The following is a 50586-nucleotide window of genomic DNA, read 5'->3' on the forward strand; positions in this document are numbered from 1 at the left end:
AGTTCAAGTCTCTCCGACCGCACCATTATTTCTTAGTTATTAATCATTAGTGACATAACTTAGAAATAAATATAGAAATACAAACAAAACCCAGCTTTGGCTGGGTTTTGTTTTATCTATCGTTTCCTATTCTCTCATTTGTTGTTATTACTTTTTCGATTCCCCCCTTTTTGAACAACAACGTTTTGAACACAAAGCTTTAAACAAAAAAAGATGCGACAAAAAAGTGTCTAAGCCTTTTCTTCCAAACACATATTCAGCTATCGTCATTGGTCCTCTAAGCGCTGTCCTCAATTGATTTAAGTAAGACTAGCCACTACCCTAGTACCCTAAACATTCGTCATACACGCTTACTCTCATTGATGTACTATCATTCAATCGTAGTAAATGAAGGGGCTCCCTAGCTTGTTAAAATACTCGATAAGCTGCGTTAGAATTTTTGATCAAAAAAAATCCAGCCGAGGCTGGATTTTCTATCTTAGGCGTTTCTTATCCCAATAAACCAAGTGCAGCGTTTGGCGCTTGTTTGGCTTGAGCAAGTACTGAGCTCGATGCTTGAGAAAGGATTTGAGACTTAGTCAATGCCGTTGTTTCTTTCGCAAAGTCAGTGTCTTTAATGCGGCTCTGAGAAGCATTAACATTTTCGTTAATGTTGTCTAAGTTGCTAATCGCATGGTCAAATCGGTTTTGGAAAGCACCCAATTGTGCACGATGGCTGTCGACAAACTTCAATGCTGAATCAACGATAGCAACAGACTCTTGAGCACCACCAACCGATGTCACATCGATAGTATCAACCGTTACAGCTTTACCAGCGCCAATCGATAACTCACCCGCTAGGCTACCACCAAAGGTAACTGCACCTTCGATTTTATTATTGTCAGCGTACATTTGAAGCTTACCGTCTTCGTCGACAGAGGCTTTAATCATATCTTGCTGACCATTAATGTAAGTGGCTAGCTGCTCGATATCGTCCCCCACTTTTGCATCAATAGCTAGGTTTTGTGCATTACCAAACTTGTCCGTAAGAGCGATCGTGAGATCATTCCCGCCAGCTTGTACTGACCAGTCTTTGTCTTGGCCGTTCGCCGCAACATAACTGTTACCACCCATCTGCACGTTATCACTACGCATATTGTTCAGCGTTAGCATTACCGCTTCACCATTATCAGAACCAATCTGGAATGATTTGGTATCAAACGTGCCGTTGAGCAGTTTATTACCACCAAATGATGTGGTTTCAGCGATACGATTTAGCTCGTTGTTAAGAGCACTCACTTCTTCTTGAATAGCAACACGCTCTGATTTTGAGTTTGAGCCATTGGCAGATTGAAGTGATAAATCACGCATACGTTGTAAGATATTGGTTGTTTCATTCATTGCACCTTCTGCTGTTTGTGCAATTGAAATACCATCGTTCGCATTGCGAACCGCGACATCAAGGCCACGACTTTGAACGTTCAAGCGGTTAGAGATCTGAAGACCTGCCGCATCGTCCTTAGCGCTGTTAATTTTAAAGCCTGATGATAGACGTTCCATTGATGTTTGCTGAGCGCTGCTTGCGCTGTTCAGATAACGCTGAGCTGTCATCGCTGATACGTTTGTATTTACATTAACCGCCATAGTGGTCTCTCCTATTGATTTTCCGGCGAAGCGGAAACTTATCTTATCCGAGCGGTTTCCGACGTCTCGAAAAACCAATTAGTTCTCTCAAAGTAAACTCTTAGCGACCTTAAAAAGAATTCCTTTAGAAAAAAGAGAAGATTAAATTATTTATTTCGAGAAAAACCTAAATAACAAGATGTTACCCACAGAAGGAAAAAATTGAATTAAAGAAAAGAGCAGATCTGCCGGGGGCGAAATAGATAAAATCGATTGATTTGTTGGACTTTTAAACGAGGGGAAATTAAGAAATATTAAATTTGAGGCAAGAAAAAGCCCCTTTTCCTTTGAGAGAACCGGGGCTAGTTGGTAAGCCGGAGCCAATGTGGAGATCAAGAGAAATGATCACATTACCGACTGACCGGGGGCGTATGTTTATCGTAAAAATAACTAAGCAGGGTAAATCTGAGAGAGCTTAACTATCCAATAATAATCATACTTTGCCTTGGATTTTCACCTATTACTCACGTCTGGGTAACTGTGGTAAAAAGTCCAAATACTACTGCAATAAAGTTATTGCAGAGTTTGGCAACTGTTTTGCTTGAGCAAGAATCGACGTTCCGGCTTGTTGCAATATTTGTGTTTTCGTCAACTGTGTTGTTTCTTTGGCGAAATCGGTATCTTTAATTCGACTGTTTGATGACTCTACGTTCTCTTGGATGTTCGCCAAGTTACTAATACTGTGACTTAGACGGTTTTGTTTCGCACCCAAGTCTGCTCGTTGTGAGTCTACGTACTTTAAGGCCGCATCAACAATACCAATGGCATTTTGTGAGCCCGTTACCGTAGTAACATCAATATCTTTGACTGTGGTATATACGCCTGGTCCGCCATTTAGGCCAAGTTCGGTAGCGAGCCCACCAGAGATCGCGAGATCACCTTCGATATCCGGCTGAGCAATAAAGACCTGTAATTTACCTTCATCACCCACAGAAGCTTGTACTGCATCGGTTTGACCATTGATATAAGTCGCCAGCTCTTCAACATCATCGCCAACCTTACCCAAAATATCGACCGTCACTAACTCACCGTTTTTATCGGTAAACTCGAATTTAAGATCATTAGCACCTTGTGCTACATCCCAGTTAGCGTCCTTGCCATTCTCAGCAAAGTAAGACTGACCACCCATTCTAAAGTCATCAGCACGGATGCTGGTGAGCCCCATGATGATTGCCTCACCAGAGCTGGCACCAATTTGGAAAGATGCTTCACCAAACGAGCCGTTTAATAGTCGTCGACCACCAAATGATGTGGTTTCCGCGATTCGGTTCAATTCATTTTGCAGCGCAACCACTTCTTCATTCAAAGCCTGACGCTCTGATGATGAGTTGGTGCCGTTTGCCGATTGAAGTGATAGGTCACGAATACGCTGTAAGATACTCGTTGACTCATTCATTGCACCTTCTGCGGTTTGAGCAATCGAAATGCCGTCATTTGCATTTCGCATTGCCACATCAAGGCCGCGAGACTGTGCCGTCAATCGGTTAGAAATTTGTAAGCCTGCCGCATCATCTTTTGCACTGTTGATGCGATTACCAGAAGACAAACGTTCCATTGACGTATTGAGTTCACCGGTGGCCTTATTTAAGTAACGCTGCGCGGTTAACGCTGCTACGTTCGTGTTTACTGTAATGGTCATATTTGCTCTCCTAGTGAGTTCGCAAGTGCTTGCGAAGCGGCCAGCTTAATCTCATTTGGAAGCACTGACCGTAATTGACTTGCCAAACCTATGTAGCACAGGTTTATTTATCTATTGTTTTCGCTCTAACCACATTAATACAAGTAATGTGCCAACTTTTTAATCAATTGCTACATTCAATAAAAAGCCATTATTATTAGTTAGTTACAAATTTATTTCGGTATTTTTCTACCGAGTCTAAAAATATAACGATGCTAGTTTGAGCGATTATTGCCGCTCATTTGCCGCTTGTTAATGGGTACTTTAAAGCAGCGCTCAATCCACCTAATTGCACATACGGCATAGCACGTAAGGCATTCAATAATTAGATGTAATTGAATAAAGTTAAGTCTTTCGTTTTCCCAAATGCTTGCTGAGAAGCTTGCAGTGCGCGAGAGTTCTCGTTGAACTCTATCACCGCTTCTGCATAATCAAGGTCTTCAAAGTTACTCTTGGATTTAGCCAGAGTCAGTTTAAAGTCTTCGTGTTGTTGCTCTTGGATATCAAGCGTACCCAATCGAGCGCCGACATCAGTACGTGCTTTAGTTAAATGAATAAATGCAGAGTGAAACTCTTGCGTAACTTGGTGCAATTTCGCGGTACTGTTGGTATCTGAAACCGAATTATCAGAGAGTTCCATCGCTTTTTGGAATGTCTCAAATATTGAATAGGTTTTTCTTGGCTCTAGTGTAATAACATCACTTTTGCTAATTTGCCCTTTTACCTGAACCGTCAGTCCTTCGTATTCGATCCCCGTTCGCGGATCAAACTCATCGGCTTTTACTACACTGCCATCTTTTTCTAGCTGATACCCAAATTTGCCATTGCTCATGTCAACAAAGGTTACTTTGTAGCTCGATGCATCGCTAGGGTCTGTATTGACCGCTCTTTCTAGCAACAACTCAGAGGCATCGTTCAGCTGATATTCAGGCTCGTAGTCACCAAACGGGTTGTCTATTTCCATAAACAATTTGCTGCCCGGATCATTAATCGGCATCTCTAACGTGTTAGACACTTTCATTTTTCGTTGATAGTCATCACCGGCATATGTCACGGATCCATCATTATCTCGATAGAAAGGCTGATTTTTCGGTTTGGTCCCTGCAAAAATGTAGTTACCCGATTCATCCTGAACATTGACTAGGTTCAAGAAGTTATTCGCGATTTCCTGAAGCTCTCGCTTTTTAGCAACGCGATCTTCTGCCGAAAGTGATCCATTGATCATTTCCATTACCGTTCGCTTAGCTTCATCTGCAAAACTTTCCGTATTGGAAATAATCACTTCGTGATGCTCTAGGCGATTACGAGACAGAACAATCGCATCGACATACTGTCTTAATTGCTCCGACTGTTGACTCACATTTTGAATATAGTGAGTGGCAAGCGGGTTATCACTCGCATTCAATAGCTTCTTTCCCGAGGCTAGTTGGGCTTGATTATGATGAATTTTTGTCTCTTGACGGCGCAGATCATTTTGTACCGACTGATAGTTATGGAAACTTGAAATTCGATTTAACATTTAGCCGCCTCCTATCTCAGTGCCAAAATGGTATTAAATGTGTCGTTCGCAGCTTGCATGATTCGTGAAGATGCCATATATGCTTGTTGAAACTTCATCATGTTGGCGGCTTCTTCATCGAGGTTCACACCTGAAATAGAAGCGATACGCTCTTGTGCTGCTTGCTTTTCCAACTGCGAAACATCAGCAAGTCTCGATGCTGTAGACATTTTCAAGCCAACATCGGTATTCAAATTGTGATAGATATCCAACACTGTTGACTCGCCATCATTAAGACTTTTGTTCGTTTGAATATTCTGCATTTTAAGCAGATTGCCGTTTGCCCCTTCAGAGGGGTTAAGGTTTGCCGTGAACTTATCGTTCGCAAACGCGCCTGGGCTTAAACTGAACATAGTGCCTAAAACATCGACAGGACCTAATGGCGGGTAATCCTGTGGATCTAACAAGATATTGCCTTTAGGGTCAGTCACCGCAAATTGATCGCCCGTCGGTGAAATGACGACTTCAAATTCTCTAACATCGCCAGCTTGCAAGATCTTAAACTGGGCATTGCCTTGAGCAAATGAGGTTGACGCTTTAAAACTCTGAGCGGCAATAACCGATGGGTCATTGGTTGCCATCTGAATCTCTGCTGCCGAATTTCGTGTAGGTCGAATAAGTATTCTCTCTCCTACCGCTAAACCTTGGCGAACTTCGATTCTCAACCCGTCAATTTGAATAGCATCGCCAACGAGATCGACTTTCTGCCTACCACCAGAAGTAGACGTCATGGTGTAATCGCTACCATTATATTGGAGAGAGTACTCTCCCCCTTTTAGCTTGCTGGTATCTTCAATGAAGACCGCTAAATCTGCATTTGAGTCAGAGGGTTGAACCACCCTAGATTTTGCGATTCGTTCTTCATTAACGTCAGAAAAGATCAACCCACCGACGTTTCCTCGTAGGTCTAAACCTTGAGATTGAAGTCTATTCACTTCAAAAGAAAACGATGCCGACATGCGGCCAAGTTCGTCCATCAAATAAGGAATATGTTTGTCTCTATTCTCTAGCAACGCACCAATTTTCCCATCAATGTCTTTGGTCGTGATTGCTTTAATGCCTTTACCTTCAACGATAGCCAGTCGACGCTGATGAACATCTGGATAGCCATCAATCATTTTTAATTGGCTTGCTTCCGTGCCAGAAACAAGGGTATGCCCATTGCCTATATGGACATTAAAGCCTTCCCCACCTTTGCGTTCTGTCACGGTCACTTTGGTATATTCAGATAGCTCTGAAACCAACCTTTCGTGTTGGTCCATCAAATCATTATGTGGAGCAGGCGTGCGCATCATCAAACGTTGGGTATCACGAATCTCTAACGCCAGCTGGTTAATGCGTTCTATACCGAGATCGAGTTTTTTATTAGCCACATCCGATTGCAAACGGATCGTCTCGTGAAAATCGTTTAGGTTATTACTGATGAGTCCCGCTTTTTCTAACACGACTTTGCGCGACCCCGTATCATTGGGGCTATCAGCCAGTGTTTTTACTGCATCAAACCATTCGTTCAAATTCTCGGGGATTTTTTTTGATGCTATAGAAGAAAGCATACTTGAAAGTACATCTAGGTTTTCTTCAGTATCGGCTTTAAAAGCCTGACTGGTTGTCGCAATATTCAGCTCATTAACGGCAAACTTATCCCAAGAGCGGCGAACATTTTCCACATGGACGCCCATGCCGTAAGTTTGACCGCCATATTGTCTAGGCGCGTTGGTTCCTTGGATAATAGACTGTCGGCTATAACCGTCTGTATTGGCATTTGAAATATTATGCCCAGTGGTATTGAGTTGTCTCTGAGCAGTAAGAACACTTTGTGTCCCCACATTCAGAAGATCCGACGACATACGACCCCCAAAAATCTTAAGAAAGACCGGCTATCACCGATCCGTTACTTAGATTATTGCAATATGTATGCCAGTAAATAAGAGAAGATATAAAGTAGAAAGGAAAAAGGCTTACTGAATGCAAGCCTTTGTTTTAATTGTAATCAACCGATGATTACATCTGATCAATGCGCTGTTTTACTCGCAAGATTTTATTCGCGTATTCAGGATCAGTGGCGTAACCCGCTTTATGAATACCGTGGATAAACTCTTCCGAACTGCCTGTTTGCTGTAGTGCCGTACTATAACGAGGATTTTGATTTAAAAAGCGTACATAATCGTTAAAACTGTCTTGATAACTATCATAAGAGCGGAAAGCGGCTTGCTCTTTCACTGGGACATTATCGTGGTATTCCAACGTTTGGGTCGCCACTTTATCGCCCTGCCAGCTTCTATCTGCTTTAATATTGAACAAGTTATTACTGCTGCCACGAGAGTTTTGTACGACTTTTTGCCCCCAACCGGTTTCTAATGCCGCTTGAGCAAGTAATAGAGAAGAATCAACACCCAACGCTTTAGCCGCTTGATTTGCATAGGGCTGCATAGACTTAATGAAACTTTCCGGAGAATCAAACGAGGTCGGTTGAGCTTTTTGAATTGCCGCTACGTCGGCTAGTGGCGCCGCTTCTCGCAGTTGACGATTTCGCTCTACTTTGTCCATTATTTCTTCAAAGTTATCACTTTGAGCAGCTGCGTTTTGATTTTCTATGGAGCCGGTACTCAACTGTGCGACAATCATATCTGCCAACCCTAGCGAACCAGATGAACTCAGCTCGCTCGACATCTGGTCATCCAGCATCTGGCGATAAAACTGTTGATTCTGGCTATCCATCATTCCAGATTCAAAGTTCGCGTTCGCATCTCTCATCGACTTAAACAGCATAGACGTAAAAATCGCTTCAAACTGTTTGGCCGCAGCGGCTAACGCAGCTTTATCATCGGCCTCATCACCACCTACCGCTTTTTGACGTAGTTTATCTAGGCCAGCAATATCATGAATGAATCCAATGTCGTTTCCATTATTTATCATGCTCAGTCCTTAAATAATGATCAATTGACCTTCAATCGCACCCGCTTGCTTAAGTGCTTGCAAAATAGCCATTAAATCGGAAGGAGCTGCACCAACTTCATTCACCGCTCGAACCAAATCATCCAATGTTAAGCCTGGTTCAAACTTAAACATTTTTCCCTGTTCTTCCGTCACCTCAATATCAGTATCCGGAACAACAACCGTCTCGCCACCGCCGAACGCATTCGGTTGGCTGACATTTAGGTTCTCTTTGATCGCGACCGTCATACCGCCATGGGTCACCGCCGCGGGTTTTAGCCTGACATGTTTACCGACAACGATAGTACCTGTGCGAGAGTTAACGATAATTTTCGCGGAGCCATCTGCTGGATTAAACTCGATGTTTTCGACAGCAGATAGGAATGCAACACGCTGGCTCACATCCCTTGGCGCTCTCACTCGTACGGAAGTAGCGTCGATTGCGGAAGCCATTTGCGGCCCAAGGAAATTATTGACTGCATCGGCCATACGCTGTGCCGTGGTAAAATCAGACTCTAGCAAATTGAAAGTAATGAAATCACCACGACTAAATGGCGTCGGAACTTCACGTTCAACGATCGCACCGCTTGAAATCATACCTGCGGTAGGGTTATTACCGACAATTTTCGAACCGTCAGCGCCACTTGCACTAAAACCACTCACCACTAAATTACCTTGAGCAACGGCATAAACTTGACCATCAAGACCTTTCAAAAAAGTCTGCATCAAAGTACCACCACGTAAACTCTTCGCAGAACCAATGGAAGATACCGTGACATCGACAGTTTGCCCTTGTTTTGTAAAAGCAGGCATCTCAGCTGTCACAATAACGGCGGCAACATTTTTAGTCTTTGGCTTCGTGCCAGGCGGCAATTGAATGCCAAAGTTTTGCAACATCGCATTAAAGCTTTGATCGGTAAAAGGCGTTGATTCACCCGTACCAGGAAGACCCGTTACCAAACCGTAGCCCACTAATTGGTTGCTACGTACTCCCGCAATTTGTGATACATCTTTGATTCGCGCTGCTTGCACGCTCGTCACAACGAACATCATGCCGATAAGTAATAGAAAAAAATTCTTCATTTGGTAACCCTTAAACTTCATAGATACTTAATCAACGATTAAATACTTCGTCAATAATTAGACTTTTTGGTTAAAGCTACAAAGAGACATTAAAGAATCGTGCCAAGAATCCTGGTTCTTGCATATCTTGATTCGTTCCAGTACCAGAATACTGAATTCGAGCATTTGAAATTCGGTTTGACGCAATGGTGTTATCAAAATCAATATCATCTGGACGTATGGTACCACTGAGTCGAATATACTCGTCGCCCGTGTTGAGCGTTAGCCACTTTTCACCGCGGATGATGAGATTACCATTGGCGAGCACTTCAATCACTTCGACGGTAATGGAGCCTGAGATGCTGTTACTTTGATTCGCAGCAGCGCTACCACTGAATTTATTGTCATTACTGAGGTTATATGAGAAATCGTAATCGCCAATGTTGAGAGGTTGCCCACCCACTTCAAGCGGGTCCATGCTGGCATCATTGTTTTTAGCTAAATCCGCATCAGCACTTTTCGCTGCTTTTGTGCTTTCGTCTAAGTTGACCGTAATAATGTCACCAATGCCCCGAGGTTTGGAATCGTCATACAAGCTGCTCACCGTGTTCAGATTAAACAGGGATCCCGTTTCTGCAGCGTAATGCTCTGGCGGTTGTTTAGGGTGAATAGGCGCCCAAGCTGGATCTCCCGCTAGAGGGTCATTTCTGCCACGTAACGTATCCACCAACCCCGAGCTTTCCTCAGCTGATTGATCACCTTCAACCGCATCAATAGTCGTTGTCCCTTGAACAACATCCGTTGTTTCAAGCGGTGACTCTAACATTGTACAGCCGCTCATCATTAAAATAGTAAGAACAAATAGAATGCGGTTCATACGAATAACCTCGTTATTAAACTAGTAATCATGAAACGAAAATCATGAACTTATAATCTCAACTTAGAGCTGTTGATTAACAAAGCTCATCATTTTGTCGACAGCAGAGATAACTTTTGAGTTCATCTCATAGACACGCTGGGCTTCGATCATATTCACAAGCTCCTCGGTGACGTTCACGTTTGATGTTTCAAGCATGGATTGTCTCACTGAACCAAAACCATCTAAACCAGGAACTCCCTCTTGAGGATCACCACTGGCACCGGTTGGAAGGTAAAGGTTCTGACCGATAGGCTCAAGGCCGCCTGGGTTAATAAAATCGACCGTGGTAATTTGTCCTAGAACTTGATTGTCCTGTTGCCCACGAATATTGACTGATACTTCACCGTCAGTACCGACCGTGATGCTGATAGCGTCATCTGGGATAATGATCTCTGGCTCAAGTGAATATCCTGCGCCTGAGGTCACAATCGCCCCTTCATCGTTCACGGTAAACTGGCCATTTCGGGTATAGCCGATATTGCCGTCTGGCATCAATATTTGAAAAAAGCCATCGCCTTCAACCATCATATCTAAGCTATTGGTGGTCGTTTGCGTATTACCCTGCGTATGAACTTTTTGCGTCGCGACGACTTTTGAACCTGCACCCAGCATTAAGCCGCTCGGTAGCTCGGTATTTTGTGAAGACTGACCGCCTGGCTGGTTGATGTTTTGATAGAACAGATCTTCAAAAACCGCGCGACTTTTCTTGTAACCAACGGTCGATGCGTTGGCAAGGTTGTTCGAAATCGTCGAAATGTTCGTCTGCTGGGCATCTAAACCCGTTTTACTTACCCATAATGCCGGATGCATAATCGTCTCCTTAAATTCTTATTAGCTCATACGAAGCAGTGAATCGGACGCTTTGTCCATTTCTTCCGCCGTGCTCATCATTTTAACTTGCATTTCAAACTGTCTTTGTAAGTCAATTAGGCTTGTCATTTCACCGACAGCATTGACGTTACTGCCTTCAACAGCGCCTGTGAGCAGTTTTACATTGGCATCCGCTTCGTATGCCGCATTAGGCTCTTTCGATCGAAAAAGACCATTAATATCTTTAAATAGAGAACGGTTATCGGTTTGAGTGAGTTTAATACGATCCACAATTTCCATCGCATCCGCCGGAGCCCCTTGAGGAACCACAGAGATGGTACCGTCGTTGCCGATCTCAACTTTACTGATAGGAATAGGTAGAGTTATCGGTGCACCTGTTTCCCCTAGTACAAGGTGACCCGAGGCATTAGTTAGCAGTCCATTTTGGTCAACTTTCAAATTACCGTTACGTGTTAGGCCTTCTTTCCCGGTGCTATCCATCACCGAGATCCAACCATTACCCTGAATGGTCACATCCAAATCACGGCCAGTGGTAATAACACTGCCTTGGGCAAAGTTTTGCCCCGGTCTCTCGGTCATACTGAATACACGAGTCGGTAGCCCTTCACCATACGCTTGCATAGAACGAGCTTGTGCTAGATCAGCACGAAAGCCTGTCGTACTAACGTTTGCTAAGTTGTTTGCTCTTAACTGCAACGCTTGCATATTTTGCTTAGCGCCGCTCATAGCGAGATAAAGAGTGCGGTCCATAATGTGCTCCGATAACCAATGTTCCATGAGTACCAAGCAATAGACGTGCCAATTTTTTAGTCTTTATTTATCAATCGGTTAGGGTGTATTGGGTTTTTGGGGGAAAGTTTTTGAGTGGGATGTAGGATCATTGCTGCCTAACACTGGCAACAAAACCAAACCAGCTTTGCCGCTGGTTTGGTCTAACAGATGATTAAAGAAACAAAATCATTAACGGATCTGTAGGATATTTTGTTGCAATTGACTATGTACTTCTAGTGCACGTGAGTTAGCTTGGAAGTTACGTTGCGCAGAAATCAAGTCAACCAGTTCTTGAGTCATATCAATATTCGATTGCTCAAGAGAGCCGTTATTGATAGAACCAAATGAACCTTTACCTGACTCACCCCAGATTTTGTCACCAGAGAACTGAGTTGAATCCCACTGAGTACCGCCTTTTTTATCGAGCCCCTGTTCATTTGGGACTCGAACCATACCAACACGACCCAAAGTCACGTTCTGACCATTTGAGTAGGTACCTAAAACGCTACCGTATTCATCAAAGTCAATTTTGGTTAAGAAACCAGTAGTAGCACCATCTTGATTACTTTTGGTTATCTCGAATGGGGCGGCAAACTGTGTCGCAGCATCCAAATCAAACGCTAACACCTGAGTACCGTCTGCACCGTTAAGGTCAAGGCCTGCGGTCTCAAAACTGTCTGTCAAGATGGGGTTCCCGCTGTTCATGCTTGCCAGTGTACCATCATTATTGAACTTCATTGTGTGTCCAACATGCCCCGTAGGCGACGCTGCATCACCGCCCGCAACATTGATCATCTTCTCGCCTGCTGAATCCGTCACACTGTAGTATTGATTCCACGTGTTGGCCTGAGTCATGTCTTTCAAGTAATAGGTCGATAACTTGTAAGATTGCCCCATCGAGTCATAAATCGTGGTTGACGTTGCTCGGTTGTAGGTATCTGGATCGGTGTGATCAAATAAGGCTGGATCTTTAAGGTCACCGTTTGCTGGTAAGTTAGCACCCACTTCAATGGCACTGGTTTGTTTCGGTTTACCAAATTCAGCTGGAATATTAAGAGGCTCAGGCTCATAAGAAAGCACATCACCGGTGTCTTTATTCACTTGATAGCCAAGTAAGTACTGATCATTGGCATTAACGATGTAGTTGTCTTTGTTTAAATGAAACGCACCATTACGCGTTAACTCGTTTTGTTGCGGAATCATTCGGTCTTTAGAAACCGCAAAGAAACCTGTTCCAGAAACACGCAAATCCAGTGGGTTATTGGTATAAATACTCGACCCTTCATGGAACTGCTGAGCAACCTTATTCGCTTGAACACCTTTACCAGGTGTGGTTTTAGCGTTCGTAAATATCGAGGTTGAATATACATCGCCGAACTCTGCACGAGATTCTTTAAAACCAAACGTATTGGCGTTGGCAATGTTGTTACTGGTTGTGTTCAAATCTAATTGAGAAGCGGATAACCCACTTAAAGATACATATGACATTCTAAAATCTCCTATCTAGCTAGCCTATTTACTCAATAAAGAGCTATGCTTTGCCAACTTCTAGTACTTCAGCAAGTCGAACTGGCGATTCAAAGCCAGCTAGATTGAGCAGTACGTTACCATCACCTTTACCGAGAAGTACGCTATTCACGTTCGCATAAGTTGATACTTCAAACTCTTTGCTTTCTCCATCCAACAATCCAGAGGCTTTCACCTTGTATTTGCCAGCCGGCAATGGATTACCGTTTTCGTCTTTACCGTCCCATACAACTTTGCTGTCTCCAGCAGGTTTCGCACCCACTTCGAACGTACGCAGCAACTGTCCGGCTTCATCTTCAATACGAACAAATAAATTGTCCAAAGACTGAGGAAGCTTAACCATTGCTGACATAGCAGCGCCGTCTTGTTTCACCCCAGCAGCTCCTGGTACGAGTACATCTCTACCGACCAACGTCGATGCCTGTAGGGCTTGGTTAGAGGTCATTGAAGTGTTTAAGTTCTCGAACTGAGAATTCATTTTCCCAATGCCATCAACGGTTGCAAATGACGCCATTTGCGCGATCATCTGGTCGTTACTGACCGGCTTAAAAGGGTCTTGCTGAGCAAGCTGCTTCGTGAGGAGTGATAAGAAGTCTTCTTGTTTAAGATCCTGCTTACCCGTTGTGTCCTCAGTCTTCTTCTGCTCTTGAAGAGATTTAAGCTGATCAACATAGGACAAGCCGCTTTGACCAACGTTATTTATTCCAGCCATTCGCTACCTCCTTATCCTTATTGACCCATCTGCAGCGTACGCAGCAGCATTTGTTTACTTGAATCTGCAACTTGAACATTCGTTTGGTACGCACGAGAAGCAGAAATCATGTTGGCCATTTCTTCCATAACATTGACGTTAGGTTTGTAGATATACCCTTCATCATTCGCTAATGGGTGGTCAGGGTTATATTCCGCACTAAGCGGTTTATCGCTTTCAACAATGCCTAATACTTTCACTGGTACGTTATGATCACGGTTATAACGTGCCTTACTCAACTCCGCCCCAAACACTGCGTGACGTGCTTTATACGTATCTTTTGCAGAGCTAGAGATACTGTCCGCATTCGCTAGGTTACTAGAGGTGGTATTTAGACGAACGGATTCAGCGCTCATAGCAGAACCAGTCACATTGAATACATTAAATAAGCTCATCTAGTTACTCCCCTTAATGGCTTTGGTTAAGTTCTTGAACTTACTTCCTAAGAAGTCGAGTGATGCTTGGTGTCTGATCTGATTTTGCATAAATAAATTACGCTCTAAATCCACGTCTACCGTGTTGCCATCACCGGTATCAGGTTGGGTTGGAATGCGGTATAAGCTTTCCCCTGTCACCTTCGTTGAGGCAGAGATGTGCCGACTATCTGTACGGCTAAGACCAATACTTGCCCCCGACGTTGCCGCCTGCAGTGCTTTATTGAAATCCATTCCTTTTGCTTTAAACCCAGGTGTGTTCGCCTGTGCAATGTTGGTCGAAATGACCTCAGCATTGCGCTCACGTACGCCAACGGTGTGTTGGTGAATACCTAAAGCATTGTCAAAAGAAATAGCCATAATTGCCTCAACTCAAAGAACTGACTGTTACTACATAGATAAAAGCAATTTGCATACCAACTTTAAAACTAATCACACAATTTACTTAGACCTGTACTTTTTCTGAAATTAATCGTTGCAATTAATAGACCGCTTAATGTGTATCAGCATTAAGTAGCCAAATGAAGATTTTGATTGTCACTTTTATATTATACCCTAATGACTTCAAGATGCAGGCTATAGAGCACGGTCATTGATTCCAATGTCAGAAAAACAATAAACCAATAAACCAATAAACCAAAATACTTGGACAGAAAGAGAAAAAGCCCAGTCAATGACTGAGCTTTCTATAGTATACCGACTAACTAAGGTAACCTTTTGGCTAGCTACTTCAACTTGTAAATAATGCCAGGGTTACAACGCACCATCTCAAACCGGTCGGTTAATCCCGTTAAAGACTCCGACGCTCCAAGTAACAAATATCCACCTGGGTTTAAGCTATTGGCCATTTGATTTAGCACTTGTGATTTCATTTCTGGTGAAAAGTAGATCAACACATTTCGACAAAAAATGATGTCAAACTTACCAATTAGCGCATAACTTTCCATTAAGTTTTGCGGGCGAAAGTTAACCAATCGTTTCACGTTATCTTTCACTTTCATACGACCATCGCCAGCGTCTTCAAAAAATGTACGACGTCGTTCTGGCGATAAGCCTCTACCGAGTGCTAAATTATCGTAAACACCAGCGCGGCACATATCGAGCATGGTTGCCGAAATATCCGTTGCTGTTATCGAAACATTCGGCAGCATACCTGGCTTACGCTGCTGAGTCTCTAAAATGGTCATCGCCATTGAATATGGCTCTTGGCCTGATGAACTGGCCGCAGACCAAATTTTAATGGGTCTTTTATTTGCAGCGACTTCTGGTAAAAGCTTTTCGGCTAACACCGCAAATGGGTAGGTGTCTCGAAACCATAATGTTTCATTGGTTGTCATAGCATCGACAGCGGCAACCCGTAAATCTCGATTTCGCCCAGTGACCACATCACGTAATAAATCGGATAATGAGCCAACATTAAATTTGGTGACTAAAGGGCTAAGACGGCTTCTTACTAGGTACTGCTTGCTATCACCTAATACGATGCCACACTGGGATTCTAAGAAGCGGCTGAAATCACGATACTCTTGATCGCTTATTGTTATCGCTGTCATTTATATCTCTTTTATTTTGTTAGTGCAGTTTTAACCGCATTACCCAGTTCATCAGGGTTAAATTTGGCGATAAATGCATTCGCACCCACTCGCTCAACCATCGCCTGATTAAAGACACCACTTAACGACGAGTGTAAAATCACATACAGATTTTTCAAATCAGAATTACGCCTAATTTCAGCCGTGAGAGTGTAGCCATCCATTTCGGGCATTTCTATATCGGAAATGACCAGAGAAATTTGGTCGTAAATACTTCCCTCTGCTGCCATTTCAACCAGTTTATCGTACGCTTCTTTACCGTCTTTCACGGCAATGGCTTCGAATCCAATAGAAACAATCGCTCTTTCTACCTGCTTACGCGCAACCGTTGAGTCATCAGCAATTAAGATCCGGCGAACAATTTCTTTCTCAGTTTCCGCTTGCGCTATTTCGGCCCCGATAGATTCATCCATTTTTTCATCAACTGGCGCAATTTCTGCAAGGATTTTTTCTACATCAAGGATCTCGACCAGTTCATTGTCAATGTTGGTTACAGCGGTCAAGTAGTTGGCTTTGCCAGCACCATCTGGTGGCGGTAAAATCGACTCCCAGTGCATGTTAATAATGCGCTCGACAGAGCTCACAAGGAATCCTTGAATCGTTCGGTTGAACTCCGAAATAACGACAAAACATTTATCAATATCGGTTGTTGGCCTACCGCCAATCGCTAGGCTCAAATCGATGACAGAAATGGTTTGACCACGGATATGAGCAACGCCCTTAACTAAGGGGTTTAGATTTGGCATTGAAGTAAGTTTAGGGCATTGAAGTACTTCTTTTACTTTAAATACGTTAATACCATAACGTTGACGCCCCATTAATCTGAACGTCAGTAGTTCTAATCGGTTTTGACCGACAAGTTGAGTACGCTGATTCACTGAATCAAGAACACCGGTCATAAGCTCATCTCCATATCAAACTTTTATCCCAAAAAGTGTTAGTCTACCGTAGGCTATGTAAAACCAGAGTAACAGAATGATATATTCTAAATCACATTGGTATTTCGTTACCATAACTAAGTGTAGAGCTTTCTATAAGTTTTATTGCAAGTCTATCGGCTTTTTATTAATTTTATTTAGTTTTTTTAGCTATTCAGCCACCAACGAGCAGATTGAAGCCATTCAGCAAAGCGCTGAGAACTATATATTAAATCACGTTGAGCACCCTGTTGGCGGTCAGCTTCAAGCTAGGGCCGCTAATATTGATTCACGGGTTTTTGCCACCGATTGCCCTAGCCCATTATTAGCGTCATCGTCTTCACTTAGCAATCAATCCAGTAATATCACTGTCTTAATTGAGTGTTCAGAAGACAACTGGAGACTCTATGTACCAGTGAGAATCACTACTTTGGGCCCTCAAGTGACACTCTCTTCCCCTCTTAACCGAGGAGAAATCATTTCGGCTAATGATGTTACTATTAGTATGGTAGACCTACACCGTTTTCGTCGGCAAGGTTTTTCCTCACTAAATATGGTTATTGGGGCAAAAGTAAAACGAAACCTGAATGTTGGCAGTGTTATTCAAGAGAAAGATATTTGTGTCGTTTGTAGAAATGAAACCGTGGTAATCCGCGCGGTCAAAGAAGGGATGGCGATCACAACCAAGGGTATCGCTTTATCCGATGGCGTCGCTGGTGAACAGATTAGGGTGAAAAATAGTAAATCCAACCGTATAATTGAAGGAAGGGTAACTGGGATTAATCAAGTCACGGTTCAATTTTGATTATCTGTTAAAGTTTTTCACTTTTTAGCGTGCAAAAGATTAAAGTAATACTGACAATAGTCGATAGTGACTGTACAGGTTCTCAATTTTAAAAAAGGCTAACATATGGCAGGTATAGATAATATACGAAGCGGGCAGACGATGACCTCATCAACACGCAGCGCTAATCGTACTGAATCTAACGCATCAAGCAGGACGCAATCGACTGAAAAGTCAGGTGGCTCTAAGCAAGATGCCGTTTCTTTAAGCCAGCAAGGCAAAGAAATCGGTGAAATGCACAATCAAATGGCAACCCAGACAAGTTTTGACGCAGCAAAAGTCTCTGCGATTAAAGAAGCCATCGCTAACGGTTCTTATACCGTTGATTCAGAAAAACTGGCCGATAATATGATCAAGTTTGAAAAAGAACTTGGAGGCTTTTAATCGTCACTCGCAATGAGTCACCAATAATCATTATTCAGTAAGAGACTTTAGAATATGGCAGCACTGGCAAGCTTGGTAGAATTCCAACTGAAAAATGCACATGATCTGTCAGCGTTACTTTCACAAGAGAAAGTGGCGATAACTCAGCGTGTCTCTAGTGATATCGAACGCCTCGCCAAAGAAAAAGTGACGCTGATTAGTCAACTTCAGAAAACCGATCAACGTATTGGCTCCCATCCTGATGTTTCTAGCCTTACAGAAGAAGATGGGCCACTAAAACAAATGGTTAGCCAAATCAATTCCATAATACACGACTGCCAACAAGCAAACCTCGTAAATGGGGAAGCGCTACAACGTGCCCAGCTTAGCTATAACAAACTGAATAATATGATGCAGCAAAGCCATGGAAAAATCGGCATGACTTACAATGCAGGAGGGCAAACTCATACTCTATCCACTCTAGGCACGAACATTAAAGCCTAATTTGTTTATTAATTCCCCCACCACAAACCTAACAATCAAATACAAAAAAACGACAATCGATATTGCCGTTCTTAATTACCTAGAGCACATTCCACGTTAACGTTCATTTCTGGAGAAAATGAAATCGATTCGATGTTACGCTTGTTCAATTCAGCGGGTCTAAAACTCAGTCTCTCTAGAACAATGTTTGCTGCCTTTTTTCTGGCACTTGCTGAACCTCACCATAGGTTCTTAAGCGATCCATCTTTTCGATATCAAGCCTCAGTTCCGTGACATAGCTGTCGCCTACTTTATAACTTCTTACGACTTCAGCACCACGAATAACGCCATCGACCGCTCCTGATGTTCGCTCGGTTCCTAAGCGTTGATCTTTAAGATCCGCTCGCCCGCTAACACGCATGCCATATACCTGCTCAGCAAGTTCTCGATAAGCGTCTATCTTTGATGCTCGCATAGCTCTAACTTGCTTCTCTTCATCATTGACGCCTTTTTGCTCACTAATGCTCGCGTAGCCTACAGCGGTTAACCACGGGTTATCACGCATTGTTGCCAAAGGCTGACACCCCACCATGATCAACGTCGTCAATAGTACTATCCATCTACTCATCATCAACTCCTATGGACGTAAAATCACAGTGTAAGGCTGTGTCATTGTTGGATCAGAGCGAATCAATACGCCATCTTCGGTACGCATCGAGTTTAGCGTGTCCAAATCGCGACCAATACGATCGGCAGGTAAAAACCCTTGGGCCGTCGCAACAACGACTCTCGATTGCATGCCGACTACTCGAGCATTAACTAAAACGCCACCTTCTTGACGTAACATGGTTCCCGTCAAAATGTACTGAATTTCTTGCTCTTGCGCCAAATCTTTCCAATCTCGGCTAAAAGCGAAGTCACCCTGCTGCGTCACCTGAATCGTTCCCGTCGTTTTAAAGTCGACAACCTTAAAACCTCTGCGCTGAAACTGATGGATAAACCCCTCAGACACTGAATTCCCGAGCCAGTTAGTCGCATCCATGTTTTGTAAGTCAACAAACGACGTCACCGCGATCGGCGTGCGTGCTGATACACTGGTGTTTGAGATAATCAAATCTTCAGTCAAGCTTTCAACGAAAAAATCCATCGTGTGGCGAGGGCTTTCCATCAGCATAAACTGAGACCCGGCATACGGTTCTTTACCGTTATAAATCGGGGCGAAGGCACAGGCGGTCAAAAACAGCACAGGCACTAACGTTAACCATTTTTTCATTTTCTTAATCTCCAGATATAATAAGGCTTTGGAATGCCACTGCTCTTTTTTATTCAATGAATTTCATCATTAACACAATGTGGAACATTCCTTGCTTTTCTAACTCTGCTACGAAAAAGAAAGGCAACACCTAAATCAGCTAATAAATGAAAAGCAATATTTGTACCCAAATGGCGAATCACAATGAAAAAAAATATTTTATTCTTATTTTCAATGCTTTACTCATTAGCTTATGCATCAACACTTCAAGCCGCCTGGTATGAAGTGACTGGTGTATCAACCGTTGTCTCCTCTGAAGAGGTGGCAAGAGTCCATGCATTAGAAGACGCCATTTTTAAGGCGGTCAGCTTTTCAGGTGCAGATATAGGCAGTATCAGCAACCTGCGTCCATTTCTTGAGAGTGATCAAAAAGAGTATCAATTTACCAACCATGAAGTGCGGTATGTCCTCGTAGAGCAGCAACGTGTACGCAAAGGCGTAATGTCTGTTCGAGCACGTATTGATATCTACCCATCGGCAACAGGTTGCCATGTTAGCCAGTATAAAAAGACATTTTTGGTCGGAAACATTGATCTTGCCGCCCCTCAACAAGCCGTTATGGGGAAGATCTACCGTGTTGGGGATGATTTTGCACACGTCATCAATCGCCAGCTCGATCAAGAATCGTCGAGTTTTGTCTCTGTAGGCACCACCGACTATGAAATCAGCAAGCGCTATCCAGAACGTTTAAAAATGATCGCTCAAGATACGGGGGCTCAATACATTCTTGGTGGGGTCATTACTGACCTGACTGCAACCATTGAACAAAATTTGATTCGAGACGATGTAATAAATCGACAATTCGCCTTAGAAATGCAAATATTTGATGGCAAGACAGGCCATGAAGTCTACAGTCGCAACTATCGAGAAGTCGCTAAGTGGCCATTTGCAAAGACCAGCCAAATCGACACGAAAAGCGCTCGTTTCTGGGCATCTACGTACGGTGAAATGATGCTTCGTGTCAGTCGGAATATCATGCTAGACCTTGAATCTGAAGTTTCATGTAAAATTAGCTTACCCGAAGTTGTTGCTCGCTTTGGTAATCAAGTCACCATCGATTTAGGTCGAATTCACGGCGTTCAAGAAGGCGATAAACTGCAGCTATGGCACACCGGATCCTTTATCGATCAAAATGGCTTACCGAGAAACAAAGTCTCTCAGAGCGACATAACACTGACCGTTTCACGCGTGTATGAAAACGAAGCTGAGTTAAAAATCGATCAACCCGATTTGGCTGGTAGTATTCAAATTGGCGACGTCATGCATAAGATGTTGTAGGTAATTAACACCATAGAACACGCTCTCTTGGCACAGCTGGATAGCGCAGCCCCCTCCTAAGGGGCAGGTCACAGGTTCGAATCCTGTAGAGAGCGCCATATAAAACAATGCCTTAGTAGCTTATGCTGCTAAGGCATTTTTATTCCTTATAAAATCTTCACACGACTCTGATTTTTGCAACTATGATTGAAGTAGACTTCAGCTTCATTCGGTAAAGTATTTACTGCACAACAACGCATAATAAGTTCATTGCAAAAACAATTATGAAAAAAAGCAATCTCATTACGAATACTGGCCACCGCTTTATCTCAAAAGCCAAAACGGCGTATAAGATCCATATACACACGCCCGACGATAGCGTGCTTCATCGCTCGGTTGGATACATACGTATTGGTGATAAAAAAGGCCTAAAAAAAGCCATTAAGCTTCGCAACGAACTCGGCAGCGCAATGTGGGGCAAATTTTGGCGTCGGTTACTCAAAGATCCTTATTTAATGACTCGGCTCCCCCACTCCCTTGAGCCCAAGATCATTTTTAAACCTCGCCCAACTCGGGATGAACCCAATAAAAAAGATGAATGCTACATTGCGGCTTGGAGAACGTATGATCAGACAGGAAAACTCGTTTATAAGAGCGTCGTGTGTTCGATCAGTAAACATGGTCGATTAGGTGCTTACACCAAGACCAAAAAAGCATTACTGGAAGCAAACAAAGAAAATTTAGAAATTTTAGAATTTATGGGGCGTTTAAACAGTATCGATTTAAAATAGAATTGCTCCCAATACAGGGAGATAGGTCAATATAGCGAGAAAGGTTAGAGTTCCACTTTTTCAAGACACCCTTGATATAAAAACAGACGCATTGCGGCTGCTTTTATTTTTTACATTAAACGTGCGTGACTTTTTAGCATGTATTCAACGACCAAATAGACCACCTAGCTTCGACATATCTCTGCCAATGTCGCCAATCGACGCTGCGACTCTTTCACGTAAGGATTAGTTTGATCCCAAGCGTAGCCCGCTAAAATCGAGCATACCATCTGTTTAATTTTGGGATTTGGATCTTGATAAAAAATCACATCCTGCAAAGTACCTGAGTACCAGCCCTCAACATACGTTCTAAACGTGTTTACGCCAACCATCAATGGATCGGCATAATCACGATCCCAATCAACCTTCTCACCATTGAGCTGCTTTTCCACGCACTCAACCGCAAACTGAGCCGACTTCATCGCAATCGTCACGCCTGATGAAAACACAGGATCAAGGAACTCACCGGCATTACCCAGCAGCGCATACTTATCTGTTGCAAGGTGCTTTACGTTGGCAGAATAACCACCAATTTCGCCCGCAGGGTTCGGATACTCTGCATTTGCTAATATTTCAGCCAAACCCGGCTCTTCCGTTGCCAGTTGCTTAATAGCGGCAATCTTATCTTGTGGGTATGATTCAAAGAACTTAGGCTCCCCGACTACACCAAACGAAGACACTCCGTTACTAAACGGGATCAACCAATACCAAACGTCAGGATTGGTCGGGTGCACCGAGATCAGGATTTTGTTTCGATCATATTCAAGGTCGGTATCAACCTCTGCAATATGATCGTTAATATGCGTGAAAATAGCTTTACGTGGAGGAAGCGATGATGGCTCTTCTAAATCAAGCATCTTAGGTAGCACGCGACCAAATCCACTGCCGTCCAGCACGTATTGAGCCTCTAGCTGATAGCGTTCTCCATCAAGCACTTGTACGTCTAAAATGGTGCTGTCTTCAGTGAAGTTAATACCCATCAACTCATGTTGATAATCAATAGTAACGCCTTGTGCTTCGGCTGTGTCTGCTAACACCTTATCAAAGGCCCCTCGCTGAACCTGAAACGTAGTTCCCGGCCCAGCAGAGAACTTATCTTCAAAATTAAATGCGGTGTACACGCCATTTTTACGAAAAGCGGCACCATCTTTGAATTGGAAGTTGGCGTCAGCCACCGCTTCGCTCATGCCAGCTTGTTCAATCACTTCCATGCAAGCCGGTAACAAGCTTTCACCAATAGAAAAGCGCGGGAAAAGGCTCTTTTCAATCACTCGAACATCGATGCCTTTTTTATGAAGCAAAGACGCAGCAATAGACCCTGACGGCCCAGCTCCGATGATCACTACTTGAGTTGACAGTTTTTTCATTAATTTAAGCCATGTTTGTTATTTTTATTGCGCGCCAGCTTTCAATTCAAGAAGCGTATGACCAAGGCCGATATCGTCGGTACGGGTCACCACTTCAAAGCCAGCTTCTTCAACGATCTCTAGGAAATCTTCACTGCGGTAAAAACGGCTGTTGCCGTTGGCCAAGCAAGTGAAGTAAAGCGACGTCGCGTTTAAGCTATAAGAAGCCGCATCGTATTTCTGTGCATCCCAAAACAGTTCAAGGATATAGACAGTCGCGTCTTCTGACATATGAGAGCGAACACGCTTTAATATGCTCAGAATCTCCATTGGCGAGAAGCAATCAAGGAACTGGCTCATCCACCACACATCCGCGCCCGTCGGCAGCGCTTGCTGTTTATCGAGCATATTGGCTGGGAATGGAGTCACTCGGTCTCGATGGCCATGTAGTGTCGCGTTTGCCATTGCCATTTCTAGTTGCTGTGGCAAATCAACAATCGTCACTTCAACGTCGGAGTCATGGTTGCAGCACTGCATTGCCCACTTACCGGTGTTACCACCGATATCCACCAGCGATTTAGGTTTCTTGCTGAAGACTTTCTCAAGCAAAACAGGGAACGAACGGTCCGAATAAAAGTGATCGAACTTAAACCAACTCTCTTTTGCTTTTTCTGGCAATTGAGACAAGCCTTGGTAAATGGTTTCCCAATCACCCAGTTCCTTCAGGCCGGCAGGTGTGCCTTCTTCAATCGCTTCGGTTAGATGCATCATCGCTGCGTAACAAACATCGGCTGTGAAATCCATGTTTGCGTTGGTCATACCATCGTGCAGAAGGTAAAAACCAAGGTTGGCCATTTTATAGTTAGGTTTGTCCCAAGTAACAATATGAGCACTTAACGCCATATCAAGCAGAACTTTTACGCCGTACTCAGATACGCCCGTTATTTCCGAAAGAGTCTCTGCAGGTAAACCATCATTACCCGCGTCATCTAACGCTTTCAAGATACCTAAATCACGAAGTGTACGGGCAGTATGAAAAACAATGGGAGCGAAAGACAATTTCTGCGCTTCTGTTTTTGCTTCTAATGCGTTGAATGGATCTAATTTATATTCCGACACGAAAAACCTAACTTAAAATAATAGAGGATTACTCAGCTGCCATTAGTGCAAGCTTACGTTTAATATCAACGTTTAAGTTATTAACCCAACGGTTGTAATTACGGTGTATTTCACCATCGTCGTACTTCAAATTCTCTGATTCAACGTAAAGAATAGAGTAAAACTTGTCACTATAAGGAATTTCAATCACAGCGTGGTGCGAACGAACATACAACTCAGCACGGATCAAACCTGGCTTTATTTCTGAAACCAACCAGCCTCGATTTTCAGCCGATTCATAAATAGCTGATTTCACCTGTTTACTTTGAAGATTAAGTGCAACTGGAGTATCCTCAACATTCATTACAGGTTGGACACGTCCACACCCTGCAAGAACGAATATGAATAACATTGAAACGGCTATTTTTAGTAATTTCATTTAAATTCCTTACCTGTGTTTATTTATAAGCACGCATAGTATTTAGTTAGACCCAAAGCAAATCAATACTCTATGTCAAATCAATCCCAATTAATGTCGTTTAATATTGAGAAATGGTCTGCAAATTCTGCCGGTCTCAATTCTGTTGCCCAATGGCAAGCGTGGAGCGCTAATTTAGATTGGCCACAAGATGGCTCAACTGAATTTAAAGCTATTCCTCCAATGATGCGCCGCCGAATGAGTGTGCAAAGTAAGCTTGCCGTCCAAACCGCATTAACGCTATTAAAAGACACCTCGGTTGATTTTCTGGTTTTTGCCAGCCGACATGGTGAGCTGCACCGAACTGCCACATTGATTCAATCAATCTTAGAAGGTGATGACGCCTCACCAATGGCGTTCTCGCAGTCGGTGCACAATACCGCTGCTGGTCTCACAACGATTGCCGCAAAAGCGCCGATTCCACTGACCTCTATCGCTGCTGGGCAAGATACTTTCCACAATGCTCTGATCGAAGCTTATCTTTACCTACATCAGTATCCGTCACATCGTGTGCTCGTCATTGATTTCGACCAGCCTTTGCCTGAGCTTTACCAAGAATACGAAACACAACACTATGCTGATTATGCTCTGGGCTTAGTGCTCACGACTGGCAGTGAATACTCTATTACTAGAACAGTAGAAGCCAACCAAGCATCTTCCGGGTTACCACAAGGGCTACAAACGCTCCAACATATCTTATTGGGTACAAATAAGTGGACTCTTGCTGGCAAGCACCAAACTTGGTCGTGGATAAATAACGCCAAGACAGGAAAACAGCAATGAGCAAGTTAGGGCAATATTGGCGAGTGTTTGCGACAGGATTCTGCTTTACCACCTTTGGGCTAGGAGGCTTAGTATTAAGCTTCTTAATCTTACCTTCTATTGCAATAACGACACCCAATACCATTGAAAGAGAGCTCAAAGTTCAGCGACTGATTCGTTTCTCCTTCAATGCTTTTTGCCAAATCATGAAGTTCACAGGCGCAATTGATTACAGAATTGATGGCGCCGAACTGCTACGCGAAGATCGCAACTGCATCATCGTTGCCAACCATCCGAGCTTAATCGACTATGTGCTGATCGCCTCTCAACTTCCTCAATGTGATTGCCTCGTTAAAGCGGCCATTTGGGGAAACCCTTTTATGAAAAGGATTGTCAAAGCGGCGGGGTACATACCTAACCAAGCACCTGATGATCTTTTAGAGCGCTGTGAAGAACGTTTCTCACGTGGCAACGTGTTGCTTGTTTTTCCTGAAGGAACTCGCACAACGCCAGGGATTGAACCATCACTACAACGTGGTGCGGCACAAATAGCCACTCGAACGCAAACCGATTTACGCGTCATTCACATTACGGTTTCTCCGACATTTTTAACGAAAGAGAAAAAATGGTATCAAGTTCCTGCTACGAAACCCTTTTTTCATGTCGCGGTGAAAGGTAAAATAGAAGTCGCACCATTTATTGAGAATTCGAACAACTTAACTTCGGCAGCAAGACGCCTTAACCATCATCTTGCACAAAGTATTTTCCCTTCCGAAGAAAGTATTTAGCTCCTTAATAAAACAACGGCGATATCGCATTTCGAAAATACAACGCATAATGTAGAATCGCCCCCTTGAAGCAGTATTTCAGATAAAGCACTAAGTAGGCCAAAGTGGAAACATTACACAACGAATTAAAACAACTGATCATCGACGCACTGAACCTTGAAGATATGAACATTGATGAAATTGAAACAGAGGCTCCACTATTTGGCGATGGACTTGGACTAGATTCTATCGACGCCCTTGAGCTTGGTCTTGCTATCAAGAAAAAATACAACATTGTTATCGATGCCGACGATTCAAACACTCGCCAGCACTTTGCATCCGTTGAAAATCTAGCGAACTACATCTCATCTCAAACGAATAACTAGACAGATCTTTATGACACAAGCTAACCACCAAGAAGTATACAACCAGGTTAAAGATGCGCTTATTGAGCTGTTCGAGCTTGATGCTGAAGATATCACTCCTGAAGCTCACCTTTATCTCGACCTAGACCTAGACAGCATTGATGCGGTTGATTTGGTCGTTCACCTACAGAACGTGACAGGTAAGAAGATCAAACCTGAAGAGTTCAAAGCAGTACGCACCGTTAATGACGTTGTCGAGTCTGTGGCTGAACTATTGAAGGACGCATAATGCGTCCTCTGCTGACTTTACTGTCGGCAATCATACTTTTCACTTATCCAATAGCGGTTTACTTTGGACTCAACAAGTTTGGCCTACAAACCGTTGGTATCGCCTTGGCCGCTATCTTTGCTGTCCGTATTTTCACCGGCGGTCAGGCTAAAATCAAAGAACTAAAACACCTAGCTTGGATCAGTGGAAGTGCCGGAATTGTTCTGCTGGCACTAGGATTAGCCTTCAAACAGCATGGCTGGTTAACGTATTATCCCGTCATCGTTAACGTTTGTATGCTGGTTGTGTTCGCTTCAAGCCTATGGCAACCGCAAACCATTATCGAACGTCTTGCTCGACTCCAAGAGCCTGAACTTCCGCAAAGTGGCGTTGATTACACACGAAAAGTCACCAAGGTTTGGTGTCTGTTCTTCATTATTAATGGCTCAATCGCGCTTTACACTTGCTTCCAACCGCTTGAAATCTGGACCCTATACAATGGCCTACTCAGCTATTTGTTTGCCGGGTTACTCTTTGTGGGTGAGTGGGTAGTTAGACAGCGCATTCGTCAGAGTTAAATTGTTATGACCCAAACCGTCTCTTACACTTCTTTATCTGAGCTTCTCAGCCAGAAAAGATCGCCAGATTCTATTGTCTGCTTTGACGACAATAGCGAGATTACGTGGCAAACATTTAACGCCGACTTATCTCAACTCGTGCACCTTTTATCTTCATCCCCTTTTCAACGAGTTGCGATTTGTACCCAAGACAGCTACCTATTTTCGGTGGCCTTTTTGGCATGTGCCGTCAGCCAAAAACACATCATCTTGCCCGGTAACTATCAACCTTGTGCGCTTGCCGAGTTAAATAAACATTTTGACTACCTGTTAGTTGATAACTCGATTGGTGAAGTTGAGGTTAGTGACGTTCGCAATATCCTAAACTTATTGGACTCAAGCACGGAGCCAAAACAACCTCTAATCGACAATCTTGCGACCATTGATTTGGCAGCCATCCAATTGACCCTGTTTACTTCAGGTTCAAGCGGCACACCCAAGGCAATCAATAAAACATTAGAACACCTAGACATTGAGACGGCGCAGTTAAATAAGAACTGGGGCGGAATGCTGAAGGGAAAACAAGTTCACAGCACGGTCTCGCACCAACATATCTATGGTCTGTTATTTCGAATCTTATGGCCTCTATGCTCTGGTGTTCCATTTGCTCAAAACAACCTTGAGTACCCAGAACAGATCTTGTCTCACGCCAATAAAAACTGTGTGCTGATCAGCAGCCCTGCTCTCCTCAAACGATTAAAGCACGAAATCAATAGCGCACGACTTGCTGCAATATTCTCTTCTGGTGGTCCGTTGCCTACTGAGTCCGCTCACCAATCGCGGAAGTTGCTCGGCTATTTACCTATCGAGGTTTTTGGCAGCACTGAAACCGGAGGCATCGCATTTCGTCAGCAAGAGAGCGCGAAAACACCTTGGCAGCTTTTTGACTGCATTGAGGCTAGTCTCAACAGTGAGAATTGCATTAAGTTATTGTCGCCGTACATCGATAAAAACAATTGGTATCAAACCGCTGATGAGTGCGAAATGGTCTCGGAGAGTCAATTCATATTAAAAGGCCGAACCGACCGAGTGATCAAGATAGAAGAGAAACGAGTATCACTGGTAGAAGTGGAAAAACGATTAGAGCAACTACCTTGGATAACCGAATGCGTGGTGATTCCATTCGAAGAGCCGGAACGCTTAATCTTAGCTTCAGTTTTAGTATTATCAGAGGAAGGCCAAGCAATTCTCGCCATCATGAGTAAAGGTAAATTCTGGTTGATGCTGCGTTCAGAACTTAGAAAGTGGTTAGAACCGATCGCTATCCCAAGAAAGTATCGTATTGTTGATGAGATCCCACTCAACAGCCAAGGTAAGCGATTAACGTCTCACATCGAACAGCTAATAAAATCATAGAAACCGCTGATCGTATTTTACACTGAGATTATCTTTTTATATTTTTGTCAGAACCCCATTTTCAGCCCAAGGATTCTAAGCAAGCGCTATGGATAAGAGAAAACCAAACGTCATTAATGTTGACACTGCAGAGAAAGAATCGACCCTGGCACTCCATATTACTGGAGACATCACCGATTTTAAGGGGCACTTCAAGAGCTTTCCTATTCTTCCTGGCGTTACACAGATTGATTGGGCACTTCACTACGCAGTTCAAGAGCTCGGTGTCCCTGGTTTCTTTAAAGGCATGGAAGTCATCAAGTTCCAAGAGCCGATCCTACCTGATTCGACCATTCAGCTGTCACTCAAGTGGGATACTGACAAAGATAAATTGAGCTTTAGTTACACGTCGAACAATGGCGAACAGACTCACTCTTCAGGCAAAATGAAGCTGGGAGAGAAAAGTGAATAGCGCTGAGGCTGTTTTTCAACACGCACTTGAAGAAAGCAACTACAAGGCTTGCTTCCTAATTCCATGCTTTAACCACGGCGCAACCATGCCCTCGGTGGTCTCATCACTTCTTAATTTCAAACTTCCGATCATTATTGTTGATGATGGCAGTGAACTCGCGACCAAACAGTTTTTGACTCCCCTTGCTGATAATCCAAACGTAACTCTCGTGACACTTGAGCAGAACCAAGGCAAAGGTGGCGCAGTAAAAGCGGGGATCAAGCGAGCGCAAGATCTCGGTTTTAGCCACGCTATTCAAATTGATGCTGATGGGCAACACGACCTAGACGCCCTACCCGCATTAATCCAAGCTTCACAAACTAAGCCCCAGCACCTTATCTCGGGTCAGCCGGTCTATGACGAGAGCGTGCCTAAGGCAAGGCTCTACGGACGCTACGCGACACATATCTGGGTATGGATAGAAACCCTATCTCTCTCGATTAAAGACAGCATGTGTGGCTTTAGAGCGTATCCAATCGATAAGACGCAAACCGTACTGAATAAATACGATGTCGGTTCGAGAATGGACTTTGATATCGAGATTCTGGTTCGCCTGTATTGGGAAGGCTGCGATATCGACTTCGTTGAAACGGGTGTTATCTACCCAGAGAATGGTACCTCTCATTTCGATGCACTGTGGGACAACGTAAAAATCAGTTGGATGCACACGCGACTGTTCTTCGGCATGCTGCCAAGAGCACCAAAACTGATCGCGCGTCATTTCAAGTCGGATTCAGCGAAGAAGTTATCGGCTGAAAATAGCCAAGATTCCTCGGCAGATTCAAGACAGGTAAATTCCGAACAGATAGGTTCAGAACAACCCCATTGGTCACGTACTCAAGAACGCGGCACTGTGCTGGGAATCAAACTGTTATTGGCCGTTTATACCTTGTTAGGCCGAGGCGTATTTAATCTGATTTTACGCGGTGTGATGCGTTACTACCATCTAACGGGCAAACGTGCACGAAACGCCTCAGAACAGTACCTATTTCAGCTTAAGGCATACGCTGAACAACAGAATATTGAGTTACCAGCGGAATTAACCAGTTATAACCATCTGCTCTCGTTTGGCCATACCATGCTAGACAAGTTGGCTGCATGGAAAGGGGATTTTTCGGTCGATAACCTGAGCATTCATGGTCAAGAACAATTTGAGAGCATGGTGGCAAACCAACAAGGTGTGCTGATTCTGGGTTCTCATCTTGGCAATATCGAATTGTGCCGCGCTTTAGGTCGCAGACACTCAAATATCAAAATCAATGCACTGGTTTTCACCGAGCACGCCGAGCGTTTCAATTCGGTGATGAAAGCGGTTAACCCGCAGTCTGATTTAAACCTGATTCAGGTAACGTCAATGGGACCTGATACCGCTATCTTGTTGCAACAGAAACTAGAGCAAGGCGAGTGGATTGTGATTGTTGGCGATAGAACTTCCACCAGCAAAGAGAGCCGTTCAGTATGGGCAGAGTTCTTGGGTAAGGAAGCGCCCTTCCCTCAAGGACCATTTATGTTAGCCTCTGTTCTCAAAGCGCCAGTATTTCTATTATTTGGGCTACGTGATGATTCACAATCTAAGCCGCATTTTAATGTCTATTTCGAGAATTTTAGCGACAAGATAGAACTACCCAGAAAAACTCGCGAACAATCTTTACAGCAAGTCGTGCAAAAATACGCAGGCCGACTTGAGCACTACACACTGAAAGCACCGCTTCAGTGGTACAACTTTTTTAATTTTTGGACATTGAGCAAGCACCATGACGAAAAAGAATCCAAATAGCATCACCTTTGGTGCCGAACGCCTCACGATTGAGGATGTTGTCGCTATATCACAAGGCGCAAAAGCCTCGATGAACTCAAGTGAAGCCTTCACATCTAAGATCGACCGTGGTGTCGCTTTCTTAGATCGCCTATTGAAAGAAGAAGGCGTGATCTATGGTGTGACAACGGGTTACGGAGATTCATGTACCGTAGCAATTCCACCAAACCTTGTTGATGAATTGCCACTGCATCTAACACGCTTTCATGGCTGTGGTTTAGGCGAAATACTGTCTCACGAACAATCTCGTGCAGTATTAGCAACGCGCCTTTGTTCATTGTCACAAGGTGTCTCTGGTGTGACTCATGATTTGCTCAACCAGATCGTTACTTTGATTAACCAAGACATCTCACCGCGTATTCCTCAAGAAGGATCGGTTGGTGCCAGTGGCGATTTAACGCCGCTGTCTTACTTAGCGGCAGCACTGATTGGTGAGCGCGATGTTATCTACAAAGGTGAAGTTCGCCCTACTAGTGACGTTTACAAAGAGCTAGGGGTTAACCCTATCAAGCTTAAGCCAAAAGAAGGCTTAGCATTGATGAATGGCACGTCAGTAATGACGGCTTTGGCTTGTATCGCCTACAAACGTGCGGAATATCTAGCGCAGCTATCAACTAAAATCACTGCTATGGTATCTGTGGGTATGCAAGGTAACGATTTCCACTTCGATGAAGCCTTGTTCGCAGTGAAACCTCATCCGGGTCAACAACAAGTTGCTGCATGGCTACGCGATGACCTGCAAGCCGATCGCCCGCCACGCAACAGTGATCGCCTACAAGATCGTTATTCACTGCGTTGTGCTCCACATGTTATTGGTGTGGTTCAAGACTCTCTACCTTGGCTACGCCAAATGATTGAGAACGAGCTGAACAGCGCTAACGATAACCCAATTATCGATGGCGACAATGAGCGCGTACTGCACGGTGGACACTTCTACGGTGGCCATATCGCAATGGCAATGGATACCCTAAAAACAGCGGTAGCCAACCTTGCAGACCTACTTGATCGCCAAATGGCACAGCTAATGGACTACAAGTTCAATAACGGTCTGCCATTTAACCTAACCGGTGCTGAAGGCGAACGTAAGCCAATCAACCACGGCTTCAAGGCGGTGCAGATTGGCGTTTCAGCTTGGACAGCAGAAGCATTGAAACACACCATGCCAGCAAGCGTGTTCTCTCGTTCAACAGAGTGCCACAACCAAGACAAAGTCAGCATGGGCACCATCGCAGCTCGTGATTGTCTACGTGTTCTTGAACTGACTGAACAAGTTGCGGCAGCATCTCTTCTGGCGGGTACACAAGCACTTGAACTTCGTAAGCGCCACAATGAGCTTGATGAGCACCACATGAGTGAAAACCTAAAGTACATTCGCGACGAAGTGCTTAAAGAGTTTGAATTTATCGTAGAAGATCGACCACTTGAAGGCGATCTACGCCACTTCATTGCTCGTATTCAAAGTCAGCACTGGTCACTTTACTCATAGAGTAGCTAACCTCATAAAGTAGCTAACCCTTTACGCAATATTGTTGAGAGCGATTTATGTCTGAAATCCTTCATCCATTACAATCTGAGGTGACACTTATCACCTCATTCCAAGATGCCGACCCGATGGGCGTGATCTATCACGGTAATTACTTCCGATTTTTTGAAGAAGTAAGGCGCATCATGATGGATAAGATTGAGTACAACTACCATGAGATGAAGGACTCAGGCTACATGTGGCCGATCATCGACACGCGTGTAAAGTACATTAAGGCGATACCGTTCAATCATCAGATCAAGGTATCGGCTAAGTTGACTGAATGGGAAAACCGCCTGCGTGTTGACTACGAAATTCACGATGCCAACACAGGTTCTCGCATGACACGCGCCCACACAATGCAGGTTGCGGTGACCATTGAAGAACAAGAGATGTGCTTCGCTTCACCGAAAGTGTTTACAGATAAAGTCGAGCACTGGCATCAATTTGGCTGCTTATCCCAATCAACTGAGCAGCAACCAAGCGACCAACAATCAGACCCATCTCAAGTATCTAACACACAGCAGCAGGTGAAACATGAGTCTGTTTAAGCGCGGACGTAAGCACATCTGCATCGCACTAGTAGGGCTTGCCTCAATGATGGTGAGTAGCTTTGCTATTGCTAATGAAAGTACAGCTACGGTTGGCTCTATTTCAGATCTGCAAACAGTATTAAGCTCAAACAACATAGTGCGTGGTAAATTCACCCAAACGCGCAACATGGAAATGTTCGCCCAGCCTTTGACGTCACAAGGTACTTTCCTGTTAGACAAGTCGAATGGTTTGCTTTGGACACAAGCTACCCCCTTTCCTGTGAGCTTGGTGCTAACCGATAACAAGCTGAGCCAAGGTTTTGCTGATCAACCCGCTAAAATCATCACCGACAAAGAAAACCCAATGGCGTTTTATTTCAGCCATATATTCTTATCGGTGTTCCACGGGGATACGCAAAAACTCCAAGAACAATTCTCACTCGACTTTGAGCCTGCAACCACTACAAACACTGATGAAACTGCAAACGCAAGTTCACAAGACACACGATGGACACTCACTCTAAAGCCGAAAAGTGCTCCGATGAACGCGGTGTTTGAAGCCATTACGCTGCAAGGTCACAATGATATTGAACGTATTGAGTTGAGAGAGATTCGTGGAGACAGCACGGTGATCGAATTTAGTCAGTTAAGCCATCTACCGGAAGTATTATCAGATGCTGAAGCGCAACAATTCCAACTCTAGTCTTGCCCTTGTTTGGCTTGTTGTCGTCATGCTATTTAGCGGATTGTTAATCAAACAATTCGCTTTTTCTTCGTCGGTACCCATTGAAAGCAACATTCTAAAGTTACTACCAGAAAACCAGCAAGACCCAATGGTAGAGCAAGCCTTTCAGCAGATATCCAGCTCGATGAGCGAGCAAGTAGTGTTTATCATCAGCGCCCCCGACATCGACCAAGCCATGATTGCGACCGACGCTTTTGAAAAAGCTCTCAACCAAAGAGCTTTTTCAAGTCAGCCAACTCTGTTTAAGCAAGTTCAAGGCAAAATCAACGCCAGCACCCAAAGCCAGTGGAGCGATTTCTACTTTCGTCACCGAGCTCAACTGCTGACCCAACAACAAAAAGAGACACTGACACACTCGCCGGATTCGCGAGCTCAATATGTCATCCAATCTCTGTACAATCCTTTCTCGGGCGTCACTGCAGCCGAACTGTCGATGGATCCATTTCTGCTATTTCGCGACTACATCAGTGCTGTTGGCGTTCAATCAAGTAACTTTGTTCTGAAAGAAGGGTACCTCACCGCTCAATCTAATGAGCAAACTCATATTTTGGTCACGGCAACTCTGGCTGGCTCGCCTTATAGCTTGGCGATTCAAGAACAACTTCCTGATCTTGATTCAATTGAGCTCGAGGTCGAAAAACAGTTTGGCGTCAAAGTGCAGCATACCGGTGTGGTGTTCTACGCAAATTACGGCACCGAAAGCGCGAAATCAGAAATCAGTACCATTGGTTTGGGCTCATTAGCCGGTGTTATTTTATTGGTGTGGCTGACGTTTCGTAGTGCCCTACCACTTGCCTTATCCTTGCTTTCCATCAGCACTGGGTTGTTGGTTGCGCTTGCAAGCACCGTCGCTATCTTCGGCAAGGTTCACCTATTTAGTTTGGTGTTCGGTGCCAGCTTGATTGGCGTATCCATCGATTACTCTTTTCACTTCCTTACCGATCGCTTAGCGGCAGGAAGTAAATGGCAAAGTAAAAAAGGGTTGCAACATATCCTTATTGCGATCAGCTTGGGGCTTATTACTAGCTTGATTGGCTACCTAGGCTTGCTTGTTGCACCTTTCCCAGGCTTACAACAGCTTGCTTTGTTCTCGTCAATTGGACTCATTGCAGCTTACGCCAGTGTAGTGTGTTGGTACCCCGTTTTAGCGGCGAAACCAAGTCAGGAACGTCCACTCCCCCTAGCGAAGCTTTGGCATAGTTGGTTGAGTGTATGGAGCAAGCCAAAATTCAGAATAGGCTTACCGTTAACGGTGACTGTCGTTAGCATAATGTCACTCAGTCAAATTCGTTACGACGACGATATACGCCAACTTCAGGCAATGCCAGAGCAGCTCAAACAGCAAGAGCAAGCCATCACTGAGATTTCAGGATTAGGCAGTGGTCAAAATATGCTGTTGGTGACTGCGAAAAGTAATCAAGCATTACTGAAAAAATTGGCATTGATCACCTCTGAATTAGATTCATTGATCGAGAAGCGAGGCATCTCAGGATATCGCAGCGTCAATCAACAATTGTTAAGCAAACAACAACAACGTGATAACTATCAATTGGTTGAACAACTTTATAGCCAGCAAAGCCATATCTTACAGAACACTCTTGGTTGGCCTAGCTTTCCAGAATTACCTAAGTTCGAAGCAATCACGGTATCTGGATTTTTAGAATCACCGGTGTCAGAACCTGTTCGACCACTTTGGTTAAAGCCTATCGATGGACAAGCGGCGTCAGTCATCATGATCAAAGACGTTACAAACTCAGCACTGTTCTCTCAATGGCTCGATTCAAGCTTTGCTCAGCAACAAGGTGTTAAATACCTTAATAAAGCCGATGAAATCTCCGCTCTCTTTGCGGAATACAGAGTCAAGATCACCGAGCTATTATTGATAGCTTTGGCCGCTATTGGGATGGTTTTAGGTTGGCGCTACGGTGTGAAGCAAAGCCTATTAATGCTGTTGCCTTCATTGATTGCCGGAGTCGCAGGTTTAGCGGTCACGGGCATTTTAGGCTCGACACTGAATCTGTTTAACCTGCTTGGACTGATTCTAATTTTAGGGATTGGTATCGACTATACCCTGTTCTTTGCTGAGCAGAAAAAATCACTAAGCACCTTATTAGCGATTACCCTATCGGGTCTCACGACGTTGCTTTCATTTGGCTTATTGTCACTAAGTCAGACTCATGCCATTCATAGCTTCGGTGTTACTGTTCTGACAGGGATATTTGTCGCGTGGCTACTTTCGCCACTCGCGATCAACAATAGCAAAAACGTAGAAAGACCAACTTCTCGAGAGGTTTTTAGATGATCAGGACATTAAAAATCACCTTCGTCACACTAGTGGGTGTAATGCTCAGTGCCTGCTCGATGGTTTCTCAGCAGCCAACTGGTGCAAGTGTGTCTATCAACAATGACACCGAGCTAGCACTACCATTGCCAGCTGAACTGGGGTACTCCCTCACGGCCAGTCAACTGATTAGCGCTATGTGGGAAACCGACACACAGCAGCTTCCTGTTCAAGTCGAAGTCACACCGGATAAAGTGGTTTTAGCTGGGTTCTCCTCTTGGGGTACTCGTATTCTATCGCTGCAATACCAGAATCAAGTGATCGACACACAAGTTCTATCTGGCCTTGGCGCGACTTTACCGCAACCAGAACAGGTGCTTTTTAATTTAATGCTGACCTTATGGCCAGCAGACGCATGGGCGCAACCTTTACAAAGCATAGGTTGGCACCTAGTCGATACCGACAAAACAAGAACCGTTTTTGACGACAATCAACAAGCCATCATTCGTATTGAATACCAAGCAAAAGTCGGCGAACCAAAGACATCTGGAGAGATTGTTTTCAAGCATCTAACCCAAGGTTACACCATCACCATACAAACGTTGAACTCAACGATTGTCGACAACCCAAGTAAGAGTTGAACACTATGCCTATTTACATCCAAGACTGTGGTTTCCACTCAGCGTTAGGCTCAGAGATTGCAGACATTCATGGCTGCCTCACTAATGAGCGTGAGTCAAATATGGTCGAAGTGAAGGATATGCTGAACGATGGTAAACATACTGTCGTTGGTCAAATCGCGGGTGAACTGCCACCGATTCCTTCAGATCTTACGCAATACGCCACTCGCAACAATCAACTGGCGCTGTCGGCTCTTAATCAAATTGAAGACTCTATCGAGCAAGCAAAGTCTCAGTTTGGCGCAGATAGAATTGCAGTGGTTATCGGCACCAGTACTTCGGGAATTTCGGACGGTGAAGCCGCTTTTAAACACAAACTCGACCAAGGTTCTTTTCCCGAGCATTATCACTACTCAAAACAAGAGCTAGGAAACACTTCCGAGTTCGTTAGCCAATACTGCTCATTAACCGGGCCAAGCTACGCGGTCTCAACGGCTTGCTCATCCAGTGGTCGTGTGTTCCTCACTGCGCAACGTTTGCTAGATTCAGGCATGGCTGATGCTGTGTTAGTCGGTGGTGTGGATACCTTATGTAAGCTGACACTCAACGGTTTTCATGGTCTGGAAGCACTCTCAACGACACATTGTAAGCCATTTAGTGCAACCCGAGATGGTATTAATATCGGCGAAGCGGCGGCATTTATGTTGCTCAGCAAAACAAAACTAGCCGATGTAAATACAGCGCAAGACACGTCAAACATTGCCTTATTAGGCTGTGGTGACAGCTCTGACGCACACCATATTTCAGCGCCCCACCCTGAAGGAAATGGCGCTGAGCAAGCGATGAGAAAAGCTTTAGATTCTGCACAGTTACAAGCAGAGGACATCGGTTATATCAATGCCCATGGCACAGCAACGCCACTCAACGATTCAATGGAAAGCAAAGCCATCCATCGTATTTTTGCAAACAAGGTTCCCGTTAGCTCAACCAAGCCGCTTACCGGGCATACTCTAGGAGCTGCAAGTGCGATTGAGGCGGCAATTGCATGGCATATTTTAAAATATGACTTACCGCTTCCCTTACAAAAATGTCAGGATAAAGCTGAAGATATTGAGATTGATTTGGTAAACTGTACCCAGAAACTTAAAGTAAAGAACATCTTAAGCAACTCGTTTGCTTTTGGTGGTAACAACATTAGCCTGATTTTTGGTGTAGTAAATGACTGATATCCCTTCTGTAGACCAACTCCTCCCTCACGATGATCCGATGATATTAATCGATCGTGCTATCAACGTAGAGGCGTTGTCGATTCACTGTCAGGTCGATATTGGAGCTCATAATCTGTTCTTTAATGCTGAATCTCAAACCGTACCCGCTTATGTGGGTATCGAGTTTATGGCGCAGTCTGTGGCGGCATGGTCTGGATACCATGCACTGAAAAACGGCACCACTCCCCCAATCGGTTTCTTACTCGGTTCTCGCCGTTACAAGTCACTGTGTGATGAATTTGCTCAAGGTCAGACCCTTGACATCTACGCCGAGCAACTGATGGAAGACAGTGGCATGGCCGTGTTTACTGCTAGAGTCGAAGACCAAGGCGAGTTAGTGGCTCAATGCCAACTCAATGTCTACGTGCCGACCAAACAAAAATTACAAGAAATGAAAACTAGGAGCCCATCATGAGCCGTCAGGTTTTAGTCACTGGTGCCAGTAAAGGCATTGGTAAAGCGATCGCTATTCAACTCGCGAAAGACGGATTTGAAATCGCCGTTCATTACATGGGTGACAAGCAAGGTGCAGAAGAGACGCTGCAGTCGATCATCGAACTGGGCGGCGCAGGTCGTCTTATCCAATTTGATATCAGCAACCGCGGCGAGTGTCGCGAAAAGCTTGAGTCTGATATCGCTGAACATGGCGCTTACTATGGTGTAGTGAACAATGCGGGCATTACTCGTGACACGGCATTTCCAGCCATGACAGAAGAAGAGTGGGATGGCGTTATTCATACCAACCTCGACAGCTTCTACAACGTACTCCACCCATGTGTGATGCCAATGGTTCAGAAACGCAAAGGCGGTCGAATCGTTACTTTGGCTTCTGTATCCGGCATCATGGGTAACCGCGGTCAAACCAACTATGCGGCGGCAAAAGCCGGCGTGATTGGCGCAACTAAGTCTCTGGCTTTAGAGCTAGCGAAACGTAAAATCACAGTAAACTGTGTCGCTCCGGGTTTGATCGATACAGGTATGGTGGATGAGCATGTGAAAGATCATGCGCTTCCTCAAGTACCACTGCGCCGAATGGGTGAGCCGGAAGAAGTGGCAGGCCTAGTCAGCTACCTAATGTCTGATATTGCAGGCTACGTAACTCGCCAAGTGATTTCAGTCAATGGAGGCTTAGTATGACCCGCCGCGTTGTTGTAACTGGCATGTCTGGTGTTACCGCGTTTGGTAATGATTGGCAGCACATCGAACCAAAACTGAAAGCGTGTGAAAATGCCACTCAATATATGCCAAGTTTTGAGCAATACGATGGCCTCAACACTAAACTAGCTGCGCCTATTGATGACTTCCAATTACCAAAACACTACAAACGTAAACAGGTTCGAGGCATGGGTCGGGTTTCTCGCTTAGCCACTGTCGCGACTGAAGATGCACTAGAGCAAGCAGGGCTGATTGGCCACGACATTTTGACCAATGGCGAAACAGGCATTGCTTACGGCTCTTCAACCGGCAGTACTGATGCTGTAGGCGCGTTTGGCGTAATGCTCAACGAGAAGTCGACACGAGCGATCACCGCAACAACTTACGTGCAAATGATGCCACACACCGCAGCGGTAAACGTAGGATTGTTCTTTGGCCTGCGCGGCCGCGTGATTCCCACCAGCAGTGCCTGTACTTCAGGAAGCCAAGCGATTGGTTACGCCTATGAAGCGATCAAACACGGCTACCAAACCGTAATGGTTGCCGGTGGTGGTGAAGAGCTATGCCCTACTGAGTCTGCTGTTTTCGATACCCTTTTTGCTACCAGTTTAAAAAACGACACGCCAGAAAAATCCCCTAGTCCTTACGACAGCGAGCGCGATGGCTTAGTTATTGGTGAAGGTGCCGGCACGCTTGTTCTTGAAGAGTATGAACATGCCGTGGCTCGTGGTGCAAAGATCTACGCGGAGATCATCGGCTTTGCCAGCAACTGCGATGCTGCTCATGTGACCCAACCTCAGATGGAAACCATGCAAATCTGTATGGAAAAAGCTCTGAAAGATGCGCAACTTCCGGCAGAAAAAATCGGTTATGTTTCTGCGCACGGTACCGCCACTGAAAAAGGCGATATTGCAGAAAGTAATGCTACGGCGAACATTTTTGGCGAAGTGCCAATCAGTTCATTGAAAAGCTACTTTGGTCATACACTTGGTGCATGTGGTGCGATTGAAGCTTGGTTAAGCCTCGAAATGATGCATTCAGGTTGGTTCAGCCCAACATTGAACCTTGAGAACATCGACGAACGCTGCGGCAAGCTTGATTACATCACAGGATCTGGCCGTGAATTAAATGTTGAATACCTAATGAGCAATAACTTTGCCTTTGGCGGTATCAACACTTCAATCATCTTCAAAAAAATCTAGGATAGATAATGAAAAACTGGTTAGTTGTTGCTGTTGTCGTTTTGCTCGCAGGTTGTAGTGCCCCGAAGTATTCAGGAAATGCACTTCCTGAAGCAAATAACGTCGAAAATATCACCATCGTAGAAGATGTAAAAACACGCAGCATTTTCCTTGATTCCATGCTCGACTGGTGCCTGAACAATCAGGTGAAATGTAAAGTCGTTGCAGACGGTTCAGAACATAACCCAGAGGATATTACGCTTGATTACGTATCTCGCTGGAGTTGGGATTTCAGAACCTTTGTGGCAGACGCCAAGATCTCAGCTTATCAAGATCAACAGCGCGTAGGCAACGTAGAATTTAAGGCGCCCAATAGCGGCAATTTATCAAAGTTTGGCGACGATATCGAACGCATCAAAGCGATGATGGATATCTTGTTCGATAAAAAAACAGCGGCTCAAGCGACCCAAATGATTGCTGACGACAAGCTATAACGAATCCAGTTCTGATCAGCAGAGTTCGGATCGACAAAGCTCTAAGCGACGAAGCTCAAGACAAATAAAAAGGGTCAGTAACCAAGTTACTGACCCTTTTTTGAATCTAGCAATCGCTCAATTAAGCGTTAGCTTCACGCTCAGCGATGAACTCAAGAGCCATCTTGATGCGAGCGATTACGCGCTCTTTACCAACAAGCTCCATCACTGCATCAACAGAAGGAGACTGACCGCCACCTGTTACTGCTACGCGAAGTGGCATACCGATTTTACCCATGCCGATCTCTAGCTCTTCACATACTGCTGCAATCACACCATCTTTGATGTTTGCAGTAGTGAAATCTTCAAGTGCTTCAACCTTAGCAAGAGCAAGCTCTAGTGGGCCTTTAGCAACACCACGTAGGTGCTTCTTAGCTGCGCCAGCTTCAAACTCAGAGAAATCTTCGTAGAAGTAACGAGACTGCTCAGCAAGTTCGATAAGCGTATTACAACGCTCGCCAACTAGCGTGATCACGTCAGTGATCGCTGGTCCGTTTGTGGTATCGATCTTCTGTGCGTCTAGGTGCCATTGCAGGTATTTTGCAACGTACTCAGGCTCAGAAGTCTTGATGTAGTGGTTGTTCAACCAAAGTAGTTTTTCAGTGTTGAATGCAGATGCAGACTTGCTGATAGCCTTCAGGCTGAAGAATTCAATCATCTCTTCTTGAGAGAAGATCTCTTGGTCACCGTGAGACCAACCTAAACGAACTAGGTAGTTGTTTAGTGCATTGGGTAGGTAACCTTCGTCGCGGTATTGCATGACAGAAACGGCACCGTGACGCTTAGAAAGTTTCGCACCGTCATCACCAAGAATCATTGCACAGTGAGCGAAAGTTGGAACTGGCGCGCCTAGTGCTTCGTAGATGTTGATTTGACGAGGTGTGTTGTTGATGTGGTCTTCACCACGAACAACGTGTGTAATACCCATATCCCAGTCATCTACTACAACCACAAAGTTGTAAGTTGGAGCACCGTCTGTACGACGAATGATTAGGTCATCAAGTTGGCTGTTAGCAATTTCGATGCGACCACGGATTTGGTCATCAAATACTACACTGCCTTCTTTAGGGTTACGGAAACGGATAACGCATGCATCACCTTCTTTTGCTGCTTCGTTTGCTGCAACAATTTTAGGGTGGTTCGCATCGTAACGAGCCATTTCTTTGTTTTCTTCTTGCTCTGCACGAATTTCATCAAGCAGATCTTTAGACGCGTAACATTTGAATGCTTTGTCTTCAGCAAGTAGCTTATCAACCATTTCGTTGTAACGGTCAAAACGCTTAGATTGGTAGTAAGGGCCTTCATCCCATTCCATACCCATCCATTGCATGCCTTCTAGAATTGCATCAACCGCTTCTTGAGAGTTACGCTCAAGGTCCGTGTCTTCGATACGTAGAACGAATTCACCACCTTGGTTCTTAGCGAATAGCCAAGAGTAAAGTGCAGTACGTGCACCACCAACGTGAAGATAGCCAGTTGGGCTAGGAGCAAAACGAGTTTTAACCGTCATTTAAAATACCTTGATTGTCTTGATGACTTAGTACGCTAACAACATTTTACCGAGTCGTTAGCGCTAAAATTTGCGCATTATTTTAGCACTGATAAGTAATACTACAATCGGAATGATCGTTAAATACTCGCTAAATAATGCTCAAGCCATCGACAAGCTACCAATAACTCATCATCACGATCAGTTATTTAGATTTTTCACCGCCCAAGATACGAACTCTTGGCGTTGTTCTGGTGTCATAGCCAGGAAATCAGCTTGCAGAGAACTAGGCTTGCTTACCGGTTTCGTTTGCTTCTTAGGCGATTCGATTTCAGGAAGAGTGACAGGCTTCGCGATAGATGCAGCCGCTACGCTAGTCGAAGCGATCGCAGCTTTACCACCTGCTTGGTTGTAACTACTTAACATTGCATCGTAGTCTTTAATTAATGCGAAGGTTTCATTGGTGATCACATCGGTTGAGACTGGAACGTCTTTACCCGCGCTAGTGACTTTTACGCTCGGTGCTCGATTATATTTATTCACCGCACGTTCATCGCGAATCGCGAATGGCGTTTCCAATAATAGCGTTTGATCAGCAGAGTCAAATGTAACCACTAATGGGGATGAGTTAAACTTCTCTTTCCCACCATTGGTATCAATCATTGCGGTAACTCGGACCAATAACTGATTTTGACCATTTTCAATTTTCAAATCGCCTTTACCACTGTTGGCAATCTGATTGATTTCTTGGTTAACCGCTAATATTTCCACGCGAGAATCCGTTTGGATTGTGGTTTTAGCATAGGAGAACGTGCTGAAAAGAGCGAGAGATAATATAGCTAGTTTTTTCATAGGATTACCAACTTACAGAAACAACAAAGGCGGACATTAAGTCCGCCAGAATATACCGTTTAGAAATGGATTAGAATACCCATTCAGTACCGATACGGATCATGAGATCTTTATCATAAGCGGTATCATCTTGCTGAGTTAGACGAACAAATGTGTAAACAGAATTGAACGAGTAACCTGCCTCACCAGAGATAGATGTAACATCTAAATCTTTATCTTTTTGGTTGTCTGTCTTACCTGTTTGATCGGCGTAACCGACACGGAAGTTCATTGCGCCATGGTAGTAGTTTGCTTGAATAGAATAAGCATCGATTTCACGTTCAGTGTATCCGTAACCGCCACCGCTATTTGTGGAATCATAAGACCCAGTTTTGTACGCACCTAAAACATTAAAGCTATCCATAGGGCGCAACTCAAAACCTACAAACGCTGAGTCAGTGTCACCAATAGAAGCCGCTTTACCTGTATCCCATGTTGGACTTCCATCTGGTGCTGGGTTATTTGAGTTCCAGTAAGCATCCTCACCGCCTTCAAAAATGGTTCCCTTTGCTGTTTCGTATGCCGCATGTACAGTTAACATGTCAATAGGGGTTACTGATACAGAACCACTGAAGAAGTTTGAATCTTCATGGTTCTCACTACCGTTACCACCAGATAAACTGAATTTAACCATGTCACCAAACATTGGAGAGTCGTAACGTGCCATCTGGCTCTTACGATCAAAATGGTAACGCTCACCGCTACGCCATGCTCGGTCGAATGTTCGGCCTAGGTTAGAAGCTGAGTAAGGCCAATCCACTAGTTCATATAATGGCGTTAGCATACGGCCAAAACGTACAGAACCCCATTCATCACCACGCATACCAACAAATGTGTCACGATTACCCAGTTTTGCGCCATCATCTAAAACCCAACCAGATTCAACTTGCATAAACGCTGTTACGCTGTCTGTCATCACTTTAGCAGCACGGAAACCGATACGAGTTTCATTCTCTAACGCCCAACCATCATCAGGTGAGCCGTCTGTTTTCGTTTGGTTGTAATCAACAGCAGAGATAGATACCACACCGTATACTTCAACGTTTGCATCGTTAGCATCACCAATCATATATGCGTTTGCAGTACCTGCGGCCATCATAACTGCTGCGCCTACGAGAGACTTCTTGAATACATTTTTCATTGTTTTAACCCTTTCCCATTTGTTAGGAATTTATTTATATTTTTATTAGCAACGCAGGGAACTACTGGACTAAATAGCTGACTAACGTTGCACTGCTTTTCATGGACGAGGCAAATATTGCAAACTTTTTTTCCAATAAAAAATAAAGCCATTATTTATTCGACACACTTCAAATAAAAATAAAGATAAAATAAATAAAACCAATAAAAACATAATCTTAAACAAACATAAAATAATGTATTTTAGGTCCGCCACATCCAAACCTTCATCAAGGTCACATAAACACGGTCAGTAACGGTAAAATCCAGATCTTAATCACATGCGTTTTTTGTATTTATTTTCCTTTTTATTTTAATCCGACTGAAATCTTGATTAAGATCTCACATTTGTCTCAGCTCATCTGACACTCACCTGACAGTTCAATCGCAATTTAATCGTCTATACCTAAATGGCATTTCGTTGATTCTCACCTTGACCTTACCCATAAGGTAAGGTTTATGCTCTTTACTATGCTAGAACCTTAGGAAAATAACCATGAATCAATATTCCATACCTTTAATTGGGCTCAATTGCATGGGCTGTGCAAAAAAAGTAGACAAAGCGTTAAACGAGCAGTACCCAGTGAATATTGATTTCCTTTCAAAAGACTATATCGAGCTGCGCAGTGACGCCTCTTTTCATCAACTTGCAGTGATCATCGAAAATTTAGGCTATAACGCTGGGCACTATTTTGAATTTACACTTTCAGGCCTGAGTTGTTCTCGCTGTGTCGAAAAACTTAGCCAGTTGATTGAACAGGATGACTCTATTGGCCTTTTCTCTGCGACCAAAGAATTACTGACCGTCTACACCATTAACGATCACACTTACGTTCAAGAATTAGTGGCCTCACTGGGGTATAACGCCCAGCTTGTTTCAGATAACTTATCAACCATTCAATCAGAAGAAGACCATCAAGCGATCAGCCAGTCGAAAGTCATGAATTCAGCTGAAGTTTTGCCAACAGAACACCACCGTTTACATCTATCCATTCATGGAATGACATGCGCCAGTTGCGTTTCATCAGTCGAAAAAGCGTTAAATGGGGGTGATGGTGTTATTGCTGTTCAAATCAACCTAGCAGAACAAAGTGCAGTGGTCGAAATCAACAAAAAAAACATTAACTTAGGTACCGAACAAGCGCTTCTTATCGAAATTGGTAAAGCGGGCTATCAAGCTGAAGTAGTTAATGATCCGATGGTTTCTCAACAAAAACAAAAAACTCAACGATTGCTCGTGCTAAATCGCCATAAGCAAAACGCCATCAACGCATTATTGATAGGTGGCCCATTAATGCTATGGGGAATGCTTGGTGGAAATATGATGATCCGCTCCAATTCCGATCAGGTCGCTTGGGGAGCGGTTGGGATCGTGTGCTTATTCTTGATGATGACATCAGGTCGGCTTTTTTATATCAATGCCTTAAAAGCAGTAAAACATCGCCGAGCCACGATGGATACATTGATTGCTCTAGGCACTGGCGCGGCATGGCTCTACTCGATGCTCATGGTCGCTTTTCCGTTTTGGTTCCCAGAAAATGCTCGGCATGTCTACTTTGAAGCAACCGCCATGATCATTGGTCTCATTTCGTTAGGCCACTATATAGAAGCCAAAGCCAAAGCAAAAACAACGCAATCCCTGCAAGCACTGATTAACTTGCAACCACAATCGGCAACATTAATCACATCAGATAGCGATGCCACCGTTACCCAAACCATTGCGGTGAGTGAGATAAAAACAGGGATGCTACTTAGAATTCGGCCTGGTGAGAAAATTCCAGTGGATGGCATTGTGACAAGCGGTGAATCCTATATTGATGAAGCAATGCTCACTGGTGAACCTATTCCAACACTCAAGCAACAAGCTGACCGTGTGTCGGCAGGAACGTTAAATCAGGATGGCAGCTTGACGATCGAAGCCACAGGGGTTGGTGCTGAAACCATGCTTGCGCGAATTATACAGCTTGTCCGTTTAGCGCAAAGTAGCAAGCCAGCCATTGCAAAACTAGCCGATCAAATTTCAGCAGTGTTTGTTCCGGTGGTTATGGTTATTGCCATGCTTTCGATGGCGGTTTGGTACCTTTATGGCCCCGAACCAAAACTGAGCTATATGTTAATTGCTGCAACCACGGTGCTTATTATCGCTTGTCCCTGCGCACTTGGACTGGCTACTCCCCTGTCTGTTACGGTTGGAATTGGTAAAGCCGCTGAAATGGGCATTTTAATTAAAGATGCCGATGTCCTACAAACGGCCAGCAAGATTACCACGGTGGTATTTGATAAGACGGGAACCCTGACCCAGGGTAGCCCAACGGTTCAAAACGTCGTTTCGTTTGGTGTCTCTGAGCAAACAGTGTTGCAATATGCCTACAGTGCAGAACAGCACTCAGAGCATCCCCTTGCAAAATCCATTTGCCAGTATTCAAAGCAGCATCAGATCGTTCCACAAGGTATAGAAGACTTTCAAAACCTTAAAGGCAGAGGAATTAGTACCAAAGTGAACGGAAAAACATTGCTTATCGCATCCCCTCACTACCTCCAAACCCTAAATATCGATATGCAAAACGCACAAACGGCTCTTCAGCAAAGTGAAGTTCAAGCCTGGACGTCCATCGCTATTGCTGTTGATAACACGCTGATTGGTATTATTTCTTTGTCTGATTCGATTAAAGAAGAATCCAAAAAAGCGATTGATGCCCTGAAACAACAGCACATTAAAACCGTCATGTTAACTGGTGATAACCCTGCGGTAGCCAATGCAATCGCAAAACAACTGGGGATTGATCGTGTTATTGCCCAAGTGCTTCCTGACGAAAAATCGCACCACATTTTACAATTGCAACAACAAGGCGAAAAAGTGGCGATGGTCGGTGATGGTGTCAATGATGCTCCTGCCCTAGCGCAATCCGATATGGGTATTGCTATGGGGAGTGGCAGTGATGTCGCCATTGAAAGTGCGCAAATGACACTATTGAATTCCTCACCACTAGCGGTGGTTAATGCCATCGCTTTGTCTAGAGCAACAGTCTCCAACATTAAACAGAATCTATTCGGCGCATTTGTTTATAACGCGCTGGGTATTCCCATAGCTGCAGGCGTTTTATTTCCCGCTTTCGGTTTTTTATTAAGCCCAGTGGTTGCAGGAGCCGCAATGGCGCTCTCTTCAATTACTGTGGTCAGTAACGCTAACCGTTTACGTCTATTTAAACCTAAATTCAACTCATAGAGGCTATTATGAAATTCAACATCCTTACTCTCGCCCTGATCAGTAGTTTCTCTGCCAATGTCCTTTCTGCCGATGTGATTAACCACAAATCGCCATATTGCGGTTGCTGTGGCGATTGGACAAAGCACATGATAGAAGCTGGCTTTACAGTCAAAGAAGAACTGCACGAGAACATGAACCCAATCAAAGAGAAGTTTGGTATTACCCCAAAACTAGCTTCTTGCCATACGGCTGAAATTGACGGGTATGTCTTTGAAGGTCACATTCCAGCAGAAGACATTAAAGCATTTCTCGACAACCCACCAAAGAACGCAAAAGGGCTAGCGGTGCCTGGAATGCCGATGGGCTCGCCAGGCATGGAATATGGGGAGAATCGCGATGCCTACTCCGTCTACGCTTTTAATGATGAAGGTCAAACGTTTGAGTACCGCCATTACGAAGCGAAATAAGACGCCCTGAACGACATCAATAATGTTACCGCACCAATAAAAAGAGCCTAGCGATTTGCTAGGCTCTTTTAGTAAGACTTTAGTTTGGACAAACTAAACCATTAAAGCTTGATTAGAAGCCGTAAGAAGCACCGAATACGAATGCTGTATTCTCTTTCTTATCAGAACCATCTAGGTTTTTAGCACCGTGACCTTGGCTACGTAGCTCAAAGTAAGGTTGAACACCAGAGCGAGTCCATGTAGCGCGGAACTCGTGATCCATCGTGTTGTCGCTGTTATCAACCGATACGAATACGTTGTTGTACGCTAATACTACTGGCGCATCTTCTAGTGTGTAACCGATACGGTTATCAAAACGCAATTGATCGTTATCGCTGTCTTTAATGTTGTGGTAACGAGTACGGTTGCTAATAGCAATACCGTTGTCGAAGTTGTAACCGATTTTAACTAGAGGACGATTTTGAACTGTTTCGCCATTGTTAAGTAGGTGGTGGTAACCAACAGCAATCCAAAGGTTGTCATTAAATGCGTAGCTTTGCTCAGCACCTAAAGTAATGTAAGGAGTAGCGCCTACACCTTCATTGAATTCGCCTTCATAGCTACCAAGAGAAATCCCGTCAAACTCAGTTAATAGCGTTAGACCACCAACGCTGTTGTCAAAAGTGTGGCCCGCTTCTAAAGTAGAAGTGGCATTAGGGTTTTTGTTCTCGCTGTGGAATTGCACGTTACCCGTAACGTAAGAAGAGCCAGCGAATGCGCTTGAAGCGAAAGCAAGAGAAAGAGCGCTTAGAGCGATAATTTTTTTCATAATTAACTGCCTTTAAAAATTTAGTACGACTGTAAACTTGGTATTTCAATCACCATCAGTAGTCGTTAATAAGGGATTGCCTTCCTGGCTTGAGATGAATACTGCACCATTTAATTCACTCCAGAAAATAAATTAGCATATAGAGTGATCCAGTTCACTTTGTTGAACTTGACCACATAAAAAGAACATACAAATCATTAACTTATATAAATAAAAAATAATGTAAAAAAACATAATGTGATATGTATCATCCGTTTTATTTTTTGCGGAAAGCAAATTACGATCTTGATCACGCTCTCTTTATCTGGCTTTAGTAAATCAAACATCGGGAACCTACATAATCTGACTTAGCTCACATTTCCACTGAGCACTGACGTAATATTTGTCAGAGCCCCGCATCAAGGGTTAACCCATAAGTCATATCAATCGAAAAGCAGCACTGACTCGCATCAGCCCTAATGAAACGTAAACTGATTTCATTACGCTGTTTCAATTGTTTTTGTGTGCGACTATCATTTCTGTTCATTCCAATTCGGTGTTTGACTATGCGTATCCTTTTATTCGGCTTTTCATTACTATTATTCAGCTCGGTAGCATCCAGTGAGCCGCTTTACTGGTCCGCTAAAAAAGGGCCATACGATTTGATGGTTCTTGGGTCAATTCATGTCGGTAGCGAAAAGATGTATCCATTACCTTCTTCTATTACCGAGTTTTTACGCACGAGTGATGGCTTGATATTGGAAACCGATACTCGTAAAACAGCAGATATTGTGTATCCCATCGCCACTCATACGGCAGAAACCGTTCTCTCAGAACCTCAACAAAAGCAATTAAGCCTTATTGCTAAAGAACTTAATCTGGCGTCTGAAACGCTTTTAAGCATGTCTCCCTGGACAGCCGCCCTCGCCATTCAAATGGGTAACCTAAACCAAATGGGTTTGAAAACAGCGCTCGGTGTTGATCATGTCTTACTCTATGACGCAATCTTTCAAGACATAGACATCCTTGGTTTAGAGTCACTGCAGTTTCAAATCGATCTCTTAGCGACATTGCCTAATGACGGTAAAGAATTACTCGTTGCCGCCTTGGATGAATATCAATCCGCACAACAAGATGTGAATTGCTTGGTAGAGAGTTGGGCACTGGGTGATGCCGATAACATGGCGCAATTTGCAGAAGCCAGCCAGCTATCGGAAGAATTAGAGCGGCGCATGATGACTGACAGAAATCTTGATTGGGCAGAAAAGCTCGACTCCGGTAAAATTCCAGGAGAAAAAAGCGTCGCTTTAAAAGGCGGGCGATATTTGGTCGTGGTTGGGACGCTTCACCTGCTTGGTAAAAACAACCTAATCGAAGCATTGAAAGAGAAAGGGTTTGAAATTGAAAAACTCTCGAAGACACAAAAAGCGAAATGTGAGTTTTTATAGAAAGCCAGAATGCAAAAAAGCCATAGCATTTCTGCTACGGCTTTCTTTAATGTGGCGGTGAAGAGCTTATTTTGAACATCAGGCGAACCCCACTTAGGTTCACCCCATTTCCCATACCCTGAAACGACGAAAGCCTGCTCAATGAGCAGGCTTTCTAAATATGGTCGGTGAAGAGGGATTCGAACCCCCGA

The 50586-nt window shown here is 44.1% G+C and carries 51 protein-coding genes and 1 tRNA gene; 27 read left to right on the plus strand and 25 right to left on the minus strand.

The window, feature by feature from the left end:
* Positions 1-489: 489 nt before the first annotated feature.
* From A1QO_RS15885 to A1QO_RS15955, 15 genes are all read right to left on the minus strand, one after another.
* Positions 490-1623, minus strand: a complete 1134-nt coding sequence (locus A1QO_RS15885; protein WP_017035130.1) for a flagellin — start codon at positions 1621-1623, stop codon at positions 490-492.
* 538 nt (positions 1624-2161) lie between these two features.
* Positions 2162-3301: a flagellin gene (locus tag A1QO_RS15890; RefSeq protein ID WP_017035129.1), complete on the minus strand. Its 1140-nt coding sequence runs from the start codon at positions 3299-3301 to the stop codon at positions 2162-2164.
* Between the two features lie 364 nt (positions 3302-3665).
* Positions 3666-4859: a flagellar hook-associated protein FlgL gene (gene flgL, locus A1QO_RS15895; protein WP_017040612.1), complete on the minus strand. Its 1194-nt coding sequence runs from the start codon at positions 4857-4859 to the stop codon at positions 3666-3668.
* Positions 4860-4870: 11 nt separating this feature from the next.
* Positions 4871-6745 (minus strand): flagellar hook-associated protein FlgK, encoded by a 1875-nt coding sequence (gene flgK / locus A1QO_RS15900; RefSeq protein WP_017035127.1) that lies wholly within the window; start codon positions 6743-6745, stop codon positions 4871-4873.
* A 154-nt stretch (positions 6746-6899) separates the two neighbouring features.
* Positions 6900-7814 carry a flagellar assembly peptidoglycan hydrolase FlgJ gene (flgJ, locus tag A1QO_RS15905; RefSeq protein ID WP_017035126.1) on the minus strand — a complete coding sequence of 305 codons (915 nt, stop codon included), beginning with the start codon at positions 7812-7814 and terminating at the stop codon, positions 6900-6902.
* A gap of 9 nt (positions 7815-7823) precedes the next feature.
* Entirely contained in the window at positions 7824-8915 is a 1092-nt protein-coding gene (locus A1QO_RS15910) for a flagellar basal body P-ring protein FlgI (protein WP_017035125.1), read from the minus strand.
* Between the two features lie 76 nt (positions 8916-8991).
* Positions 8992-9771: a flagellar basal body L-ring protein FlgH gene (gene flgH, locus A1QO_RS15915; RefSeq protein ID WP_017035124.1), complete on the minus strand. Its 780-nt coding sequence runs from the start codon at positions 9769-9771 to the stop codon at positions 8992-8994.
* Positions 9772-9834: 63 nt separating this feature from the next.
* Complete coding sequence (flgG, locus tag A1QO_RS15920; RefSeq protein WP_017035123.1) at positions 9835-10623, minus strand: flagellar basal-body rod protein FlgG; 789 nt, start codon at positions 10621-10623, stop codon at positions 9835-9837.
* A gap of 21 nt (positions 10624-10644) precedes the next feature.
* A complete protein-coding gene (locus A1QO_RS15925) occupies positions 10645-11394 on the minus strand; it encodes a flagellar basal body rod protein FlgF (protein ID WP_017035122.1) in 750 nt (249 codons plus the stop codon).
* Between the two features lie 210 nt (positions 11395-11604).
* A complete protein-coding gene (gene flgE / locus A1QO_RS15930; RefSeq protein WP_017035121.1) occupies positions 11605-12903 on the minus strand; it encodes a flagellar hook protein FlgE in 1299 nt (432 codons plus the stop codon).
* Between the two features lie 43 nt (positions 12904-12946).
* A complete protein-coding gene (flgD, locus tag A1QO_RS15935) occupies positions 12947-13654 on the minus strand; it encodes a flagellar hook assembly protein FlgD (RefSeq protein ID WP_017035120.1) in 708 nt (235 codons plus the stop codon).
* Between the two features lie 17 nt (positions 13655-13671).
* The gene (flgC, locus tag A1QO_RS15940; RefSeq protein ID WP_017035119.1) at positions 13672-14088 is read right to left on the minus strand and encodes a flagellar basal body rod protein FlgC; all 417 of its coding nucleotides are present in this window, start codon (positions 14086-14088) and stop codon (positions 13672-13674) included.
* Positions 14089-14487, minus strand: a complete 399-nt coding sequence (gene flgB / locus A1QO_RS15945; protein ID WP_017035118.1) for a flagellar basal body rod protein FlgB — start codon at positions 14485-14487, stop codon at positions 14089-14091.
* A 365-nt stretch (positions 14488-14852) separates the two neighbouring features.
* Positions 14853-15680 carry a protein-glutamate O-methyltransferase gene (locus tag A1QO_RS15950; protein WP_017035117.1) on the minus strand — a complete coding sequence of 276 codons (828 nt, stop codon included), beginning with the start codon at positions 15678-15680 and terminating at the stop codon, positions 14853-14855.
* Between the two features lie 11 nt (positions 15681-15691).
* Positions 15692-16618, minus strand: coding sequence for a chemotaxis protein CheV (locus A1QO_RS15955; RefSeq protein WP_017041513.1), 927 nt, complete (start codon positions 16616-16618; stop codon positions 15692-15694).
* Positions 16619-16694: 76 nt separating this feature from the next.
* Here A1QO_RS15955 and flgA point away from each other — a divergent pair, with 76 nt between their 5' ends.
* The 3 genes from flgA to A1QO_RS15970 all read left to right on the plus strand — a co-directional run bounded on the left by flgA (position 16695) and on the right by A1QO_RS15970 (position 18347).
* Positions 16695-17441, plus strand: coding sequence for a flagellar basal body P-ring formation chaperone FlgA (gene flgA / locus A1QO_RS15960; protein WP_017040423.1), 747 nt, complete (start codon positions 16695-16697; stop codon positions 17439-17441).
* Between the two features lie 105 nt (positions 17442-17546).
* Positions 17547-17864 (plus strand): flagellar biosynthesis anti-sigma factor FlgM, encoded by a 318-nt coding sequence (gene flgM, locus A1QO_RS15965; RefSeq protein WP_017035114.1) that lies wholly within the window; start codon positions 17547-17549, stop codon positions 17862-17864.
* Between the two features lie 54 nt (positions 17865-17918).
* A complete protein-coding gene (locus tag A1QO_RS15970; protein ID WP_017035113.1) occupies positions 17919-18347 on the plus strand; it encodes a flagella synthesis protein FlgN in 429 nt (142 codons plus the stop codon).
* A 175-nt stretch (positions 18348-18522) separates the two neighbouring features.
* Here A1QO_RS15970 and flgP read toward each other — a convergent pair whose 3' ends face one another.
* Both flgP and A1QO_RS15980 read right to left on the minus strand, forming a co-directional pair.
* The gene (gene flgP / locus A1QO_RS15975) at positions 18523-18954 is read right to left on the minus strand and encodes a flagellar assembly lipoprotein FlgP (RefSeq protein WP_017035112.1); all 432 of its coding nucleotides are present in this window, start codon (positions 18952-18954) and stop codon (positions 18523-18525) included.
* Between the two features lie 9 nt (positions 18955-18963).
* Positions 18964-19599, minus strand: a complete 636-nt coding sequence (locus A1QO_RS15980; protein ID WP_026026624.1) for a FlgO family outer membrane protein — start codon at positions 19597-19599, stop codon at positions 18964-18966.
* A 183-nt stretch (positions 19600-19782) separates the two neighbouring features.
* On the opposite strand from A1QO_RS15980, the gene A1QO_RS15985 reads away from it, so the two are divergent.
* The 3 genes from A1QO_RS15985 (at position 19783) to A1QO_RS15995 (ending at position 21686) form a co-directional block, all read left to right on the plus strand.
* Positions 19783-20916, plus strand: a complete 1134-nt coding sequence (locus A1QO_RS15985; RefSeq protein ID WP_017041514.1) for a flagellar assembly protein FlgT — start codon at positions 19783-19785, stop codon at positions 20914-20916.
* A gap of 21 nt (positions 20917-20937) precedes the next feature.
* Positions 20938-21014: transfer RNA gene (locus A1QO_RS15990), tRNA-Arg, on the plus strand.
* 165 nt (positions 21015-21179) lie between these two features.
* Positions 21180-21686, plus strand: a complete 507-nt coding sequence (locus A1QO_RS15995; protein ID WP_017040425.1) for a hypothetical protein — start codon at positions 21180-21182, stop codon at positions 21684-21686.
* A gap of 164 nt (positions 21687-21850) precedes the next feature.
* Here the strand turns inward: A1QO_RS15995 and A1QO_RS16000 are convergent, their stop codons facing one another.
* Genes A1QO_RS16000 through A1QO_RS16010 form a run of 3 tightly spaced genes read right to left on the minus strand, consistent with a single transcriptional unit; the run spans position 21851 to position 24608 of the window.
* Entirely contained in the window at positions 21851-23092 is a 1242-nt protein-coding gene (locus A1QO_RS16000; RefSeq protein ID WP_017040426.1) for an NAD(P)/FAD-dependent oxidoreductase, read from the minus strand.
* Positions 23093-23116: 24 nt separating this feature from the next.
* Entirely contained in the window at positions 23117-24190 is a 1074-nt protein-coding gene (locus A1QO_RS16005; RefSeq protein WP_017040427.1) for a methyltransferase, read from the minus strand.
* Positions 24191-24218: 28 nt separating this feature from the next.
* Positions 24219-24608 (minus strand): hypothetical protein, encoded by a 390-nt coding sequence (locus A1QO_RS16010; protein ID WP_017040428.1) that lies wholly within the window; start codon positions 24606-24608, stop codon positions 24219-24221.
* Positions 24609-24680: 72 nt separating this feature from the next.
* Here A1QO_RS16010 and A1QO_RS16015 point away from each other — a divergent pair, with 72 nt between their 5' ends.
* From A1QO_RS16015 to A1QO_RS16100, 18 genes are all read left to right on the plus strand, one after another.
* Positions 24681-25430 (plus strand): beta-ketoacyl synthase chain length factor, encoded by a 750-nt coding sequence (locus A1QO_RS16015; RefSeq protein WP_026026973.1) that lies wholly within the window; start codon positions 24681-24683, stop codon positions 25428-25430.
* Positions 25427-26197, plus strand: a complete 771-nt coding sequence (locus A1QO_RS16020; protein WP_017040430.1) for a lysophospholipid acyltransferase family protein — start codon at positions 25427-25429, stop codon at positions 26195-26197. The genes A1QO_RS16015 and A1QO_RS16020 overlap by 4 nt, the downstream gene beginning before the upstream one ends.
* 104 nt (positions 26198-26301) lie before the next feature.
* On the plus strand, positions 26302-26562 hold the full coding sequence (locus A1QO_RS16025) for a phosphopantetheine-binding protein (RefSeq protein ID WP_017040431.1): 261 nt from the start codon (positions 26302-26304) through the stop codon (positions 26560-26562).
* Between the two features lie 10 nt (positions 26563-26572).
* Positions 26573-26830, plus strand: coding sequence for an acyl carrier protein (locus A1QO_RS16030; RefSeq protein WP_017040432.1), 258 nt, complete (start codon positions 26573-26575; stop codon positions 26828-26830).
* On the plus strand, positions 26830-27387 hold the full coding sequence (locus A1QO_RS16035; protein WP_017040433.1) for a septation protein IspZ: 558 nt from the start codon (positions 26830-26832) through the stop codon (positions 27385-27387). The genes A1QO_RS16030 and A1QO_RS16035 overlap by 1 nt, the downstream gene beginning before the upstream one ends.
* A 6-nt stretch (positions 27388-27393) precedes the next feature.
* Entirely contained in the window at positions 27394-28782 is a 1389-nt protein-coding gene (locus A1QO_RS16040; RefSeq protein ID WP_017041515.1) for an AMP-binding protein, read from the plus strand.
* An 88-nt stretch (positions 28783-28870) separates the two neighbouring features.
* On the plus strand, positions 28871-29233 hold the full coding sequence (locus A1QO_RS16045) for a 3-hydroxyacyl-ACP dehydratase (RefSeq protein WP_017040435.1): 363 nt from the start codon (positions 28871-28873) through the stop codon (positions 29231-29233).
* Positions 29226-31049, plus strand: a complete 1824-nt coding sequence (locus A1QO_RS16050) for a glycosyltransferase family 2 protein (RefSeq protein WP_017040436.1) — start codon at positions 29226-29228, stop codon at positions 31047-31049. Before A1QO_RS16045 ends, A1QO_RS16050 begins: the two co-directional genes overlap by 8 nt.
* Entirely contained in the window at positions 31027-32574 is a 1548-nt protein-coding gene (locus A1QO_RS16055) for an HAL/PAL/TAL family ammonia-lyase (RefSeq protein ID WP_017040437.1), read from the plus strand. The genes A1QO_RS16050 and A1QO_RS16055 overlap by 23 nt, the downstream gene beginning before the upstream one ends.
* 56 nt (positions 32575-32630) lie before the next feature.
* Entirely contained in the window at positions 32631-33161 is a 531-nt protein-coding gene (locus A1QO_RS16060) for an acyl-CoA thioesterase (protein ID WP_017040438.1), read from the plus strand.
* Positions 33148-33846: a LolA family protein gene (locus A1QO_RS16065; RefSeq protein WP_017040439.1), complete on the plus strand. Its 699-nt coding sequence runs from the start codon at positions 33148-33150 to the stop codon at positions 33844-33846. Before A1QO_RS16060 ends, A1QO_RS16065 begins: the two co-directional genes overlap by 14 nt.
* Positions 33818-36190 carry an MMPL family transporter gene (locus A1QO_RS16070; RefSeq protein WP_017040440.1) on the plus strand — a complete coding sequence of 791 codons (2373 nt, stop codon included), beginning with the start codon at positions 33818-33820 and terminating at the stop codon, positions 36188-36190. The genes A1QO_RS16065 and A1QO_RS16070 overlap by 29 nt, the downstream gene beginning before the upstream one ends.
* Positions 36187-36810, plus strand: a complete 624-nt coding sequence (locus A1QO_RS16075) for a DUF3261 domain-containing protein (protein ID WP_017040441.1) — start codon at positions 36187-36189, stop codon at positions 36808-36810. The genes A1QO_RS16070 and A1QO_RS16075 overlap by 4 nt, the downstream gene beginning before the upstream one ends.
* A gap of 5 nt (positions 36811-36815) precedes the next feature.
* Complete coding sequence (locus tag A1QO_RS16080; RefSeq protein WP_017040442.1) at positions 36816-38015, plus strand: beta-ketoacyl-[acyl-carrier-protein] synthase family protein; 1200 nt, start codon at positions 36816-36818, stop codon at positions 38013-38015.
* Positions 38008-38472: a hotdog family protein gene (locus A1QO_RS16085; protein WP_017041516.1), complete on the plus strand. Its 465-nt coding sequence runs from the start codon at positions 38008-38010 to the stop codon at positions 38470-38472. Before A1QO_RS16080 ends, A1QO_RS16085 begins: the two co-directional genes overlap by 8 nt.
* Positions 38469-39194 carry a 3-ketoacyl-ACP reductase FabG2 gene (locus A1QO_RS16090; protein ID WP_017040444.1) on the plus strand — a complete coding sequence of 242 codons (726 nt, stop codon included), beginning with the start codon at positions 38469-38471 and terminating at the stop codon, positions 39192-39194. The genes A1QO_RS16085 and A1QO_RS16090 overlap by 4 nt, the downstream gene beginning before the upstream one ends.
* Positions 39191-40414 carry a beta-ketoacyl-ACP synthase gene (locus tag A1QO_RS16095; protein ID WP_017040445.1) on the plus strand — a complete coding sequence of 408 codons (1224 nt, stop codon included), beginning with the start codon at positions 39191-39193 and terminating at the stop codon, positions 40412-40414. Before A1QO_RS16090 ends, A1QO_RS16095 begins: the two co-directional genes overlap by 4 nt.
* 8 nt (positions 40415-40422) lie before the next feature.
* Entirely contained in the window at positions 40423-40887 is a 465-nt protein-coding gene (locus A1QO_RS16100) for an Sbal_3080 family lipoprotein (RefSeq protein WP_017040446.1), read from the plus strand.
* 121 nt (positions 40888-41008) lie between these two features.
* Here the strand turns inward: A1QO_RS16100 and gltX are convergent, their stop codons facing one another.
* The 3 genes from gltX to A1QO_RS16115 form a co-directional block, all read right to left on the minus strand.
* Entirely contained in the window at positions 41009-42436 is a 1428-nt protein-coding gene (gene gltX, locus A1QO_RS16105) for a glutamate--tRNA ligase (RefSeq protein WP_017035108.1), read from the minus strand.
* 180 nt (positions 42437-42616) lie between these two features.
* Positions 42617-43267, minus strand: a complete 651-nt coding sequence (locus A1QO_RS16110; RefSeq protein ID WP_017038035.1) for a YccT family protein — start codon at positions 43265-43267, stop codon at positions 42617-42619.
* A gap of 70 nt (positions 43268-43337) precedes the next feature.
* Positions 43338-44447 (minus strand): porin, encoded by a 1110-nt coding sequence (locus A1QO_RS16115; protein ID WP_017040447.1) that lies wholly within the window; start codon positions 44445-44447, stop codon positions 43338-43340.
* Between the two features lie 534 nt (positions 44448-44981).
* Between A1QO_RS16115 and A1QO_RS16120 the strand changes: the two genes are divergently transcribed.
* Both A1QO_RS16120 and A1QO_RS16125 read left to right on the plus strand, forming a co-directional pair.
* Positions 44982-47711, plus strand: a complete 2730-nt coding sequence (locus tag A1QO_RS16120; RefSeq protein WP_017041517.1) for a heavy metal translocating P-type ATPase — start codon at positions 44982-44984, stop codon at positions 47709-47711.
* An 8-nt stretch (positions 47712-47719) separates the two neighbouring features.
* Positions 47720-48160: a DUF411 domain-containing protein gene (locus A1QO_RS16125; protein ID WP_017041518.1), complete on the plus strand. Its 441-nt coding sequence runs from the start codon at positions 47720-47722 to the stop codon at positions 48158-48160.
* Positions 48161-48272: 112 nt separating this feature from the next.
* Here the strand turns inward: A1QO_RS16125 and A1QO_RS16130 are convergent, their stop codons facing one another.
* Together A1QO_RS16130 and A1QO_RS20465 are read right to left on the minus strand one after the other, a co-directional pair.
* Positions 48273-48968, minus strand: a complete 696-nt coding sequence (locus A1QO_RS16130) for an oligogalacturonate-specific porin KdgM family protein (RefSeq protein ID WP_017035103.1) — start codon at positions 48966-48968, stop codon at positions 48273-48275.
* A gap of 385 nt (positions 48969-49353) precedes the next feature.
* Positions 49354-49494 (minus strand): hypothetical protein, encoded by a 141-nt coding sequence (locus A1QO_RS20465; RefSeq protein ID WP_017035102.1) that lies wholly within the window; start codon positions 49492-49494, stop codon positions 49354-49356.
* Between the two features lie 19 nt (positions 49495-49513).
* Here A1QO_RS20465 and A1QO_RS16135 point away from each other — a divergent pair, with 19 nt between their 5' ends.
* Positions 49514-50395, plus strand: a complete 882-nt coding sequence (locus A1QO_RS16135; RefSeq protein ID WP_017041519.1) for a TraB/GumN family protein — start codon at positions 49514-49516, stop codon at positions 50393-50395.
* Positions 50396-50586: the final 191 nt, after the last annotated feature.

Source organism: Vibrio genomosp. F10 str. ZF-129, assembly GCF_000287055.2.
Taxonomy (GTDB): domain Bacteria; phylum Pseudomonadota; class Gammaproteobacteria; order Enterobacterales; family Vibrionaceae; genus Vibrio.

Coding starts and splice junctions, on each gene's coding strand:
- flgL (WP_017040612.1), bottom strand. CDS start 4,859: ATGTTAAATCGAATTTCAAGTTTCCATAACTATCAGTCGGTACAAAAT.
- A1QO_RS16135 (WP_017041519.1), top strand. CDS start 49,514: ATGCGTATCCTTTTATTCGGCTTTTCATTACTATTATTCAGCTCGGTA.
- A1QO_RS16080 (WP_017040442.1), top strand. CDS start 36,816: ATGCCTATTTACATCCAAGACTGTGGTTTCCACTCAGCGTTAGGCTCA.
- A1QO_RS16130 (WP_017035103.1), bottom strand. CDS start 48,968: ATGAAAAAAATTATCGCTCTAAGCGCTCTTTCTCTTGCTTTCGCTTCA.
- A1QO_RS16035 (WP_017040433.1), top strand. CDS start 26,830: ATGCGTCCTCTGCTGACTTTACTGTCGGCAATCATACTTTTCACTTAT.
- A1QO_RS16100 (WP_017040446.1), top strand. CDS start 40,423: ATGAAAAACTGGTTAGTTGTTGCTGTTGTCGTTTTGCTCGCAGGTTGT.
- flgC (WP_017035119.1), bottom strand. CDS start 14,088: ATGAGCTTATTTAATGTATTCAATGTGACTGGTTCTGCTATGAGCGCT.
- A1QO_RS16020 (WP_017040430.1), top strand. CDS start 25,427: ATGAGCAAGTTAGGGCAATATTGGCGAGTGTTTGCGACAGGATTCTGC.
- A1QO_RS15885 (WP_017035130.1), bottom strand. CDS start 1,623: ATGGCGGTTAATGTAAATACAAACGTATCAGCGATGACAGCTCAGCGT.
- A1QO_RS16060 (WP_017040438.1), top strand. CDS start 32,631: ATGTCTGAAATCCTTCATCCATTACAATCTGAGGTGACACTTATCACC.
- A1QO_RS15925 (WP_017035122.1), bottom strand. CDS start 11,394: ATGGACCGCACTCTTTATCTCGCTATGAGCGGCGCTAAGCAAAATATG.
- A1QO_RS16010 (WP_017040428.1), bottom strand. CDS start 24,608: ATGAAATTACTAAAAATAGCCGTTTCAATGTTATTCATATTCGTTCTT.
- gltX (WP_017035108.1), bottom strand. CDS start 42,436: ATGACGGTTAAAACTCGTTTTGCTCCTAGCCCAACTGGCTATCTTCAC.
- flgP (WP_017035112.1), bottom strand. CDS start 18,954: ATGAGTAGATGGATAGTACTATTGACGACGTTGATCATGGTGGGGTGT.
- A1QO_RS15910 (WP_017035125.1), bottom strand. CDS start 8,915: ATGAAGAATTTTTTTCTATTACTTATCGGCATGATGTTCGTTGTGACG.
- A1QO_RS16120 (WP_017041517.1), top strand. CDS start 44,982: ATGAATCAATATTCCATACCTTTAATTGGGCTCAATTGCATGGGCTGT.
- A1QO_RS16045 (WP_017040435.1), top strand. CDS start 28,871: ATGGATAAGAGAAAACCAAACGTCATTAATGTTGACACTGCAGAGAAA.
- A1QO_RS16015 (WP_026026973.1), top strand. CDS start 24,681: ATGTCAAATCAATCCCAATTAATGTCGTTTAATATTGAGAAATGGTCT.
- flgA (WP_017040423.1), top strand. CDS start 16,695: ATGATATATTCTAAATCACATTGGTATTTCGTTACCATAACTAAGTGT.
- A1QO_RS15970 (WP_017035113.1), top strand. CDS start 17,919: ATGGCAGCACTGGCAAGCTTGGTAGAATTCCAACTGAAAAATGCACAT.
- A1QO_RS16055 (WP_017040437.1), top strand. CDS start 31,027: ATGACGAAAAAGAATCCAAATAGCATCACCTTTGGTGCCGAACGCCTC.
- A1QO_RS15950 (WP_017035117.1), bottom strand. CDS start 15,680: ATGACAGCGATAACAATAAGCGATCAAGAGTATCGTGATTTCAGCCGC.
- A1QO_RS15985 (WP_017041514.1), top strand. CDS start 19,783: ATGAAAAAAAATATTTTATTCTTATTTTCAATGCTTTACTCATTAGCT.
- A1QO_RS16090 (WP_017040444.1), top strand. CDS start 38,469: ATGAGCCGTCAGGTTTTAGTCACTGGTGCCAGTAAAGGCATTGGTAAA.
- A1QO_RS16115 (WP_017040447.1), bottom strand. CDS start 44,447: ATGAAAAATGTATTCAAGAAGTCTCTCGTAGGCGCAGCAGTTATGATG.
- A1QO_RS16075 (WP_017040441.1), top strand. CDS start 36,187: ATGATCAGGACATTAAAAATCACCTTCGTCACACTAGTGGGTGTAATG.
- flgJ (WP_017035126.1), bottom strand. CDS start 7,814: ATGATAAATAATGGAAACGACATTGGATTCATTCATGATATTGCTGGC.
- A1QO_RS15980 (WP_026026624.1), bottom strand. CDS start 19,599: ATGAAAAAATGGTTAACGTTAGTGCCTGTGCTGTTTTTGACCGCCTGT.
- A1QO_RS16110 (WP_017038035.1), bottom strand. CDS start 43,267: ATGAAAAAACTAGCTATATTATCTCTCGCTCTTTTCAGCACGTTCTCC.
- A1QO_RS16095 (WP_017040445.1), top strand. CDS start 39,191: ATGACCCGCCGCGTTGTTGTAACTGGCATGTCTGGTGTTACCGCGTTT.
- A1QO_RS15890 (WP_017035129.1), bottom strand. CDS start 3,301: ATGACCATTACAGTAAACACGAACGTAGCAGCGTTAACCGCGCAGCGT.
- flgG (WP_017035123.1), bottom strand. CDS start 10,623: ATGCATCCGGCATTATGGGTAAGTAAAACGGGTTTAGATGCCCAGCAG.
- A1QO_RS16125 (WP_017041518.1), top strand. CDS start 47,720: ATGAAATTCAACATCCTTACTCTCGCCCTGATCAGTAGTTTCTCTGCC.
- flgH (WP_017035124.1), bottom strand. CDS start 9,771: ATGAACCGCATTCTATTTGTTCTTACTATTTTAATGATGAGCGGCTGT.
- A1QO_RS16030 (WP_017040432.1), top strand. CDS start 26,573: ATGACACAAGCTAACCACCAAGAAGTATACAACCAGGTTAAAGATGCG.
- A1QO_RS20465 (WP_017035102.1), bottom strand. CDS start 49,494: ATGAACAGAAATGATAGTCGCACACAAAAACAATTGAAACAGCGTAAT.
- A1QO_RS16070 (WP_017040440.1), top strand. CDS start 33,818: ATGCTGAAGCGCAACAATTCCAACTCTAGTCTTGCCCTTGTTTGGCTT.
- A1QO_RS16065 (WP_017040439.1), top strand. CDS start 33,148: ATGAGTCTGTTTAAGCGCGGACGTAAGCACATCTGCATCGCACTAGTA.
- flgB (WP_017035118.1), bottom strand. CDS start 14,487: ATGGCTATTTCTTTTGACAATGCTTTAGGTATTCACCAACACACCGTT.
- flgE (WP_017035121.1), bottom strand. CDS start 12,903: ATGTCATATGTATCTTTAAGTGGGTTATCCGCTTCTCAATTAGATTTG.
- A1QO_RS15955 (WP_017041513.1), bottom strand. CDS start 16,618: ATGACCGGTGTTCTTGATTCAGTGAATCAGCGTACTCAACTTGTCGGT.
- A1QO_RS16000 (WP_017040426.1), bottom strand. CDS start 23,092: ATGAAAAAACTGTCAACTCAAGTAGTGATCATCGGAGCTGGGCCGTCA.
- A1QO_RS16085 (WP_017041516.1), top strand. CDS start 38,008: ATGACTGATATCCCTTCTGTAGACCAACTCCTCCCTCACGATGATCCG.
- flgD (WP_017035120.1), bottom strand. CDS start 13,654: ATGGCTGGAATAAATAACGTTGGTCAAAGCGGCTTGTCCTATGTTGAT.
- A1QO_RS15995 (WP_017040425.1), top strand. CDS start 21,180: ATGAAAAAAAGCAATCTCATTACGAATACTGGCCACCGCTTTATCTCA.
- A1QO_RS16040 (WP_017041515.1), top strand. CDS start 27,394: ATGACCCAAACCGTCTCTTACACTTCTTTATCTGAGCTTCTCAGCCAG.
- flgM (WP_017035114.1), top strand. CDS start 17,547: ATGGCAGGTATAGATAATATACGAAGCGGGCAGACGATGACCTCATCA.
- flgK (WP_017035127.1), bottom strand. CDS start 6,745: ATGTCGTCGGATCTTCTGAATGTGGGGACACAAAGTGTTCTTACTGCT.